The sequence below is a fragment of the Sphingomonas sp. S-NIH.Pt3_0716 genome (assembly GCF_003950715.1).
GTDB lineage: Bacteria > Pseudomonadota > Alphaproteobacteria > Sphingomonadales > Sphingomonadaceae > Sphingobium > Sphingobium yanoikuyae_A.
Genome location: NZ_QLJK01000008.1, coordinates 56,213 through 110,502, shown reverse-complemented (window position 1 = coordinate 110,502; position 54,290 = coordinate 56,213). Strand labels below are relative to the sequence as shown.

Here is a 54,290-nt window from a genome sequence, read left to right as displayed (position 1 = left end):
CACCACCACCCTGTCGGTGCTGACCTATAATATTGAGGGGCTGGGCTGGCCGGCACGCAGCGGGCGTGGGCCGTCCCTTGACCAGATAGCGGAGCGACTGGCCGCCATGCGCGCGGCGGGGACGGCGCCCGATGTGGTGCTGTTCCAGGAAATGTTCAGCGGATCGGCGAAGCAGGCGGTGGCCGATACCGGCTATCCGGCGATCGCCGCCGGCCCGCATCGCACGACCCGCGCGCGCGGGTCGACCAAGGACAAGCTGCCGGGCAAGTCGCATATCGACCGGGGCGAGATCGGCATTCATTTTTCCGGCAGCGGCCTCGCGGTCGCCTCGCGCTATCCGATCCTCCTGACGCAGAAGCGCGCCTATGGCCGCAAATCCTGTGCGGGCCTGGATTGCCTGTCGAACAAGGGGATCGTGCTGGCCCGCATCGCCATGCCCGGCGTGCCGACGCCGATCGACATCTATGACACCCACATGAACTCGCGCGGGGCTTCTCGCGCGCCCGGACCGCGCAATCTCGCCGCGCATGAGCGGCAGGCGCTCGAAGCCTCGGCCTTCATCGATGCCAGCCATGACGACGCCTATCCGCTGATCTTCGGTGGCGATTTCAACATGCGCCATTCCGAACCGCGCTGGGAGAATTTCTCTCGCTATCAGGCGCTCAACCTGGTCCATCGCGTCTGCGCCGATGCCGCGTCAGGCTGCGATGTACGCATGTCCTGGGATGGCGACGAACCCTGGATGGACACGCAGGATCTGCAATTTTTCTGGCCGGGTGATCGGGTCTCGGTTCGCCCGATCCGGGTGGAGGCGATGTTCGATGGCGGGCCGAGCGGGCCGGAACTGTCCGACCATGACGGTTTCCTCGTCACCTATGAACTGTCCTGGCCGCGCGGCGCCGCGCGCCAGCCGGGCGGCTGTTAAAGCGCCTCGCCGAGGGCATCGACGGCCACTGCCAGCTTTTCGTCGATCAGCGAGAGCAACTGCGTCCAGCCGAGCATGTCGTTCAGCTCGCCCGGCCCATCGGAAATGCCGCGCAACCCCATCAGCGGCACGCCGAAGCGCTGGCAGGCGCGGGCGATCGCAAAAGTTTCCATGTCGACCATGTCGGCGTCGATCGCCGCATATTCCTCGCCGCCCACGACATTGGCACCGGTCGACAGGCGCAGGGCGCGGATTTCGAGCGGCGTGACCAGCGGAATATCGACCGGATGGTCGATCAGCGGTGTCACCCCCTTGGTGAAGCCCAGACGAGAGGCATCCATGTCGCGCCAGGAGACGCTGGCGACCTGATAGACCTCCCCCAGCATGCCGACGCGCGATCCGGCGGAGCCGAGCGACACGACCAGATCGGGCAGGGTGCCCGCCTGCGCCATCCGGTCGAGCGTCACGGCCATGGCCAGTGCCGCCTCGACCGGGCCGACGCCGGTCATCAGCGGGGTGATCCGGGCTTGCAGCTGCGGGCCATATTCGGCGTCGATCGCCATCACGAACAGCACCCGCCGTCCGCCCATCATCCCACATGTCGCCATCATCTGCTGGTCTCCGTCTCGCTGCTGCGCGTCATAGCCGGAAAAGCGCAAAAAATAAGGCCTCGGAAATCCGGAGACTTCCAAGGCCTTATCATGGTGGGCGTGGCAAGGATTGAACTTGCGACCCCTGCGATGTCAACACAGGGAATAGGTTAGGAAATGGCGAAAATCCGTCATTACGATGCTTCGGCTAACGCAAAAAAGGCATGAACAAACCATGAAAATGGACGAGTTTCACCGGAGTGACACCGGAGCGTTTTACCAGTGCGGCGCCCCAATTTAGGCTATGAAGAGGTTCAAAAATCCGGATCAATGACCTGTTCCAGCGTCGCCACAATATCTTCAAAATGTTCAACGCTTTCGCGAGCCTTGGTGATGTGGGCACCCTTCAAGCCGTCAGAGCCGTTGCAATAGAAGATGGGTTTTTTGGCATCCATAGAATATGGGATGAGACTATGCAGGTTCGGTATCTGACCTAGCTTGTAATCATCAACACTATCCCACTCGATCACCTGACCGATCGGTTTCAGCTTCGCCACGATGTTGTTCATGATGGCGGGCACCAACTCGTTGCCGTAAATTTGCCAGCCTGCCGTCATGCCTTCCGGGTTCGAGCGCACATTGTGCTGCTGGATGACGTAGCCGAGATAGGTGGGGCTGCCGTTGGGAATGCTGATGTCATTCCCATGCCAAGCTTGGTTTACTTGATCCCAATCCTTCCTCCATGCCACCAGCTTATTGCCGAGGTTTTCGGTTCCCTGGATAGAAAACAGGTCAGGGGCAACGGGGGTGATGAAGTACGTAGACGAGGCAAGCACCGCACGATTTAGCGCGCCGAGGTTCGGTCCAAGGTCCATCAGGACGATATCGGCGCCGACCTTATCGGCCGCAGTCTCGATGTAACGGTGGATCGCGGATTGGGCGCGCACATCCGACTCACTGCCGCCTTTCGCAGAGTTCCATGTGTCGCCCAGCCGGTCTTCGAAGTCGCTAAGCCGCAAGTCGCCGGGAATGATGAAGAGGTCGCCTTTAGCGTGTAGGACGCGGGACGGCGCTCGATCGCGAATGTCTCCCAGTGCCCGGAATACAGGTTCGATATTGCGGAAGATACTATTGCCGTTGGGGCTCCAAGCGCGGCGGATCTCGGTATCGCTCAAGCTATACGCCGTGAGATTGCATTGGCTGTCACAGTCAACCATCAAGACCTTATTGCCGCGCTCAGCAAGCATATGAGCAACATGATACATATAGGTCGTCTTGCCAACGCCGCCCTTGTTATTGAAAATACTAATGATCGTCGTCATGAGAACCTCCTGCTGAGCCAATCGCCTAATGCAGGACGCGGGACTGCGCCACAGTTAACAAATTTATCTGCACGTTTGCAGCCTACCACTGGCCTTCCAACCAGTTCGAAATCCAGCGACGAGCCCCATCAGCGTTCTGCTTGACACTTGGCACGATCGACGTTGCCGATGCGCCGATTAACCCAACCGCGATAGAAAACTTTGAGTCGCGGATTGACGCGGACCAGGCGGTCATATTCAGCCTTCTGCCGGCCATCCATCTGGTCGAGCATCATCAGGCAAAAGCTGACCCGGCCGATGATGCGCTGACAGGATCGGAACTCGCCTTGGGTGCCGGCGCCTACGCGTGCGTCGACTTTCAGCCTGGACGACGGGCATAGCGCGTTGACCGATTGCTGCAGCCAAGCGGAGGGCCGCGCCGGCCCGAAGTTCACAGCCGAATTGACAAGCTCTTCGCCAACCGCAGGCGATGCGGCGATGATGGGCAGGTAACCCGGCCGCTTCATAAAGCGTTCGAAATAGACCTTGTCCGAACAGATCGGTGTGTCTGCATCGCATTGCTTGGGAAAGGCGATCATCGCCCCTTTGTATCCCTCTTCTCGCGCGACAGACTTGGTCACGCCGCGTTGCGTTTCCCCGCCGGGGTCGGCCGGATGGTTCACATAGCCGCCCTCATCATGATAAATGCCGGCAAGGATGATAGCGACGGCGGCGCCCAGCGCGGTGCCGGTGCCGCCGAAGACGATCTTCTTATTTGCCATCGTCGCGCCCCTGCTGAAGGTTCCGCGCGATCGTCACGACGACGAACACGGCGACCGGCGCGATCGGCGGCACCACGTCACGCAAGTCGGGCGGCAGGCTGTTGAGGACAGTCCAAAGCAAATCCGGCGATGCCAGAAGATAGGCCCAGACGATCGTGGCAAGTGCGCTCAGCCGCACACTCCACCAGCGCCATACCCGGCGCCATTGGGTGATTTTCTGCATTCTGTGCTCCATGAAAAAGGGCGCCAAAGGCGCCCTGTCAGCTTGGTAGTGCGGTGGATCAGACCAGTTCGGCTTCGCCGCCCGGTTCGTCGATCATCGACAGGAGCGCCCCCATGTCGATCGGCAGGCCCGGATCGAGCGGGAACGCGCGGTCGAGCATGGATTGCGCCTGCGCCAGTTTCGGATTGTCCGGCTCCAGCCGGCGCAGCGGTTCGGCCACCAGTTCGAATGCTCGCCGCAGCACCCTGTTTTCGAGGGCCAGCCGGCGCAGCTGGGTTTCGATATGCTGCCGATATTGCCGGTCGCGTTCGTCCTGATCCTTTTCCTTTCTGGCAAGTTCATCGTGCCAGACCTGAAGCTTGGCGGCGCGGGATTGCGCCCGAGCATCCTTCCAGTTGAGTAGCCAGGCCGTGCCTTTGCCCAAGGCATAGAGCACGGCCACAGCCCCGGCGATAATTCCCCCTGCCTCGCCGGCGGCCGAGCCCGGATCAGACATGTGTCAGGCGGCTACCTGCGCGTCGACAATCGCCTGCACGCGCGCCACTTCGCCGTCGAAGAAGTTGGTCACGTTGCGGACGGTCGTGATGACGTTGGTGGTCTGGCTGTGCGGCGATCCCATCTCGCCGGACGGCGCCAGCTGCGGCAGCAGCGCTTCGAGATCGACGGCCAGCGTGGCGACCTTGCCGGACTTCAGCGCGGCCTGAATAGCCTTGAGGCCTTCGAGGTTGGCGATGGAGATCTGGCGATCGATTTCATTGCGCTGGGCCAGCAGCTCAGCGGGCGTGGGACTCGACGTGGTCATGTGCATACTCCTGGCATTATGGTAGGCTGCCCCGCCAACGACGGAGCACGATATGACCGACGAACCCGCCGGCCCGGTTGAAAAGATGAAGCAGTGGGCGGAAACCGTTCCGCCGAAAGATGGCCCGATCCCTGATGGGGATTTAACCTCGCATCTTGGCGCCCAGCGCGTTGTCGCCATCCTCATCGACGACAAGGGCCGGGCTTATCATATCAGTAATCTGGACTTGAATGGCGCCACGTTAGGCCGTTTTGAGCAACCTCGCAGCGCCATCATCGAGTTAATGGACGCCTATAACGTGCAGGACGGGCCCGATTGGTCGGCGGTGAAGGACTGATCGATCAGGCCGCTTTCGCACGCTTTTTGCGCGAGGCGGTCTCGTCTTCTGCGACAATTTCATTGCCATCGTCATCATATTCCACGCTGCCATCATCGTCCGACGCATCTGCATTGAAGATGTCGAACAGATCAGCGGCGCTTTCCTCGACAAAGAAGGCCACCGGGCCGTTCGGGCTATGCAGATTGGTCTGGAGGATCGTCGCATCCTCGCGCGAGATTTCCTTGCCCGTGGGCTTGTCGTCTTCCCGAAGAACGCGCTCGCTCTCGATCGCATGAACGAAAGCGCCGCGCTGCATCGAGACCTTGGTGCCACCCAGGCCCCTGAGCACGACGCGGTCACCGCTGTTGCCACCGGCTTTGTTGAGGATGAAGCCCAGGCTTTCGCGCAGCAGAGCGGTCTGCGCCTGGCCCGACATGATGACCCAGGCGAAAGTCTTGGCTTCAGGGTTCTTCTTACGCTCATGGGGTTCAAGCGTGCGCAGGATACCGGCGGCGATAGCGTCGGCCGGCAACAGGATGGCCTTGCCGCTGGATTGCACGAGTTTCACGAGATTATGCATTCATTGTCTCCTTTTCAAAGATTGGTTACGTCGATCACCATGATGGTCGCGGGCGCCCGGTCGAACGTCATCATCGTGTCCCAGCCATTATGGCTGTATCGCGCGCGGGTGATGTCGCCGCCGCTGATGGCCCAGCCGCCCGCCAGCGTGGTCACCTGCGTGCCGATGATGACGCCGCTGTCGTTCTCGATCGTCTCGACGCTCTGAAAGTAATAGGGCCGCGGCGTTGCAAGGATCGCGTAGCTGCGCCCTGATGCAAAATTCTGCGTCGCAGGGAAGTTGCTGACACCCGGATTGAACGGGGCGACAATCGCGAGCGGCGGATATTTGCTAGACACCAGCACATTTTCCGCCGCGTCATAAATCTCGAAAATCCAGCCCGTGGATTTGGCCGTGGGCGTCTTGTCGTAAATGTACCAGTCTACCGTCCAGCTGCCGCTTTCCGGGTAGTAGATCCCGATCGTGAAGGTCCAGGTGTTGGTCGAGCTGTTGTAGGCCAGCTGCTCGACCGCCGCGTTGCATCCGTTCGGCTTCACCGCCATCAGCGGATATTGACCGCCAGTGAAGGTGACCGTCTTGGTGGTCCGCCCGGTCCCCGATACCTGACCACGCCCAACCAGCCCCCAGACCGGAAACCGGTCGCCGATCGAATAGGCGTCATTGTCATTGAGCAGCGTGACCTGCCAACCGCTGGGCAAGCTGCTTGTGCCAGCGCCTTGGCCGTAGAAGCCATAGACGATCCTGGTCTGATTAGATGGTGCGGTGGCGCCGATATTGTATCGCACCTTGTTGGCCGTGGTTTCGGTATAGGCCTCGCCGTCGCTCGCGCCAGGCGACCCAAGCTGAGAAAGGATAATCCACGGGACGCAGCGCGGCGGCAGGACCGAGGATAGGTCAATTTCCTGCCATCCGCTGGTCGTTCCCGTCACGGTCAGCGTGCCAAGGATATTGCCGCCGTTGCGGGTCATGTCGAAAATGACCTGTTCCGCGTCATTCCGCATTTCGAAGACATAGGGCATCAGGCGCGATACCCCATGTACATGCGAAGCTTGCCTGCGCCGTCCCGCATCTGGATTGCCTGGTCTTTCCACTCCATTGCGCCAGTGCCGGGGTCTGGATCCTCGAACCGAACAAGGTCAGCGCGGAAAATTATGCTCGAAGCGCTTCCGTTGCTGGCAAGCTTCATGCCCGCCACGCGACCGTTCACATCGATGTCCAGGACATATTGACCGAACAGCGTTGCGACGTTCCCGTTGAGCGTCGTGATCGCCGTCGACTGAGCACTAATGGTCACGCCCTGAGTCGCTACGGTGCTGGAGAGAGAGGCATATTGCGTCGTCAGCGTGGAGAGCGCCTGAAACGACTGAACGATGCCCGCTTCTTCGGTGAAGCGCGCCGGATAATGGCCCGCATTGACCTTGATGCGCCGGAAGTGCTGGTAGCCGGTGACACCTTCCACACCAAGCTGCACATAGAAGCCGTTGGCGTCAGAAGGACAGGCCCCCGTGCCCCAAACCCGCGCCGCCTCGTCGTTGGAAAAGCCGCCCGCATATTTAACCGCCATTGGGCCGACGCTGTGAACATTACCAGCCTGCGTCCAGACGATGCGGGCAAAAACCGCGCCACCGCTAGTGCCACCGCGATCGATATCCGCACTGATCGTATATTGCTGGTTTGGCTGCGCTGGTTGAACCGGCGTGCCCGCGTAGGTGTTGCCTGTTGCATTGACCGACACATATCGCCCCCAGTTGGGATCAAGGGCGGAACTGCTGGTCCAGCCTGCCGGATTGCCCCAATCGGCCATGCCGTTGGCAAAACCGCCTTGTGGCAGGAGATTCGGGGCGCTGGCTGTTACTCGCGTGGTCAGGCTTGCGACATCACCACTGATGGTCGATGTCGCCTGTTGCAGCGTGACGATCGATGCACCCTGTGCGCTGACATTGCTCTCCAGCGACGCAGTGCGTCCAGTCAGGTTCGTAATCGCTGTCGCGTTCTGGACGATGCTGGCACCCTGTGTCCCGACCGTGGTCGACAGGCCTGCATACTGGGTGTCGAGCGTGCTGATGGCGGTATAGGCCGAGCGGATCGACGCTTCCGAACTGAACGGCGTCCAGGTCGTATAATTCTCGATCTTCGCTTGGCGCAGACCGGCGTTAACAAGCCCGGCGACATTATTCCAGCTTACCTGCAACAGCGCGCTTGAGGCATTAGCCGGCGCGATGCCGCTGGCCGCATTGGTGGCCCGACCCGCATTGCTGTTGTCGAACGAATGCCCGCCCCGGTTGCCACCCAGCGCACGGCCCACTTCGGCGCCGCCGCTATTCAACCACACCAGCGAGGCGATCATCGTGCCTGCCGACGCCTGGAAGATCGTATCGACCGATGCGGTATAGGCGCCGCCCGGATCGACCTGCACCGCCGTGCTGTTGATGAAGAAGTTGGCCGCGCCGGTTGTGACGCGCAGCCATCGCCCGAAGCTGGCCGAATATGCCAGCGACAGCGTGCCCTCGCTCGACCAGTCCAGCGTGCCTGCGTCCAGCCCGCCGGTGCGCAGCAGGTTCGCCGACCCGGCCGTCACCCGCGTGGTCAGGGTTGCAAGGTCGCCGCCGATGGTCGAGGTCGCCTGCTGCAATGTCACGATCGACGCGCCCTGCGCGCTGACACTGCTTTCCAGGGAGGCCGTGCGCCCGTTCAGGCCGCTAATGGCCGTCGCGTTCTGGCTGACCGCGCTTTCGGCCGATCCGACCCGCGTCGTCAACTGCGCCAGGTTGGTGTTCGTCGTGCTGATCGCAGTCGCGTTGATCCCGATATTGGCGTTCGCCGTCGACAGGTCAGTGGTCAACTGGGCGATCTGGCCGCCCTGCGTCGATGTGGCCTGTTGCAGCGTGACGATCGATGCGCCCTGCGCGCTGACATTGCTTTCCAGCGACGCAGTGCGTCCGGTCAGGTTCGTGATCGCTGTCGCGTTCTGGACGATGCTGGCACCCTGTGTCCCGACCGTGGTCGACAGGCCTGCATATTGGGTGTCGAGCGTGCTGATGGCGGTGTAGGCCGATCGGATCGAGGCTTCGGAACTGAAGGGCGTCCAGGTCGAATAATTCTCGATCTTTGCCTGGCGCAGACCCGCGTTGACCAGACCGGCGACATTGTTCCAGCTTACCTGCAACAGCGCGCTTGCCGCATTGGCGGGCGCGATGCCGCTGGCCGCATTGGTGGCCCGACCCGCATTTATGTTGTCGAACGAATGGCCGCCACGGTTGCCACCCAGCGCACGGCCCACTTCGACGCCGCCGCTATTCAACCACACCAGCGAGGCGATCATCGTGCCTGCCGACGCCTGGAAGATCGTATCGACCGATGCTGTATAAGCGCCGCCCGGATCGACCTGCACCGCCGTGCTGTTGATGAAGAAGTTGGCCGCACCGCTGGTGACCCGCAGCCATCGCCCGAAGCTGGCCGAATATGCCAGCGACAGCGTGCCCTCGCTCGACCAGTCCAGCGTGCCTGCGTCCAGCCCGCCGGTGCGCAGCAGGTTTGCCGACCCGGCCGTCACCCGCGTGGTCAGGGTTGCAAGGTCGCCGCCGATGGTCGAGGTCGCCTGCTGCAATGTCGCGATCGACGCGCCCTGCGTGCTGACACTGCTCTCCAGCGAAGCGGTGCGCCCGTTCAGGCCGCTGATGGCCGTCGCGTTCTGGCTGACCGCGCTTTCGGCCGATCCGACCCGCGTCGTCAACTGCGCCAGGTTGGTGTTCGTCGTGCTGATCGCAGTCGCGTTGATCCCGATATTGGCGTTCGCCGTCGACAGGTCAGTGGTCAACTGGGCGATCTGGCCGCCCTGCGTCGATGTGGCCTGTTGCAGCGTGACGATCGATGCGCCCTGCGCGCTGACATTGCTTTCCAGCGACGCAGTGCGTCCAGTCAGGTTCGTAATCGCTGTCGCGTTCTGGACGATGCTGGCACCCTGTGTCCCGACCGTGGTCGACAGGCCTGCATATTGGGTGTCGAGCGTGCTGATGGCGGTATAGGCCGAGCGGATCGACGCTTCCGAACTGAACGGCGTCCATGTCGAATAATTCTCGATCTTCGCCTGGCGCAGACCGGCGTTGACCAGCCCGGCCACATTGTTCCAGCTTACCTGCAACAGCGCCCCAGCGGCATTGGCGGGCGCGATGCCGCTGGCCGCATTGGTCGCCCGACCCGCATTACTGTTGTCGAACGAATGTCCACCCCGGTTGCCCGCCCAAACGCGCCCGACTTCGGCGCCGCCGCTGTTCAGCCAAACCAGCGAGGCAATCATCGTGCCCGCCGACGCCTGGAAGATCGTATCGACCGATGCGGTATAAGCGCCGCCCGGATCGACCTGTACAGACAAGCTGTTGATGAAGAAATTGGCCGCCCCGCTGGTGACACGCAGCCATCGCCCGAAGCTGGCGGAGTATTCCAATGATAGGACGCCGTTGGTGGCCCAGTCCAGCGTGCCTGCGTCCAGCCCGCCGGTGCGCAGCAGGTTTGCCGACCCGGCCGTCACCCGCGTGGTCAGGGTTGCAAGGTCGCCGCCGATGCTGGAGGTCGCCTGCTGCAATGTCGCGATCGACGCGCCCTGCGTGCTGACATTGCTCTCCAGCGAGGCGATAGCGCCGCCCGCAGCCAGAATGTCAGCTTTCAGACCATCGACATCGATGGCGACGGTTCCGACCTGAGAGGACAAAGCCACAAGGTCAGCAGCGATCGTACCAACATTATCCGTAAGGGCAGACACATCGGTCGCGACCGCACCCACCTCTAGAACAAGTTCACCGACGCTGGCACTGACCGATCCGATCTGGTCGGCAAGAGCGCCAATGTCAGCCGCAACACTTCCCTCGATCGCCGCAATCTGCGCCTGGGCAGCGGCGATATTGGTCTGGGCGGTAGCAGTGTCGGCAGCGAGCTGGTCGAATTCATCCCGCTCTTCGTCGTTCATGCCATCGGTTGCGCCCGGCTCTGCGGGCTTCAATTCCTCGACCGGCGTTCCATCTTCATAGGTGATGTTGCCGGCGGTGATGGCGTCGGACAGGCGGAACCAGTTCGGGTTATTGTCCGCCGGGGCCGCCCCCTTCGCGGGCGTGGTGCCGACAAACAGCCATTGCGAGCCATTCGGCAGCGTGACCATGTCGCCTTCACGATAGGTTTCGTCAGGGTCATAGGGGCCACGCGGGTTCAGCGGCGCGCTGAATGCGATGTCGTTTAGTCCATGGACCTGCCAGGTGGTGGCCGCACCTTGGGCAATTTTCCAGTAAGGGGCGCTGGTTTCGATCTGCTGGACATCGGCCACGGGCGGCAGACTGCTGCCATCGGCCGCGATCGTCATGTTGGCAGCGCCAATGCCGATCGCCGACAGGCGCAATACGCCCAGCCAATCGACATAGGCGACGGCGTTGACGGACATGGCGATGCGCTGGATCAGCTCGCGCGCGGTGGTCTGGGCATTCACGACGATAGAGAGCGGCCAGGGGCGAGCGGCATTCAGTGCGGCCACGTCCGCTGCCGACAGTCGGGCGGCGCCACCCGCGATCGTCGCGATACGGCGGATGATATCGCCGGGCAGACGGCTCCAGCCGCCCACGGCATCGCCCTGAAGGTGGAAGGACAGCAGGCCTTCGGGCGGCGCGCCAAATTTGACGAAGCCCTGCGCCCGGCACGTCGCCCACTGCCCACGCGTCACCGCGCCGCTCTTGAGGGCCGCGAAGCTCGCTGCATTGGCCGAAGGAGCGCCAAATCGGTTCAGTCGCTCAAAGGCCACTTCAAACCCGTTGAGCGTCCCATAGCCGGACAGCTGATAGATATTGTCGACGGCATCGACCAAAGTGGCCGGGACGAAGCGCGGCGCGCCAAGCGCCAGCGTCTTGACCTGCCCCTCCAGATCGGCGCCGCCTTCCGCCCCGCCGGTGCCGGCATAGGTCGCCAGCATCGGCTGATCCAGCCAGCTATCATCCGCGCCGAAGCTGATCGACATGGCGCCGCCGTCGACAGAAGGCTGTTCCTTCACGCGGCCGTCGAATGTCAGCACGAAGCTTGAGAATGCGTCGCCCAGCTCGCCGCCCCAGATGCGGATACGCGCGTCGTGGATAGCCAGGCGAGGAAGAGACGGGATCGCCTCGATATTCGCTTCCAGCGTGCCGGACGGCGACGTGATCGAGCCGCCATCAAAGCTGCCGTCGAAGAAATCATAGCGCAGCGTCGGCAGCTTCGCGATCACGGGCCACCAGGTCTGCCCGTCGAGATGGCACAGCCGGTCATCGTCATGGCTGGCCATGCGCAGCGTGGTGGCGGTGGCGCCGTCATAGGCGTCAATCTGGATCAGCCACGCCTTCATGCGTTCAGTCCGATCAGGCTGGCGCGCCATTCAAAGCCGCCGGGCTTCGCCCAGACCGTGCCCAGATCGCCGACAAGCGGGCCGAACCAGATGCGGTTCTGTCGCTGCGCATCATCGTCGGGATCGGTGATCAGGGCGACAGGCTCGCTGATGCCGATTTCCTCGATCAGCGGATGCACGACGGCTTCGACCTCATCCTTGTAGACGGCGCCGAAGGTGACGGCGACAGACCGCAGCTTCACGCCGCGACGGCGCAACAGCACCCCGCGAACGGAAAAATCGACATTGCTCATGTCGCGGACACCAAAGGCGGCACCGAACTGGAAATTGCGCTGAAGCTGGATTTTGCGGCCCATGACCAGACGCGCGACCGTCGCGGCGGCATTGGCCAGCCCGGCGATAGTCAGCCGCCAATAGCGCGAAGCCGGCGGCGGCGACGTGGGCGCAAACCAGACCGATCGGCCACGGCCAGACACCGGCATGGCGCTGCCGGCCAGGAAGGGCAGGGCAGCGCCCGCCCATGATCCGGCCGGGAAGGTCGCGCCCTGCGCCGCCGTGGCCGCCTCCACCTTCAGCGTCCAACTGGACTTGGCGCCGGTGCAGCCTAACAGCAGGATGCTGTCGATCGTGACATTGGCGCCCATGTCGATCGTCAGCGTCTGACTGGCGGCACCCGTGGCGCTTTTCCACACGACGCCCATATGATCATTGCCGACATAGGCAGGGTCGCTACCGGCCGCCGTGGAGCTGGCGCTGGCAGACGAAAAGGCCAGCGGCTTCACGATCACTGCATTGCTCATCCGAAATATTCCACATTGGTTTGTTCGTCTTCCAGATCGACTTCGATCCGGCTGACCATCATGTCGGCATCGACGCCCTGTTCAGTGTCGATCAGCCGATGCGTGGGGATTGCGCCGTCCACGATCAGCAGCATGTCATCGACCTTCACGGTGAAGCGGCGACGCACGGTGCCGATCAGCGCCCGGCGCTGGGCACCGGCCGCTTCTGCATCGGCCCGCAGATCGAAAAAGCCTTCGGCAGGCTGATCGCTGTTGTTCCGGGCGGAAGGAAAGCGCGTCTTGATTGCCGCATCTTCGTTGGACACGACGATCTGTGGCCGCAGGGCTGCGGCGATATCAGCGGGAAGGGCGGGCATCAGTAGTTCCGGGAAGTGCCAGTGAAAGTGGAGCCATCGCTCGCACCCAAAGCCTTCAACAGCGCCTGACTGGCGGCCAGTTGCCTTTCCAGCAACAGCACCATGTTGGACGTGTCGGCGGCCATGCTGGTTGTCGTGGTGGCCGTCGTCTTGGCCGCCGACGCGGTTTCCTGCGCCAGCTGGTCCGATGCGCTGGCAATGGAGCTGACATTCTCGATCGAGGATATCGCAGAACTGGTCGCCGCCTGAATGGCGTCAAAAGCCTCGAAATATTTGGATGTCGACCCGTATAGCTGGCGCTCGATATCCAGCCAGGTCTGGGCCGCATCCAGATAGGCGCTCTGGTCGATCGACTGGCCCTTGCCGATCTTGTCGAGATAGACGGCCAATTCATCATAGGCCGCCTTTTCCTGATCGCGCAGGGACAGCGGCGAAGACGATCCCGCATCCATGGCCTTCAGATAGTCCTTCAGGCTTTGGGCGGCGCTGGCGGTGCTGCTCTTCACCTCTTCCAGCTCCAGATTATAGAGCTGCTGCGCTTCTGCCATCTGCTCAGCGGTGGCAGCGCCTTCTTTCAACGCCGCCCAGGTGTCGTCCCATTTGTCGTTCAGTTGCTCGATCGCGTAACCGACCGGGTCTAGACGCGCCTGCAACGCCTTGGGGATCGCCTCGATCGCGGCCGCTTTCTGGATCGCCTCAGACAGGTCGGCGCCCGAAGTCAGAAGGCGCTTGCTCGCCTCCGATATACCCATGATCGCGCCATCCGACACCGCGTCGGCAATGGCATAGGCAATGGCGCCTTCGACATCGTCGTCAAATTCGACTGCGCCATTCTTCGTCTTCAGCGACGATCCGGTCGGGTTGACGCGATAGTCGCCGTCGCGGATGCCGATCGTGGTGCGGAAGCTTCCGACGCTGCCGCCCAGCTGGTCGGCCAAATCCTTCAGGCCAGACAGCACACTGTCGGCCAGTCCGCTGGCAACGCCATATTGTTTCTTGTCCTTGCCGCCGATCGACACGCTGTCCAGGCCGGTGATGGTGGCGCCCGCCGATCGACTAGGATTGATCAGGTTCGATATCGGGCCGGTCAGCACGCCCAGCGGGCCACCCTTGAAACCGAAAATTTCGCCTATCATGCTGTTGGCCGCCGATGCGATCGCCAGCGGTCCCATGACCGACGCAGCGCCGGCCGCAATCCCGCTGAGACCGCTGGTCGCGCCGAACTGCTTGGCCAGGCCGGCCGCCGCCGCGATCTGCCCCGCATCGCCACCTTCGGCGGCCGCCTGTTGGGCCAGGCCGCTGGCGCGCCCGCCACCGTTGGTCAGCGCCGACAGGATGGCGCTTGCCGGCCCGCCAAAGCCCATGGTGCTGGTGGCCGTGTTCAGCGCCGTCAGAGGATCGAACGGCCGACCGGAGAATTGCGCGATGGTCCATTGCGCCGCCAGCGTCGCCATGACCTCCATGCCTTCGCGTTTGAAATCCCGCCAGATATCGCTGCTATGGCCAGAGAACAGGTCATAATAGAGCCGAGACAAATCCTCGATCGACCGGCGCTGACGTTCGTCCGCTTCCTCGCGCAGGCGGTCAATCTCTTCCTGCGCCTTGCGCTCATTCTCTACACGCGCCTTGGCCTCTGCCGCATCATGCTCACGATTTACAGCAGCGACTTCTCCAGCCTTTGCCATTTCATACAGTTCGCGCATGATCGGCACCATATCCTCACGGATGCCTAGGGCCGCTGCCGCCGCTTTATTATCCTCCAACTGGAGGCCAGGAAACTGGCGTTGAAGGTTCAACATCGCTTCCTGTATGTCGGCCTGCCGTTCGAGGCCCTGTGCGCGGAGGTCGGCCAATTTCTGGCTGTCGCGTTGGCGCCCGATCGTTTCTTCCAGGCTCTCGCGCAGGCGCTGTTCAGCATCATTCTGCTTTTCCAGTTTGCGATCGTCATCGGATTTGCCCGAGTTTCCCGAACGGCTTGACCCGCTACTGCCCGATTTCGCAGGGGCGTCGGCAATCGGTTTCGCTGTGGGCGTGGCGGCGAACTGCGTCTTGACGCGCATCCAGGCCAGTTCCTGCTGCGCCACCCGCATCAGTCGGAGCGCTTCCTGCTGACGTTCTACCGCTTGGTTCCGTGCCTGTTGCCCGGCCCGGCTGTTGTCGCGCCTCGCGGCCAGGCGCTCAACCTCACTGTTTGCTTTCTGAAGATCAGCCGTGCGCGACTGAAGATATCGCACGGGATCGGCAGCGACTTCCTGTCGCGCGGGACTGGCGAAAAACCCAGCAGCCCAACCTTCGTCACGCTTGATCCGCTCGACCCCCTGCATCGTCTTGAAGAACCACGATGCCTTGTCCGCAGCCCAGCCCAACGCATTGGCCAAACCCATGATTGCATCGGTATTTTCCAGAACCACCGTGGCCATTTTGGCCTCAAGCACTTGTCGGACCTGCGACAATTTTTGCGCTGTTACGTCTGCGTTCTGGATTGCGTCTTCCGAGATTACGACACCAAACTGGTGTGCGGCCTCCCGCAAACTATTTACGCGCGCCGCACCGGCAGAAAGGAGCGGATCGATTTGACGCCAGCTATCGCCGAAAATCGCGGATTTCGCGCGCGCACGCTCGATCGGGTCGGAAATGCCGTTCAGGCGCGCGATCAGTTCAGCCATCACGTCGGACGTATTTTTCGCAGATCCCGATGCAGTGGTGACGTCGATGCCAAGGCCCTTGAAAGCCTCGCCAGCATCTTTGCTACCGGACCTTGCGTCCGCGATCTTCATCAGCAGGTCGCCCATGCTGCCGCTCAAATCGGCCTGCGTTACGCCGACCTGTTCCGCCGCATATCGATATTCCTGCAATGCATCGGTCGAAACGCCGAGCTGCTGGCTCTGCTGTTTCAAATCCTTCGCCTGGTCTAACGCCTGCTTGCCGATTGTGAACGCGGCTGTTGCAGCGGCGCCGGTCATCAATCCTGCCAGACCCACGGAAAACCGCTGTCCGAAGCCGGTTGATGCGCGCTCTCCTGCCGCAGCAGCCTCGCGCTCGAACTCGCCGAAGGCGGCCTTTGACCCACGCGAAAATTCTTCCGCCCGAATTTTCAGGCGAGCAAGGATATCGACCATGACGGCTCCATAAAAAAAGCCGCCCAGAGGCGGCCTCAAATGAAAAAAGAACTTTTATGGCGGCGGATACTTATCACATCGCCTGACTGCATCACGGGCAGCATACAACCCTGTGAAATCGACCGAGAAGTGAACGTTTCTGAAGCCGGCATAAATCGCAGGATAGTCCCAAGATTTGCGCCAAATCTCGTATACAGCTTCACTTTTTGGTAGCAACAAAGTGTCACCATCCGCAGAGGTCGTGAATTTTTCTCCAACAACCCTGTATTCAACAATGGGACTCTTCCCCAAAGAAATTATCGTGAAGGTTGACGGTCCAGAATAAACCTCAACAAATACGCCGCCAGATGTAAGCCAGTCGCTTGCGCCCAACGGCCAAGTCGTCTGTCCATCAATGCCCTTCGCCGCTTTACATGTGGTGCCGGTACGGGTTTCAAATTCCCATACCCGCCAGCCATCTTGTTCCCAATATAGGCGGGCATAAGTTCCGGCATCTACTTCTCTCTGTTCGCCGCCAACGGTCCAAACAAACGAGGTTGATGCCAATATCGCCAAAAACATAGATGCCCCCTTACGAAGGCGCGGACGTTAGGCACAGCTAGATTGGTGCGCAACAATAATGGTCAGGAAAGAAATGACCATTCAACCGCTGAACTGCCGTCCCACCCTCGTGGTCCGCTCGCGATAATCCTTGGCGAGATAGGCCTCCGCCTGCCGCACGATCGGATCGACCGCCACCTTGTTGGCAAAGCGCTGGAACGGGATCAGCACGAAGATGGTGACCGACTGCACCCGCGCCGGGCTACCGTCCCGATTGATGTAGCGCTGATTGCGCAGCCGCTTTTTCGTCGGGACGCGGACGCCGATGCCATTGGCGCCGAACATCACATGCTCAGCCACCAGGCGCGACGGTTTGCCATCCTTGCCATGCACATATTCCAGGCGGATGCCGTTGCGGCGCTCCCACTCGCCCGGCGAGATGTTGCGGCTGCGCCCCAGCACACCGGCCTCCGGCGTCGGGATCGCCAGCCATTCGCCCGACGCCTTCTTGTTGATGCCGGGCTTGGTCCAATAGGCCATCGCGCCGATCGACCGCTTGCCGCCGTTGACATAAACCTGACCTTCCGGTGCATAGGCCGGGCGGCCCTGCGCCGGGTAAGCGTCGGATTTCCACGCGCGCCACAGGCGCCCTTTCACGGAACGCTTGGTCTGATCCTCCAGGCGGCGCTCCAGCCATTTCGTGCTGGCATGGATGGAGCGGGTGCCGGCCAGCAGCATGGCGGTAATGATGGCTTCGCTGCGGCGATCGAGGTCGGCCCGGTCGACGGATAGTTCAAGTGCTGGCATCGTCTTTCTCGCTCACCATCATTTCCAGCAGGTCAAAGGCATCCATCAGCGCTGCGGGCTGCTGCCCATAGCCGCCCGGCCCCGGCATTATCGGGGTGCCCCCGCCAAGCGCGCCGCCGCGCGCTCGACACCGCAACCACAGGTCGACGGTGAAGAGCGCCCAGGCGGGCAGGGTCAGGCGGGGGTTTTCTCGGTATCGCTCCCCGGCGATGATCCATCCGTCCCCGAAGGTTCGGCCGAAGGCGAAGTCTCTTGGTCGTCGCCGGACTTCGAGGGCGCATCGGAGTTTTTTCGGGCGCTAAGCCCATATTGCCGGTCATAGGCCTCCATGCCGGCGACGCGCAGCAGCAGCGGTTCGATCGTTGTCAGCGTCGCCGGGTCGATCTGGCCATTGATGCCCCGCACCGGTCGACCCTCGACATTCTCCCAATCCACGCAATAGCGGCAGAATGCGACCATGGGCAGGATCGCCCGGCGTCGTTCCTCACGCTCGACCAGCGCCCGATAGGCCGGGAAATGCTGGGCAATCGTCTGGGTCACCTGCTGCAACAGCTGGATTTCGGCGGGGTCGACCAGCTCGCCTTTTGCCGCCGTTTCGGCAAGGGCGATCAGATGAGCCGTGTCTTCCCCGGCAAAGGCGCTGATGCCGTCGATCAGGGCGCCATGCTTTTCCCATGGCCAGATTTCACCGGCATTATAGGCCGGGCCGGATAGCTCAGCCTCCATCAGCTGGCGTTCGATGATGTCGCCCGCGCGAATGTAGAAGGTCGGGGCGCCGGGCGTGCCCTCCATCCATTTCGGCGTGAAGGGTTCGGCCGCAGATGCGGCGGTGGATGCGATGATCGTCATGTCAGGCCGTGATATGCTTGACGGCCCACATGACCGCCTCTTCAATCTTTTCGGCCGCGATAGTCAATTCACGGTTGAATGTTGCAACCGCCATCGGGGGATCGAGACGGTCACCCCATTCAGCGGCCGACACCGGAACCGGAGGCGACCGCAAGCTGTCGATCAACGTCAGAAATTCGCCCCCCTTATCCTTGATCGCGACCATCGCGGCCTTCTCAGCGTCTGAAAGGACACGATACTGATGACGCACAGCGTTATTTGCGGTGCGCTGGTTCGATGCGCTATCGACCATGCTGGGCGTCAGCTGATCGATGCCCACACCATCCGAATAATCAACCATGATACACCTCACCAGAAACAGAGGATCGAGTCGCCGTCGCGCGCCTGGGCGTCGCGACCGGGGCTAAGCAGGCGGAAGCGGGTGTCTTCCGACCGCAGCGAACCGCGCGTGCCGCTGTCGGCCGCGATCGGCTGCGCCAGGGGCACTGTGATGGCCCAACGGTTGTAGGCGGCGCCGATAGCGCGGATCAGCGCGGGATATTGGGACATCGCCGCAATATCCGCTTCGACATTGCGCGTGGCGACCAGCGTGGCGAGCGGATCGCACCGCAGTTCGGGCACGCGGCGGCCCAGCTGCGATGCCCCGAAACCATAGCTGGTGTTGGGGTCTTCCGGGTTTTCCTGCGTCGTGTTCTCCGCGATCGACCAGGAGGAAATGGGAAGCTGCTGCCGATTGACCAGAAAGGCGGGATCGACACCGCTGACACCCATCGCCAGGATCGGGCCGCTGTGCAAGGGCACGGCAGCGTCCGGCATGGTCGCGTCGACCTTGCCGGCATAGATGCCAGTGATGCGGAAGGTGAAGAAGCCGGATTTGGCGGTATCGCCGCCCCAGTCGGTCAGGCTGACACGACAGGCGGTATATTTGCGTAGTACGCCATCTTCATTGAGGTAGAGCGTGCCGCTGGGCTGGTCGGTCAACCGCGCGGCCTGATCCTTGGGGCTGGTCCCGGCATAGGTCCAGTTTGGCAGGATTTCGGCCTGCGTCGCGGTGGTCAGCACCGGATCGAAGCTGTCAGCAAGGGTTGCCACCCGCGCCGCCGTATAGTCGGTGATGAAGGTAGTGCGCCCGGCCCCCGGCCCGCCCGACAGCTTGAGCGGCATTCCGCGATAGGCCTGGGCAGTGGCGGCGAAGGCGGCCGCAAGCGTCGCGGTCCCACCGGCCACGGCAGTGACGGCGGCAGCGGCGACGGCAGCGGTGAACAGGGCTTTCTTGCCGGCCGCAACCAGCAAAGCATGATGGGGCGGCTTCACGCTAGCGGAATAGGCGGCGTTCGCGCCCTTCATCTTGCAGCGAAAGGTGATTTCGGCGGGCTGACCGATCACGGTCGGCGCACCCGCGACGAAAGAGCCGGTCACTTCGCTGGAGTCTTCGGTGGTGAAGGGGCTGTTGAACTGCTGGCCGGTTTCGAACGGGAAGGCATCGGCCGCCGTGGGAACGGCGTCGACGCCTTCGGTGGTTTCGATCTTGAACATCGCCACCGCATTGTCGGGGCGGATTACGGGATCACCCATGTCTTGCTCCTTGGGTTGTTAAGGTTGCCCGCGCCGGGTGGCGAAGGTGATGGTGAAATCTTGGCTGAAGGCGAGGCGGGCGGCGCTGGCCAGCGGCGCCACCACCGTGCGCAGATCGCCCTCCTGAATATCCTCGATCACGGTAACGGTCGGGATCAGACCGATGATGGCGGCCACCGTGGCGGCATGGAGCGTGTTGAGCGCTGTATGCATGGCACTACCGCCAGAGCCTTCGACATAGCCTTCGATCGAAATCGCCATGCCATATCGGGTCGACCCGGCTTCGCCCTCCAGCTGGCCTTGACCGTCATCCATGATGTGCAGGGCCGGGAAGGACGCCGGATCGCTTGAAGGCATCCGCTCGATTTCGGCGGCGCCGGTTTGGCCTAGCGCCGCCTCGATCGCGGCGAAGATCGTTTCGCGAGTGCTCATGCCTTTTCAACCGTCAGGTCAAAGGCACCGATGTCGTCGCGGCGCGTGATGTCGATCACGGCCCAATTGGTGGTGGCGCCGGTCATGGGGTCGGTGTGCTGGATGGTGTTGCGCTTGGCAGGCGCCTGCGGCAGGTCGCTCTGCTGGACTTCGAACCACACCCGGCGGGCGGTGTTGCCGGCGCCCTGAAATGTATCGGCGACAACATCATATTTGGTGCCGGTGATGGCGCCGCCATTCAGCCCGGCACCGGTATAGGTGATCGGATCGGCGAAAGCCTGATGCAGGTCCGCCGCCGCGTCCGAAAATTCGGTCACTTCGCGGCCTCTGCCTCGTTGGCCGCGCCGCCGTTGGCGATCAGCGCCTTGGCGCGATCAGCGTCTATCTGATCCTTGCCCTTGCCGACGATGATGGTGTCACCGGCCTCGCGCCGCTTGCCGCCATTGTCGAGTTCGGCGGTATGAAGCGTGATGCTTTTCATGAGAAATGCCCTTCAATTGAGAAGGGCGCCGGTGGCCATAGCCACCAGCGCCCGCGCTGACATCGTGTCTAGTGGCGCGATCAGTCCTTTTTTTCCGGGGCGGGTGGGGTGCCGGGCTTGTCCGGTCCCACCGATCCCTGCCTTTCGGCGAGCTTGAGCTGTTCGGACGCAACGTCCTTCACTTCCTCGCCCAGGTCGAAATGCTTGCCATCGATCCCGACAGGGCGCAGCGCGTAGAGCTTTTTCACGGTCATGATGCTGTTTCCCTATGGGCCAGGCGGGATGCCCGGCCCTTGCTGGAGGATGGATTAGTCGGTCAGGGCATCGCCCATGACGGCGAAGCTTTCCGCATGGCGGACGGCGATATCCGCCGACTGGAAGGCTTCGATGCGGACCGAGCCGGTGCCCGACAGAATGTAGGGGTTCACCAGCACGTCGAGGCCACCCCACATGCCGATCAGCATGTCGGCCCAATTGCCGTAGATGATCGGCGAGCAGTTGGTGGACGTGCCCTTGGTCAGGTTCGACGGCACCTGATTGGAGACGGCGGCGCGATAGCCGTTCATCTCGTTGCCGCGTTCCCACACCGGATCGCCGTTGGTGCCGGTGAACTTCTGGGTCAGCTTCAGCTTGCCGCGAACCTTCGTGTTGGTCAGGTAGCCGAGATTGCCCAGCTCCGCATTGGCATTGGCCACGGCGGTTTCCAGCTTGACGATATGCTCCCAGGTCGGTGCCGCGCCATTGGCGCCGCCGATCACCGATCCGATGCCGGTGGTGTTGAGCAGGCCGCGCGGCTGATTGGTCGATCCCGAACCATTCACACCGGCCAGATCGAGGGCAAGCGCCAGCGACAGCGCCAAATCCTGACGCACGAAGGACTCCACGTCGATCGACGACTGCATCAGCAGCTGGCGGGTCATGTCGGTGAAGGCGGCGACGGTTTTGGGCGTCAGGGCCACCTGATCGAAGGCCTGCTGGCTTTCGGTCGGTGCCTGGCCTTCGCCGACCCAATAGGCGGTGGCGCCACCGGTCTGGCGCGGAATGGCCAGATTGCCGTTCAGGTCGCCCAGGATGCGAACGCCCAGGCCGGTCAGCGCCATCGCATTGCGCAGCAGTTCGATGAAACTGCCCGCCAGCAATTCGGTCGCGACGGTATGGCCGCCGGCAGTGGCGGTGGCCACATTCAGGTCGCGGGCTTCGCCGTTGATGTCGGCGCGCAGCACGTCCAGCGGGATGCGCAGGGCCCCGGCCTTGGCCGAAGCATGGCCACGCTGCAAAGCGGCGGCCGAACATTCCAGTTCGAAACCGGCGGCCCGCTGGGCCTGCGCGTCGGTGGGGTTCGCCAGGGCGTTCATCAGGCGCACGAAGCTGAAGCTGCGCACGTCATTCTCGCCCATGCCGATAAGCGGCGTTTCGGCCGTGCGGATCGTGGTGGCGTTGCCCGCCTGCGCTTCGAAATCGCGGATGAACTGGTCGATCGAACGGCCATCATTGACCGCTGCGTCGCCCAGCTCGCGACAGTTGAGCCGCGCGGCCATGGCGCGGATATGGTTGGAGCGGTCGCGCTCGGCAGCGGCGATGGCCGCAGCGTCGAGGACGGGGGCGACAGGCTGGGCCGGGACGGCCGAACGCTGTTCACCGCCAAGCGCAGGCGCCGGGGCAGGGGTCGGGGTGACGGCAGGCGCAGCAGCACCACCGCCCGCATTACGGGTGCCAAAATTCATGTCATCTTCCTCTTGAACAAGGGAACGTGGATCAAAAGCGGGCGGCTCGCCTTCGCGGCCGACGCCAACGGTTGTGTCAGCAGGGATCGAAACCAGGCTGATTTCGTATGGCTCCCAGTCGGTTACCCGATAGGTCGCATTGTCGCCGTCACGCTGCGCCAGCACCATTTCGACGATGCGATAACCTACGCTGACCAGTTTGCGGATGCCGTCTTGGACATCCTGAAAGACCTCCTGCGCGCGGGCCGATCGTCCAAACCGGACAGTCGCGCGGCCTTTCCTGCCTGAAATCCAGGCGCGTTCCACAACACCCACCTGGTCGCGGCTGTTGTGGTCCATCAGGAGCGCGCCGCCACCGTTCAGCCGGCCAAGGCGGATTGCGGTATCGGCGTGATCCAGAATTTCGGTGCCCCACCAGCGCTCATATGGCTCTTCGCTGGAGAAGCTCAGTTCGACGGTGCGGGCCTCCACGTCGATCGCTTCGGCCCGCAGGGTAAATTGCATGTCCCGACGCAAGGTCTGGTCGGGTTCGCTGTCCCGCATCTGCGGGCCAGCCATCATCGTTCCCGCCAGCAGGGCGAGGGCAGCTTTACTCATGACTGTCTCCTGAAATCAGGCGGCGGCGGATGCCGTGCCCGCATTGCTGTTGCCGCCGCCGCCCGCATGTGGCGTCGCCATGCCCCGTTCCTTCTCGCTGTCCAGTTCGGCCCAGACCTCATCAGGGTCACGGCCACGCTCGCGGATGATTTCGGCCCGGCTGCGCACCTCCAGCGCGACGGCCTCGCGATCGGCGGCGGCGTCGTTCTTCGGGTCGACCCAATCCCAGCGGCGGCCGAAATAGACCGGCGCATTGAACTTATCGAACTTGCTGTAGGGCAGGGCCTTCAGGTCGGGATCATAGATCATCGACAGGCCCAGCCAGCGGCCGAAAATGACTTCCTTCGCCTCCGCGTAGAAGCCTTGCAGCATCTTCCACATGTCGCGCTCATCCAGGGTGCCGGCGCGAATGGAACTGAAATTCACCTGTGTCAGGTCGCCGGTCAGGCTGTGATTGGCGACCAGAAGGCCGGTGGACAGGCGCCGCAGGACGTTGCGCGTAAAAGGATCATAGACCTCATTGGGATAGGTCGGGTCATATTCCTTCAGCTCATAGCCGTCAGGGATGACATCGAACGTTCCCGGTTCTGCCGCCGTCACGAAGTCCTGCTGGTCGGCATAGCCGTCCCCGTCGTCTTCCCCCTCACGCTGCATCGGCGGACCGGCCTCAGGGTCTTTCTGTTGGAAAAAGCCCATCTTGGCCGCACCGACATTCGCCGCCACCAGCGCCGCTTCGTCGAACTGGTCCAGATGCTTGGCATCGCGCAGGGCGACATAGGCCCATGGGATGCCGCGCCACTGGTCGATTTCCTCCGGCACGAACAGATGCATGATTTCGTCTGCGCTGACACGCTCATAGCGCTGGCTGGCGGTGCCGTGCATGTCCGCGCTGCCGCTCATGATCCGCAGATGATAGGCGACCGGCTTCATCCAGGCGTCGAACTCAACACCCATGCGGATGCGGTGCCCGTTCGCCAGGTCCATATTATGGCCTTCGTCGAGCAGATGGCCGGAGAGCAGTTGAAGCTGGAAGCGATGCAGGCCACGGTCGCGGCCTTCAACCATGCGGATCAGCACTTCGCCATCCCGCGCGATCATGGTGATGGCCAGAGCGTCGAACTGCGTTTCGCTCAGCCGGCCCGTCACATCGAAATTGCCGCGCTTGCCCCATCTCTTGTAAGCGCGGGCAATGCGCTGGCTGTCCTGCTGGTCCGGCGTCCCATCTGGGCGGCGGCAGTCGACCTTCAGCGTGAAACCCGCCGGGCCGATGATATGGGTGCGGACCAGCGACAGAAACTTGCGGCCATATTCATTGTTGCGGCCAAAATCGCGGCTCCGCGCACGCATGGGGCGCAGATGGTTCAGCAGCGCCATGTTCACCGTTTCGTCGGTGGTGGTCCACTTGCTGGTCAGCCGATCGGTGACACCGGCCTGAAACCCGCGCCGTGCATATCCGCCGCGCGCAATCCGCTGGCGGCGAGGCATGGCCGGGGCCGTATCCTGTGGCGGCGCGTCGCGCCCGATCTGAAGGCCGAAAATGCGCATCACAGGCTCACCAATATGCGGGCGGGGCCACCCCGACCGCGCTTGCGCTCTTCAGCGGCCACCAGCCCGGCATATGTTTTCCGCATTTTTACCAGTTCCTCATGGCTGATGCGCTTGATCTGGCGCCCGTCAGCCAGGGTGGTTTCCATGTCCGTCTTCGACGCCCGGCCTTCGATCGCGGCTTCCAGGGCATCGAGCGTCCTGCGCGCATGGCTGCGCGTGTCTGCCGTCGATGCCGGGTCCGGCTGAACGCGCAAGCTGCCATTTTCCGCTGTAAAGCGACCGTCATCGCTCTCGACCTTTACCGACCAGCGCCAGTCACCAGCGGCCCAATCGGCGGTCACCGATCCGGCAGCATATAGCAGCCATCCCCCGCTGCTGGCTTCCCCGTCGATCGTGACCGCCGACCCGCCACGTTCCGGCACAAAAATGAACGTGGCGCTATACCCATCGGCCGCCGGATAGGTGGCGCCCAGATCGGCGCGGATCACGCGTAGGCTGTCACCCGCCACTATGCTCTGCGGCATAGCGGGCAGGGCGTCGGTCAGACGATTGATCATGGTCTAGCGGCTTCCTAGTCGGTTCATCCAGCCACCCGATCGTCGTGGAGCCGGGCGGCTCCGCGCTGGCTTTGGCGGCGGCGGTGGTGCATTGACCGCTACCGGCTCCGCTGTCGGGGACGGTGTTGGGTCGTTGGCGGCAGGCCCGCGCAGGACGATGACGCCCTGCGCGGGCCAGATGATGCGGAAATCCTTTGGCACCCACCGCATGTCGTTACGGCTCTGTGCAAAGGGCGGTTTCAGGATCGCGGCTTCGGCATAGACAAGGATATCCAGCGTCTCATTGCGAGCGCGCAGCTTTTCCCATTTGCCCTTCTTCAGCTCTTCGGCCGTGATTTCGTCCAGATGCTCTTCGGTCAGACCGAATACGCGCTGGTCAGTCCCGTCGACGAACTCGCCGCCGGGAAGATGGATGTAGCCAGGCCCCGGCTTCTGCCGCCGCAATTTGGCGTCGATGATATTCTTGATCTTGTGGACGTTGGGCAACCAGAGCCGCGCGCTATTGCGCTTGGCGCCGCCCTTGACTTTCTGGTCCGCAAATTCGCCGGGCGGCATCAGCTTCTTACCGTCACGGTTCGAACCACCCTTGACCAGTGTGATCCGCGACGGGTGGACGCCCAGCGCGCGGGCCGCATTCCAGAACCATTTCGCGCCCGCCGTAGCCTGATCGCCTTTCTTGTCCGAGCCGCCGGTATCGACGGTGACGGACAGGATCGGCGCATGGCCCACGACGGCACCGCCTTCATCGACCATCGGATATTTCCGGTCGAACAGTGGCAGCAGCACTTTCCAATGCTCGGTATGGATGAACGGCGAAACCTGCGTCAGCCCGTCATCCATCACGTCGATCGCGAAACGGTCGATCAACCAGCGCTCACCATCGCGCCCATAGCCGACGACGCCGCATTCAAAGCGATCATGCTGAACGTCGATAATCAGGTTCAGCACTGTCGGGCCGCGCGGGACTGTCCCCAGGCTCCACCCCATCGTCAGTCGCTTTCGCAGATCGGCGGAAGCTATCGGCTTTTCGCCGCTCGCCTGCGACCGGTAATTCTTGCCGCCTTTGGTGTTGTAGAACGTCCGCAGATCGCTTTCGTCCTGCCGCAATTCCCACGCCAGCATCGCTTCCCGCCACAGTCGGGCCAGCTTGGGCCAGCTGGTAAGAGCCATCAGCCCGTCGACGCGGAAGGAACGGCGCCGCTTGCTTGCGGTCGGGTTCGCGGCAACAAATCCTCTGCCCGGCAGATCGGCCAAACTATCCAGCACAGCGCGGCGGTCGTTCGGCTGCAACACGCACCCATTGGCACATGTCACCCAGGCGCTGGCCTCTGCATCATCGGCCGTTCCCTTCCGATCAAAATGCAGATCGGTCAGGATGTCGATTTCCCAACGGTCGCCGCAGGACGGGCAGACGGGCTGCAACCGTTCGTCGGTCCCGCCCTCGACAAAGGCTTCTACACCGCCGCCATCTTCACGGGCGGGCGAAGACGAAACGAACTTCTTGTCGCGGCCTTCGTGCGATGTATTGCGGCCCTCCAGCAGGGCGATGCCACTACCCTGACCGCCCTTGTCCTTCGATGCGCCGATATCTTCGTCATACTGGTCATAATCGTCCAGCCAGCCATAGCGCACTGGCCGTTGGGTAAACTGTGAAGGCACCGGCCAGACTGCCGCCAACGTCATGCCCTGAAAGAGCTTCAGGTGGATCGCATTGGCATCGGGCGAGGGCTTCAGCTTGCGCTTTACCGAAGGCGTCTCATCGATCATCGGCGCCAGGCGCGTCTTCGAAAAGATGCCGGCCATGTTCTGGTCGGGCTGACAGACCAGACTATCAGACGGGTCTGTGTCCACGATCCAGCCCAGCCAAGCCAAGCCGATTTCCGTGCCGCCGCACTGGCTGGGCTTGATCATGCCCACTTCCGCGACTTCCGGGTCGGAAAGGGCATCCATGATTTCCGTCTGCCATGGCAGGGTCGACGGATCATAAGCCCGATTGTCGATGGCCCACAGGCTGACGCTGGTTTTCAGCTTCGGTCGGACGTTGTGCGCCTGCCGACGAAGAACATCAGCGCCCGTCGTGGGCGGGGGAAGCTTCCATCGTGGAGCCGGTATCGCCGCTATCATCGACAATATCCTTGCCCCAATGCTCCATTTGGTCGGCGAACCACGATTGGTCCGCCGCTCTAAGTGTCTCGATCGCGGTCAGCTGCTCGCGTGTCAGGTCGATTTTCTTGGCAAGCCGCGCCGTGAAGGTGGCGGCGCGCTGTGCATAGCGGGCGAGGATGTCGCCAAAAGCGGCCTCGACCAATGCCACCGAAACAAGCTCGCGCCGCAGCTGGCCCAGCTTGGTCGCGGCAATCTCTTCATCGATCAGCGCCTTGCGGTCGGCAATCGACAGGGTCGGGCCGGACGGCGGCGCCAAGCCAAGGTCCATGGCCATCTGGCCAAGAATTTCGCTCTTCTGCCTTTCGGCCTCGACCTTTTCATTTTCCTTCGCGCGCCATGCGGCGATGGCCCCGGCAATGTCGATCTCGTAGGCATCGCCATTGGAGCCGCGCTTTTTCAGCCAATCGCAGTCGCGCTGATCCTTCAGCCACTTGCGCAGCGTCGGTTCGGAAGCGAGGCCAGTGGCCACCAGATCGGCGAGGTTCCCCAGCATCAGCGACCGAAACCCAAAGAAAAACAAAAGCTTGTCAAAAAATTCTGCGCGCTGGCAGACCGAACGCCTTCGGCCCCCGTATAGGCTCGCGAGCCGGGGAGGACCCAAAGGGGGGTGGGCGCAATATTCTGTCGCGCCGCGCCCGCCCGCGCAATTTCATTGCTGGCACTTGCGACGCGGTCGCAGCCCCGGCGCGGCCGATCCCCTACCGCGACGCGGTCGCAAATGACGACGCCCCGCGCTGCATGGGCAGGGCGAGGCGTCATCAGGTTGGAGAGGTCCACGCCTGCGCCGCGCCCATAGGCCCGCCACCAGCGTATCAACTGGATAGCTGATTTGGACGCAGAGACGAACAAACAATATTTCGATGCCATCACATTCTACCCCTTGCACCGTCTCTATGCGCGGATTTCTGCGGTGTTCAGCGCTACGCAGATCGCATTGACCGCGCGCCCGTAGCGCATCCGCAGCCCATCAGCGCCGCGCCGCATCCGCATTGGCCGAAGAAGCGACCGCCACGGCACCCGCTTGCGCCCTGCGGCCAAGGCGGTGACAGCCAGGACGACAAGCCGGCGGTCCCGCTCAGGCGCATGGCGAAGCCATGCAGTCGCTTCATCACGGCGGCGCATCTGCTCGCGAGAGAGAGGCAGCTTCGGCATCGGCGCATCCGCCCACCGATCGCTATCCCAATCCCAGCTGTCGTCGGTGGCGATCAGGTGCCACGGCCCATCACTGGCGAACGGCCACCAGCCCCCGCTGACGTGCCACCACAGCCGCATCGCTTCGACCAGGCGCTCTTCAACCAGTGCGAAGCTGTAGAAGTTGGGTTGTCCCCCCATATCAATTTGATGAACCATATCTTGTATCCTTGGAGAGTACGGATAGACGGATAGTTACAACCTGATGTGCCGTGCGCACCCACGCACCCGCACATAGATCGAGACCGGATCAAACCCGCCGGACCCGCCGTAACTGTCCGTAACCCGCATAAAACCGTGGCTTTTACTAACGGAGGGTTTGCCACCAACCCGCCGTATGCGACCGGCTAACCCGCCGTGTGACCGCCTTGATGCAACCGCGGCCGCGCCTCGCGCACCCCCTGACAGGCCGGATCAAAGCCGCCGGGCCTGCCCATACGGAGGGTTAGGCTCAACCCGCCGTAACCCGCCGTCACTACATCTAGTAGGCAGCAATTCGGGCTGGTGCTGGCCATCACGCGTCATCCCCGTCAAAGGGCGGCACACAATCGTCGGCCGTCACGTCACCTACGGCGGGTTCGGCGCTGGCTTCCCCCACAGGGGGCAAAGACCCAGCGGCTGCGGGCGGGGCTGAGCGATGGCCGTAGTGCGGCTGTTCGCGCAGGCGGATGCCCTTGCGCCATCGTGTGCCACGCCCGTCCTTATAGACGCCATGATGCTTGTCGCGCAGGGCACGGCCGAAGGCGGTGGGGTTCAAGACATGCTCAATGCCCGCGTCCTCGCACCACTGCTTGAAATGGTCGTGCAGCCGCTTTGCCGGCTCCATCGCCACCTTGTCGGACGTGTCACACCATTCGGCCATCCAGTCCAACAGCGGCGAAGAGTCAGCCCAGAAATCGGCCAGGGCATCGCTCATGGCGCTGGGCTGCGGGATGCTGCGCGTGGTCAGCCATTCCAGGGCGCCATCGATCAACCAATTGAGGATGCCGGACTTTTCCTCTTTCAGTCTCCGCAGCACTTCGTCGGGCTGCATGGCGCCCGCTGGCGTCTCATCCAGCGACACCGACCACATGAACAGCTTGAACCGGCGCCGGAAACCCTTGTCGTCGCTGGGCGCGCGCGGGATGATGTTGCATTCGATGAACAGCTTGAAGCGCGGTTTGAAGGTGATTTCCGTCCGCTCATTCGCCCCGCGCGCGGTGACGAAGCTACCGGTGATTTGCTTGATCGTCTCGCCGTCCCAAACCGATGATTTCTTAGGCTCGTCGCTGGTAACAAAGCGGATATCACCGCGCAGGCGCACAAGGTCCGACCGATGCTCAGCGCCGCCGCCGTCCCGGCCTTGGAGGAATGTCTTGATCCCCGCATGCCGGTAATAGTCGCCATGCAGATCGGCCAGGGCCATATGCGTCATGGACTTGCCGTCGCCGCCCTTGCCCTGATGGACGTAGAAGGACTGGTCAGAGCTAAGGCGGGTCAGCGAATATCCATAGAGCGGCTTGAACGCGGCCAGCTGCTCGGGATCAGGCGTCAGCATTTCCAGACGCTCAGTCCAGAAGGTGGCGGTCGCCTTCGGATCATAAATGACGTTGGCGACCTGCATCAGCATGTCGTTGGGATCATGGGGGTGCGCTTTGACCGTCCACTTCTTGTCCACCTCGACAAATCGCAGCGTGCAGTTGAGCGTGTTGTAGATCAGCTCATCCGTGTCGAAGTCCGCCAGCATCGCGGTCAGGAAGGATCGCGCCTGCTTGAGCATGCCCGATGTCATGCCGGCGCTGCCCGATCGGACGGCGTGACCACGGAGGGTTTCGACCCGTTTCTGAGCAAGCTCAGGCGTACACCAGGCGCCGACGCGCTCGCGTAGGGCTATCGCATTCTCCGCGATTTCGCCCAAAGCCGTCGCTTCCGCGTCGATATGCTCGATAACCTTGTGAGCGATCCTCTGCGCCTCGATCGCGCCACGCTCCAGCGACCAGCGGGTGCCATCATAATGGGCAAAGGCCTGCAAATCCTCAATCCACAGCAGGCGGCCTGCGGCAACGGCAACAATGCGCTTGCCGTTGCCGAAATCGGACGTGTCGAGCCACGCGGTAACCAGCGGGTCGGCCACGGTAATGGGAATGATGGTCTTCTTGGTCATGAGGAACGCGCCGCCTTCGCTGCCTGCGCCATCGCAAGCGCCGACCGCATGGTCTGGCGCCGCTTGGTCAGCTTCTTTTCTGCCTGATCTTCAGGGGCGAAGATGGCGAGCAACGCGCGGTCGCGCGCACTGTCCATCATTTCATCCAGCTTGACCGCGCCCCCATCGGCCACGCTGCGGTACAGGTCGAAAATCGCTTCCGCCTCATCCACCTTTTCCCGGCCATGCTTGTCGACCTTGCATAGCCAGCTGATGACTTCGCGGATCTTCGTCCCGTCGAAGCCGGCAACCTTCCCCTCTTTGCAAACCTCGCTCAGATCGGCCTGCAAATCCTTGATTTCGTCCTGAATGGCCTTGCCACGACGGATGAGGCCCAGCAGCAATGTCTTGCTCTGGCCTTCGCCAAGGTCGCTCATATCCTTCCTTCCCTAGCAGCATCATTGAAATCTTGACCCATGGGCGGCCGCACGGCGCGCGCATCGGCGCCGATCGCGCGCCAGGCGCGCACGAACAGCGTCCCGCACAATTCCGATCGCTCGCCGCTGGTCAGCTCGCGATGCACGATCGGCCCATTCTTCTTTTCGATCAGCTTTTCGCCGACATGGGCGCCCGTCGCCCGGTCTATGGGACCGCGCAGGGGCGCCATGTCGGCGTCGATCAATCCGGTGACACGCCCGCGATGGGCGAAGCGCAGCGGTGGCCGCTCGATGCTGGGGCGCGGATCGAACAAGGGGATTGCACCGCGAATGCGTGGCTCAGGCCCTTGCAGATTGCCAAGGCTCAGCGCCGCCAGACCCCAATCGTCGTCGGTGGCGCCACAAATGGCCATGCCCGACAGCACAGTCTCATTGCCTTCGCCGACATACAGACCGACCTGTGAGGGCAGGCCATAATCAGCGCCAGGCAACCAGACGCCGCCATGGCCGACCGGCCCCAGCATCTTGCGGGCGGGATATTTCGAACCGTCGCGGCGCTCGCGCACCATCTTGTCGCGCAAATCGGGCCGCAGCCAGGTGACATGGACGCCGATCGGCGCCCAATCATCCAGATCATGTTCGGGACCGGGGCCAAGCCCAGATGCCGGCAGGCCGCGCACCAGCGCCACGATTGCGGGCGCCTGCGGCACACTGTCGGGGCCGCGATCCACGCGCCAGGGCACGATCGGCCCCAGCCCGACAAAGCGAAAATCACACAGGCGTCGGTCAGTCAGGATCGACGCCGGCACCCCGCGCGCGATCAGATAGGTGCGCACCGCATCGGGATCATAGCGGCCGATCTTCCAAAGGTGCCGGCCCAGCGCGATGGACTCGATCACTTCAACCTCGCGCGTCGGGACACTCTGCTTTTCGCGACGGCGGGGCGCGGCCTCCAGATCGGCGGTATGGCCACCCTCCAGACGGGCAAGGGCTTCGGCAAAGGTCAGGCTGTAATGATCCTGCACGAACTTGATCGCGTCGCCCGACCAGCCACAGCCCCAGCACTTGGCGCGCCAGCCATCGACATCGACCGCGAAGCTATCGGATTTCGATCCGTGGAAGGGGCATTTGCCGCGCGGCTTGTTACCCTTGCCCAACTTGACGGCGGCACCGATGACCGTGGCGATACTCACCCGCGCCCGCAGACGCGCAACGCGATCAGCAATGGGGGAGGGCAGAGACAAGGCGAGTGTTCCCGGAAATCAGGCAAAGGTTACAAATTGCGGGGAAATGGGCCTTTTCCTGCCGTGCCCAGGGCGACATGATTTTAGGCTTCGGTCAGGGCACTTTCGCCCCACCACGCCTCGATCTGGCGACCGTCGCCGCCGCGATAGCGGATATAATAGGACGGTTCGGACGCCTCATATTCCGCGCGGCCCACCACATGGCCTTCTTCGTCGCTCGTTTTCAGGCGAACATGCTGGCCCAGCTTGAATTTCAGATCGTCCATGATTGTACCTCTCTATCTAGAAAATCGCCGCCTCTCCGACTGGTCACGCCTGTATCGAGCCGCTGACGTTTGCGGCCACGGCGGGGCCTGCAAGCCCCGTCGATCCTGTCAGCCGCCCCGCCAAAATGTCGGCGCCACCACCCGCGAAGTCAGCGCGCTCGCGCTATGGTCAGCGCAATTCACCGTGCCGCAACGCGGGCAGGGGATGCGCACCACGCGCAGCGGTTCGGCGTCGATCTTCGGTACCGGCAGGCGGCCGAAGGCCTGCTTGGTCAGGATACCCATCATTCGCTTCCTTCCCCGGCAATGGCGCCGATTTCCTTGAGCAACTGGCTGGCCCGCGCGCTGTCGGCGCTGCGGGAACCGCGCGTGGTGCAATCCATGATGATCCGGGCCAGCGCCTCGATCCGGCGCGCGCGGCGATAGAGTTCGCCGGGTGTCAGGCTGGTCGCCATGTCGGTCCCGTCCAGCTCCACCGCCGCGCCGCCTCAGTGTTTGGCGGGCGCGGCTGCCACAGGGCTGGGCGCCGCGCCCGTTCCGTCGTGCGACCCGAAGGCGACGGATTTGAAAAGGGGAAGGGCGGCGGTCACAGCATCGCCCTTTGTGTCTGCTTGCCGGTGGCCAGGATGGTCACCACCCGCCGTTCCAGCGGCGAAGGCTCTTCCACGCTGATCTTGCCCAGCTGCACCAGGCGGCGGACGCGATAGGACGCCGCTACCTTGCCATTCAGGCCGACCCGCTTGGCCAGCTCTTCATTGGTGGGGCAGGGCAGGCCACGTGCAGCCGCCTGTTGCAGGATGCGCAGCACTGCCCGCGTCGTCATCGCGCCGTCATTGGCCGCCAGCTGGAACCGGCCCCGTTGCGGCACCTGTCGGGCGCGAAGCTGCGACGGGCGCGGATCGGGCAGGCGCTGCGCGATGAAGCGTAACCGGCCGTCGACCCGCTTGCTGGTCATGGCGACCAGCCCGGCGTCATGCAGCCCGCGCACCGTGGCGCCGATCGCGTCGCCGGGGCGGACGCCTTCGGCATAAACCACGTCCTCACCCGGCTGCGCGCGTTCGGCCCAGCTGCGAAATTGTTCCGGCTTCATGAACGTCATTCCCCCGCCACCGCGCGCAGCCGGGCAAGTATGGCGACCGCCACGCTGACCAGCTGTTCCGCATCCTCGATCATGCCCAGCCGCTTCACATCGTGGGCGCACACCTTGCGGTCGCCCATCGCCGTGCAGATTTTGCGCGTGATATCCGCCCCTTCGGTCGACAGGATGCCGATCTGGGCCAGCCAATCCATCGCCTCGCCTTCCGGCGCGGGCAGGCGGAACAGCTCGAAACCCTGCATCTTCGCCAACGCGCGGGTGATATGCGGCCATCCATCCTGACCGGCGGACATATTCTCCACCACCGGCACCAGGCGCAGCGGAATGAATTCAGCGACTTCGCTATTGCCCCACTGCGCCACCGTGGATTGGCTGCGCTCCAGCATGCGGCTGACATAGACCTGTCGACCGGCTGCATGCACTGCATCGGCCGTGGCCTCGCTGATCGCGATATCTGCCGGCCCCAGATTTTCCGCCCCCCGCGCCATATCAGGCGGCCTGCCCGATATTTTCGGATTTGCTATGGGGTGACGCCGCGTGGTCGCGATCATAGCGTTCCATGAATGAAACGATCCGATTGGCCCGTGCGAGCGAAACAGACCTGCCGCTTTTCAGCGTCGTCAGCAGCGCGGCTTCCCGCGTTGCTTCACGCCCGAAGCGCGTCGGCGCCATCTGATGACGATCTAAAAACGCCTCGATCTTCTCGATCAGCTGTTGGTCTGTGATGAGCATGGCGTCGTCTATATGTCATCGTTCGCTAACATCGCAAGCAATAATGTTTGCAATAGATGAAAATGACGTTGGCGCTAGTTTGTGCGAAATTGCTGACACAATGGAAACGCCCGAAGAACCGCTGCTTTACCGCCAGTTGATGGCCGCGAAGCCCGCCAGCCTCACGCCTAACCAGTGGCTGGTTCAGGCTGGGGTGAACCGCTCCTTCTTTTCGAACCTTCGTCAGAGGGGGCGCGCGAGAAACGACATCGTCGAAAAGCTACTGGAGGCGATCGGCATCACGCCTGCGCAATTCTATGCAATGAGCGCGCCTGACGCATCGCCTGAAAGTCGGGCGCAAGAGGTGCGCGCTAAGTCGCTGCCGTTTATGGCTGAAGGGGAATTGCGGGACGTGCCGGTTGTTGGGTCTGCGTTAGGCGCTGATTTGGAATTCGAGGAAGACGGGCGCGCAGTCGTCGCTGAAGTTACGGACCTCTTCCTGGGTGATGTTCATGACTATGCGCGCCGTCCTGCCGCCCTGTTGAAGCGCCGAGATGTATATGCGGTGACTGTCGTGGGGTCATCCATGTCCGATCGCTGGGACCCCGGCGATCCTGTGTATGTCGACCCGAAGACGACGCCTCGCATTGGCGATGATGTGGTAGTTTATCTGCGCCAGGCTGACGGGCACGATGGCGAACGCGTTCACTCCGTCCTGATCAAGCGGCTTCAGAAGCGCACAGCGTCCTACCTTGAGCTGCTGCAATTGAACCCTCGTCTCACTTTCAACGTGTCGACCAAAGATGTCGCGATGATCCATCGCGTCATACCCTACCGCGAGCTTGTGCTTTTCTGATGTTTGCAAGAGATGTCATCGAACGCAAACAATCCGATTGACTGTTAGCAAAAGATGACAATATAAGCCTCTCGTTCACTCAACGGGAGGCAATCATGCTTCATGCGCCTATCGATTTTCCGTTTCCCGGCAGCGTCGTGCTGTCGAAGGGCCTGCGCTGGACGATCCGCCAGCTGTTCGACAATGGCGCCACCGCGCTGATCGTCCGCGATGGCGCGGGCGCACAGAGCCGGCGCCGCGAACCCGTGGCCGATCTGGTCGACGCCAATCTTGTCGACAGTGACGGCATCCACGCCGTCAAGGGCATCGGCCGCGACACCCGCCGCCTTGCCCTCTATGTCGCGCGCCACCTGCGCGATCGTAACGAAGTGGTCCTGCGCGATCTGGGCCACCATTTGCATGTCGCCCACGCTGCCGGCGATGTCCCGGCCTTCCGGGACAATTATCATCTGGTCGAAATCATGCGCGGGCTGGGCTGGCACAAGGATGGCTATGCCGGCGCCGAACCGAACCGCAGCCCGGTCTATCGCCGCACGGCGAAGGCGGTGTCGGAATGATCACGATCATTCATGGCCCCATGCGCAGCGGAAAGACCTTCCACAAGGCGGCCTTTGCGCGCGCCTACGGCGCGACCCACGTCGTGGATTGCTGGGATGCCAGGCAGCACGAAATCCCGGCCGACAACCGGCTTGTGCTGACCACCAGCGATCTGCGTGACATCGATCGCGCCATTCGTCTCGATTGGCCAGAGGCCGAAGTGCGCGTGGTCGACATAAAAACTGCGCGGATCGCGATCGGCGAAGCGTCGCATGCGCCGGCATGGCACCCCGAACAAAAGGCGGTGCAATGATGGGCGCGCCGAATTGGACCATCGTCTGGGGCGACAACTATTATTTCGAATTGCGCCCCGCCGTGCCCGGCGCGGTCAGCCAGCCTATGACGGACGAAGCCCTGAACGGAGTTTGGTCGAGCCGCGCCGCCGCCGCTGCAATGGCGTTGGCACAGCTGAACATCGCCAAATGGGACGCGGCTAAGAACATCAAGCGCGCGCAGGCGATCATCCGGCAGGAAAGCCGGAAGCAACAGCGGGCGGCGGGCTGATATGGCGCGCCGCACCCTTGCCGATCGTCGGCCCGCGACCCGCTATCGCCCACCGTGGCGCAAGCCTGTGCCCGGCCCGGCCCACACCGTGAAGAAGCTGGGCGATGTCGAAATGACCAGCACCGGCTTCTCGCGCCTCACCCCCACCGGCTTCGAAAGGATCGACTGACATGGACAGCCGAGCCGTAACCGCCGTGAACACGGCGATGGGCGTCGCGTCCTATCTGGACGGGATCGCCGAGCGCAAGCGCGCCAATGATGTCCGCCGCCTGTGCCGCAGCAACACCAGCTACCGCGCGCGGCTCAGCACCCTGCACCACGACAACATGCAGCTGCGCGCCCGCGTCGCTGAACTGGAGGCCAAGCATGTCTAAGCTGATCCTTTGCTGCCCCAATTGCGACCGCATCTGGTCGACCCGCGATTGCGCCGGCCGCGACACCGTCATTTGCGAATGCGGCTTCGGCATCGCCGTGCCCGACACCCGGTCCAAGGCCATCGCTGCCGCCAGTTGCGCCAGCGAGGCCGCCAGCGAGCTGTTGGCCTTCGCTCGCGAAGGCAACCAGCTGGGTGACACTGCCTTTGCGGTGTCGGTCGGCGAAAAGCTGGCCGATGCGTTCCGCCTATCGATCGACGCCCAGGGCGGCCCCGACGATGCAGAGGAAGCGCTCTTTTATACCCGCATCCTCGACTATCTCGACCCGCGCCATATCGTGCGGACGCCGCCACAATATGAGGCGCGTCCGTTCAAGATACCCGATGGCCGCTGGTATATTTGCCGCGCCGCTTCTGACGATCTGGACGAAGACCAGCGCTTCCTGTCGGAGCCGGAGGCGCAGGGCATCGTCGCCTTGCTCAACCTTGCCGCGCCTGCCGGCGTCGGGCGGACGCAACTTCCCACCCAGGAAGAGCTTCGCCTTGCCCACGCTCTTGTCGACAGCAATCCGGTGCTGCGCGTCTACGCCGCGCCCGAATGGCACAGTCTGACCGAAGACGCGCAGCAGTGGGCCGCCGTACTGATCCGCGAGGCCCGCCGTGCGCTCGCCCCAGCAGTTCCCGCCGATGTCGCGGCTCTGGTGGTCGCTGCGCGGGAAGTGCTTGATGAATATGGACGCGAAAGCGTCGACGAATGTCAGGCCAGCCACGACACCCTGCGCCAGCTCGACAAGGCCGCCGAAGCCTTCGCCTCGCGTGTGTGCCGGGACGATGATGGCGGGTCGCTAAAGGATGCACACGTGGTCCCATGCACCTGCGGCCTTGCTGGAGAAGCAAGCCATGGCTGATCGCGTCTTTCTCACCACAGCACAGCTGCGCGCGCTGCCGGAATATTCAACGTCGCTTCCGACTGGAACGACGCCCGGCAAGCAGTGGCGCCGCGCGGAACGGCCATGGCACAACCGCCTAACCGATCAGTGGCTGCTTGGTGAATATGGCGAGCCATACCCGGAAGGTCACCAGTATCATGGGCAAATTCCCATCTTCTGGAAGCCAATCGTGGTGACCGATGCTCCGCGCGTTTGGCCGCGTCATATCCGTGTGCCGCTCAGGGTCATCACGCGATGACCCGGCCCGCACCTTTCCAGCTGGTCCAGATCGCCCGCGAGGAACGCGCCCGCCGTAAGGTGGCGTGGGAACGCGCGGGCAGACTGGACAGCAACACTGCGATCGAGGACGAAATAATCTGGTCCAACATCGAGCATTTCGCGCGCATCCTGAATGGCGAGCGCCGGCCGATCCATTGGCCGGTCGAACATAAGCGGATCATGGTCGAAAGTATCGCGGCCACCCTGCGGAAAGCGCCAGAAGCTTTCTACGCGCTGCCCGGCAAGGTGCGGGGCCTGCGCGATCTGCAATATGCAATTCAGTTCACCTTGCTCTACGTGCTGGATCAACCGGCGCCAGAGCATCCCGAAAGGGCCGCCGCATGAACGCCGTTTCCGACCTCGCCCGCCGCCTGTCGCGCGCCCGCGACAAGGGCAGGGGCATCCGCCTGACCGACGCCGATCTTGACTTGTTCTTCCTGCACGGCGGTAATGATGCGATCCAGCAGGCGGCAGCCGCCATACAGAAAGAAGATGCACGATGCCGAGACGCGCAAAGGCGCAGGGAGTTTATCAGCGCGGTGCCTATTGGCTCGATTGGGACCGCAAGCGAGACGGCACCCTTCGATCCCCCAACCTCGCCATCTTCTGGTATGACCCCGAGCGAGGACGGCTCAGAAGCCTTTCAACGGGCACAGCAGATGACGCGCAGGCGAAGCGCGCACTAGACCGCCACTACCTTCAGAATACGGAAGGGGCGGCGATCTGCCCCACCTGCGGCCAGCGCCGCAACGCGGAAGACGCCAGCTACTTCGTCACCAAGGCGATCGTCGATTATCTGGCGCTCAAGGATGACAAAATCCTTGAGGCCCGCCTTGCCCATGTGGTCGACTATATCGGCACGCTGTCCAGCCCCAACATCCGATGCCGCCAAGTTAATGAGACATGGGTGCAGGGCTTCCGCGATTGGGCGGCCAAGCAGCCCGTAATCTTCACCAGCGGCCGTGTCCGCGAAGAGCCGCGCGCGCCGTCGACCATCGAAAATAGCGTCATCGCCTTGGCCGCAGCCATCACCGCCGCGCACGATCGCGGCGACGTGGCCCGGCCTGTTCAGTTCCGCCCGATCCAGACCAAGGAACTGAACAGGACGCCGCGCCGCCGCCTGACGGTGAAGGAACTGGCCGCTGCATTCGAATATGCGATCGACCCGCAGTTTCCGCAGAAGCGCAAGGCGCTGCATCAGTGGCTGATCGCCAGCGTCTGCACCGCCGCGCGCCCGGATGCGGTCTATGATATCTCGACCGATCCCAGGCGCCGGCAATGGGACAGCGCCAGCCGCGTGCTGCACCTGAACCCGATCGGCCGCCGGCAGACGAAGAAGTATCGCGCCACCATCATCGCGCCCCGCCAGTTCGCCTTGCATCTGGACGGGTGCGAAGGGCTGTTCGTGAAGAGCGGCAACATACGCAGCGCGTTCGACACCATGTGCGAAAAGCTGGGCTGGCCCAAGGATGGCGAGAATGGTCAGAAGCTTATCCGCCGATCGGTGGCGCAGCTGCTGCGCGATCCGGCGCGCAAGGTTCCTAGCGAGCAACTGGAGCTGCAATTGGGGCACCGCCGCATAGACAGCGTGACGGACCTCTATGCGGCCTTTGATCCGGCCTATCTGGCCGATTGCACCCGCGCCCTTGAGCAGCTGATTGATGAGATAGAGAGGCTGGCGCCGGGGGCGTTCCACCGGAAGGACACCGGAGGCGGCGCCGTCATCATCCCAATGCGGGCATAGAAAAACCCCGGTAAGTCACTGACTTACCGGGGTTTTCCATGGTGGGCGTGGCAAGGATTGAACTTGCGACCCCTGCGATGTCAACACAGTGCTCTACCACTGAGCTACACGCCCGCCGTGGAGGGGGCCAATAACGGGGGTCGGTGACTCGCGCAAGCGCTAAATGACACTTTTTTGTAGAAACTTTTCCAACCCGCTGGACAGGGGGTGGGGAGGCCATATGCTGCGGTGCAAATAAGGGGGGACGCAAAAACATCATGTTGCCTACGCCATCGACGCCGACGGAACCGGTTCGGCCGCTCCCCTTCTATCGCCATCTCTATTTCCAGGTGCTGGTGGCGATCGCGCTGGGCGTGCTGCTCGGCCATTATTTCCCGGCGACGGGCGAGGCGATGAAGCCGCTGGGCGATGCCTTCATCGCGCTGGTGCGGATGATCATCGCGCCGGTCATCTTCCTGACGATCGTCACTGGTATCGCCGGCATGAAGGAACTGGGTGCGATCGGCCGGGTCGCGGCCAAGGCCTTTGCCTATTTCCTGACCTTCTCCACCCTGGCGCTGATCGTCGGCCTGATCATCGCCAATGTCGTGCAACCCGGTGCTGGCCTCAACATCGATCCGGCGACCCTCGATGCCAGCAAGATCGCCGATTATGCGCAACAGGCGCATGATCGCACGCTGGTCGCCTTCCTGTTGAATGTCATTCCCGCGACCCTGGTGTCGGCGGTGGCCGACGGGCATAATATCCTGCAGGTGCTGTTCGTCGCGATCCTGTTCGGCATCGCGCTCAGCATGATCGGGGAAAAGGCCGAGCCGCTGATGACGGTGCTGGAATCGGCCAGCCTCGCCATCTTCAAGCTGGTGTCCTTCCTGATGAAGGCAGCGCCCTTCGGCGCATTCGGCGCGATGGCCTTCACCGTCGCCAAATATGGCGTCGGGACGCTCGCCAACCTCGCCGGGCTGGTCGCGACCTTCTACCTCACTTCGCTGCTGTTCGTGCTCGTCGTGCTGGGGACGGTCGCCTGGTTCGCCGGCTTCAACATCCTGCACCTGATCCGCTATCTGCGCGCCGAACTGCTACTGGTGCTGGGCACATCCTCGTCTGAAGCGGCTTTGCCCAGCCTGATCGAGAAGATGGAGCAGGCGGGATGCCGCAAGTCGGTGGTCGGGCTGGTCGTGCCGACCGGCTACAGCTTCAACCTCGACGGCACCAATATCTACATGACGCTGGCGGCGCTGTTCATCGCGCAGGCGACCAACGTGCATCTGAGCCTGGAGGAACAGATATTGCTGCTGCTGGTGGCGATGCTGTCGTCCAAGGGCGCGGCGGGCGTGACCGGCGCGGGCTTCATCACCCTGGCCGCCACCCTGTCGATCGTGCCGTCCGTGCCGGTCGCGGGCATGACCCTGATCCTGGGCGTCGATCGCTTCATGAGCGAATGCCGCAGCCTCACCAACTTCGTCGGCAATGCGGTGGCGACGGTGGTGGTGTCGGTCTGGGAAAAGGGCCTGGATCGCGAGCGCTTCGCGGCGGCCATGGCGGGCAAGCCGCTGCCGCCGCTGGGGCAGGTCGCGGATGAGGCCGAAGCGCTCAGCTAAGGCCGGTCAGCGTCTCGCTACCGAACATCCGTTCGACTTCCAGCACCAGGTCGCGCAGGTGGAAGGGCTTTGACAGCACCTTCGCCTGCGGCACCGCCTTGCCGGCCTTCAGCGTCACTGCGGCAAAGCCGGTGATGAACATGATGCGGGTCTGGGGCGCGACATTGGCGGTGTGCTGGGCCAGTTCGATGCCGTCCATCTCGGGCATGACGATGTCGGTCAGCAGCAGGTCGAACCGATCCGATTCGATATGCGGCACGGCCTGGGTGCCGGTGGCGACCGCCACCACCTCATAACCCGACTTTTCCAGCGCCCGCGCCAGATAGGCGCGCATGCTGTCATCATCTTCCGCCAGCAGGATTCGAACCATTGACCCCAAATTTCCTGTAAGCCGTCTTCCGCGGCGCCCCTTGCCTTGCCCACAGACTGGCAAGCCGTTCGGATATATGCGACAAGGATTAAAGATTATCCAGCCGACCAAATTTTTCCACGGCCGGTGAAAGGAATGGCGTTGGATCATTTTGGTACGTGTCCGCCAACCGAATCGACGGCGGCCTATGATCTTCATGGTCCTGCTCTTCCCAATGGTCCTGTGATTGTGTCCGTGCCCCATGCCGGCCGCGACTATTCCCCTGAATTGCTGGCTCTGGCGCGGGTGCGGCCGGAGGTGCTGCGTCGGCTGGAGGATCGCTGGGCCGACATGCTGGCGGGGCCGCTGGTCGCGCGGGGCTACAGCGTGCTGGTCGCCCGCGCTCCGCGCGCGATGATCGACCTCAACCGGCATGAGCGGGAGCTGGATCCGGTGATGGTGACCGGCCTGCCCCGCGACCAGCCGCTGCAGAGCAGCGCCAAACTGCGCGGCGGGCTGGGCCTCATTCCCCGTCGCCTGCCCGGCGCCCTGGAATTGTGGCAGCGGCCCATCCCCTGGGAGGAAGCGCGAAGGCGGATCGAGACGGTGCATCGGCCCTATCATGCCCGGCTGGCACAGATGATGACGGCCGCGCGGGAGCGGCATGGCCATGCCATCCTGATCGACCTGCATTCCATGCCGCCGCTGCCGCCACCGGCCGCCGGACAGGCTGCCCCGGCGCTGGTGCTGGGCGATCGCTTCGGCCGCAGCGCCGCGACACGGCTGATGATGCTGGCGGCCGATGTCGCGGCCGGGCATGGCGTGCTGACCTCACAGAACCATCCCTATGCCGGCGACCATCTGATCGAGCGGCATGGCCGGCCAGAGCGCGATTTCCATGCGCTGCAGCTGGAGGTGGACCGTGCCCTCTATCTCGACGTCACGCTCGACCGGCCGGGACCGGGACTGACGCGGATGCAGGGCGTGGTGGCAGCGATTGCCGAGGCGCTGGCGAACGAACTGCCGCGCAGCTACGCGATGGCGGCGGAATGATTTAGTCGTTCATCACCAGCCGGGCGCCGGCGACACTCAGATGATGGGAATCGAAATAGAGCGGCTTGCCGCCATGGATGATGGCGCAGTGGCGGGCATCGCATAGCCGCGCCATCGGATCGATCAGCGTCACGCCCCGTGCCTGCCATCGCGCGAACAGCGCGCGCAGATTGCGGGTGCGGGCCTCGATCGTGGCGCGGTCTGCACCCTGCGCCTGCCCAAGATCGCCGCCGCGGGCGAGGTGGGCCAGATGGCGTGGCACGTCGAAAGGCTGGGGCGGCACCGGTCCGATCAGGATGACCTGCCGTCCTTGGGCGCGCAGCGCATGGATGGTGGCGTCGAGTTTCGCGACGAAGGCGGGATCGTCAAATTCGCCATTGGCCCAGAAGGCGGCGAGATAGATGCGGCGGATGCCCGGATCGGCACGGATGGCGGCAAGAGCGGCCTGGTTGGCGCGGGCGCAGCGGGCATCCTTGGGCGCGTCATAGCCCAGCACTGGCGGGCAACTGGAGGTGGTCCGCTCGATCACGGCGCGGCCTTCTGCCCTGGCCCTGAGCGACAGGGCATAGGCCATTTCCACGCCATGGCTGTCGCCCCAGAGCAGGGCATCGGCTCGGACCTTGGCACCGAGAATGCAGGGCTGGGCACCGCGGGCGAATGTGTCATGGCAGGCCTTGCGCGCGGGGCTGATGTCGGCGCGGCCGGCGGCGAGTTGCAGCACCTGCGGCGCAAAGCGCTGCGGCCAGCCGCCCATTGCCAGCAGCGCTAGCGACAGCAGGCAGAGCAGCGCCATGGCGCCGCCGGTGAACTGGAAGATGTGCCGGGCGGGGATGCGGCGGGCATCGCGGAAGGGACGCTCGACGAAACGCCAGGAGAGGATGGCGGCGATGAAGGAGGTGGCCACGACGGCAATTGCCGTCCAGCCGGTCAGGGCCGCATCGGTTGCATATTCGGTGAAGACGATCAGCGGCCAGTGCCACAGATAGAGCGAGTAGGAGATGAGGCCCACGCCGACGAAAGGGCGCAGGCTGAGCAGGCGCCCGACGCTGGTGCCCGGCGCGCTGTGCAGCAGCAGCGCCGCGCCCAGCACCGGGGGTAGGGCGGTGATGCCGGGGAAGACGGTCTCGCGCGTGTAGAAGATGACAGCGAAGGCGACAGATAGAAGGCCGCTCCACGCGAGCGCCTCCCGCAGCCAGCGCGGGCGCGCGGCGGGTATGGCTCCGAGCGCCAGCAAGGCGCCCGCAAATAATTCCCAGGCGCGGGTGGGCAGCAGGTAGAAGGTGAAGCCGCTGGTGTCGCGCTGAAGCGCGATCGCCAGTGCCAGCGAGAGTGCGGTGATCGCGCCGACGATCAGGCCGCGCCAGCGGGCGGCAAAGCGCGCGACCAGCATCAGCAGGATCGGGAAGCCGATGTAGAATTGCTCTTCCACGGCCAGCGACCAAGTGTGGAGCAGGGGCTTTACGTCGGCGCCGCCGGCGAAATAGCCGGTGTCGGTGAAGAACCAGAGGTTGGAGGCGAACAGCGTGGCGGCGAGCGCGGATTTCGGCACGCCCTCGATATCGCCGGGCAGATAGAGCCAGCAGGCCGCCGCCAGCACGGCCAGGATCATCAGGCTGAGCGCCGGCATGATCCGGCGGAAGCGGCGTTCGTAGAAATGGACGAGTGAGAAGCGCTGTTCATCCACCTCGCGTGCGATGATACCGGTGATGAGGAAGCCGGAGATCACGAAGAAGATGTCGACGCCGACATAGCCGCCGGAAAAGCCTGGCACATGGGCATGGAAGAGCAGCACCGGCAGGATGGCGATGGCGCGCAGCCCGTCAATGTCGCGGCGATAGCGACCCGCCCCGATCATGCTGCTTTCCTGTGGTGCCGACCCATGCATGGCGCTGTCCTAGCGCGAAAGCCCTGCGATTTGCTTTACCATTTTGCCGTCGTTGACAGCGGCATGGCGGATGATATGATCCAATGTATATCATAAATGGGTGAGGATCATGCGCGATTACGCCACGGCGGACTTCTACAAGGATGTGGATCTGGTTGATGATCCCCATGCCTATTTCGACTTTCTGCGCGCCCAGGGGCCGGTGACGCGGCTGCCCCATCGCAATGTGGTGGCGGTGACGGGCTATGAGGAAACGGTGCAGGTGATGCTCGACACCGAGCATTTTTCCAGCATCAACGCCGTGACCGGGCCGATGACGGACCTGCCCTTCACGCCGCAGGGCGACGATATCGCGGCGGAACTGGAGGCGGCGCGGCCCAAGATCGCCTTCGCCGACCAGATCGTGACGGAAAGCGGCACCCGTCATGCCAAGCTGCGGTCGGTGATCGGCAGCCTGTTCACCCCCAGCCGCTTGAAGGCGCTGGAGCCATCCCTCTATGCGACCGCCGACAGCCTGATCGACGAATTTGCCGTCGATGGTAAGGTCGATCTGGTGCGCCAATATGGCGGCCCCTATGCGACGCTGGTGATCGCCGACCTGCTGGGCATCCCGGCCAAGGGGCGGGCGGCCTTCCGCGTCCTGCTGGAAGGGGCGGTGCCGGCCCAGATCGACGGATCGCCCGAGGATCTGAAGCACAATCCGCTGGTCGGCCTTGGCAAGCATATGTTCCGCTACATCGCCTGGCGCCGCTTCCTGAACCATCCGGCGGTGCTGCCGGTGCGCCGGCTGCTGGGCGCGGACACGGAGAGGAAGGACATATTGACGACGCTGGCGTTGGCGAAGTTCCCGGATGGGACGAGCCCGACCCTGGTCGATCTGACGGCGATGGCGGCCTTCCTGTTCGGTGCGGGGCAGGACACGACCAACCGGCTGCTGGCCAACGCCTTCCGCATCATCGCCATCCGGCCGGATATCCAGGCGCAGTTGCGCGCCGACCCCAAGCGTATCCCCAATTTCCTGGAGGAAGTGCTGCGCTATGACGGGTCGGTGAAGAGTGGCGGGCGCATCTGCACGCGGACGACAGAGCTGGGCGGGGTCGAGATCAAGGCGGGGACGACGATCCTGATGTCGCACATGGCCGCCAATCGGGATCCGCGCCGCTTCGACAATCCGGCGCAGTTCGACATGGATCGGCCGCGTGCCAAGGAGCATCTGGCCTTTGGCCGGGGTGCCCATACCTGCATCGGCGCGCCGCTGGCCCGGCGCGAGGTGGCGGTCAGCATCGAACGGCTATTGGCGCGGATGGGCAATATCCGCCTGTCTCCGGCCCATCATGGGTCGGGTGAGGCGCTGCGCTTCGACTATGAGCCCACCTATATATTGCGGGCGCTGCGGCACCTGCATCTGGAGTTCGACCCGATCGCGGATCCCGGCTGAACAGGGGGCAGAGGCCGGATGAACCGGCCCCTCCTTGCGGTTCGGAGGGGCCGGTTCCTTTTTCGTCAGGCCGCGGCGCGGCGTTCCTTCAGTTCCTCGTTCAGCATTTCTGCCAGCAGGAAAGCCAGTTCCAGGCTCTGCGCTGCGTTGAGGCGGGGGTCGCAATGGGTGTGATAGCGATCGGCCAGACCTTCGTCGGTGATCGCGATCGCACCGCCGGTGCATTCGGTGACATTCTGGCCGGTCATTTCGGCATGGATGCCGCCGCCGAACGTCCCTTCGGCGCGATGCACGGCAAAGAAGCCGCGCACTTCGGCCAGGATGCGGTCGAACGGCCGCGTCTTGTAGCCATTGGCCGCCTTGATGACATTGCCGTGCATCGGGTCGCAGGACCAGACCACCGAATGACCCTCGCGCTTCACCGCGCGCACCAGCTTGGGCAGGCCGGCCTCGATCTTGTCATGGCCATAGCGGGTGATGAGCGTGATGCGCCCGGCTTCCCGCTTCGGGTTCAACAGGTCGAGCAGGCGCAGCAATTCGTCGGGCTCCAGCGTCGGGCCGCACTTCATGCCGATCGGGTTGCCGATGCCACGCAGATATTCGACATGCGACGACCCTTCGAAGCGGGTGCGGTCGCCGATCCACAGCATGTGCGCCGAAGTGTCATACCAGTCGCCGGTCAGGCTGTCCTGACGGGTCAGCGCCTGTTCGAACGGCAACAGCAGCGCCTCATGGCTGGTGTAGAAGCTGGTGCCGCCAAGCTGGGGCACGCTGTCCGCGTCCAGGCCACAGGCGCGCATGAAGTCGAGCGCCTGGCCGATCTGGTCGGCCATCGCCTCGAACTTCGCGGCCCAGGGGCTGCGACCCATGAAATCGAGCATCCAGCCATGCACCCGGTCGAGGCTGGCATAGCCGCCGGTCGAGAAGGCACGCACCAGGTTCAGCGTCGCCGCCGACTGGTTATAGGCGCGGATCATCCGCTGCGGATCGGGCTCGCGGGCTTCGGGGGTGAAGGCGATGTCGTTGACATTGTCGCCGCGATAGCTGGGCAGTTCCACGCCGCCGATCGTCTCGGTATCGGCCGAGCGGGGCTTTGCGAACTGGCCCGCCATGCGGCCGACCTTCACCACCGGCAGCTTCGAGGCGAAGGTCAGGACGACCGCCATCTGCAGCAGCACGCGGAACGTGTCGCGGATATTGTTCGGATGGAACTCGGCAAAGCTCTCGGCGCAATCGCCGCCCTGCAGCAGGAAGGCTTCGCCGTTCGCGACGCGGCCAAGATCGGCCTTCAGATTCCGTGCCTCGCCCGCAAAGACGAGGGGCGGAAACTGGCCAAGCTGGGCCTCTACCGAGGCAAGCGCCTCCTGGTCCCGATAAAAGGGCATCTGGATGCCCTTATGCTCCCGCCAGCTTTCCGGCGTCCACTTCGCCGCCACGTCGAGTCTCCTTCACGTCAAAAAAATAGGGGCCGCATCTACGCGCAACCGCCCGGCAGGGCAAGTTTATAGCGGTTGCGGCGCCTCTTTGCGCAAGGATACTATCGATCAGACTGATCGAGCGGCTTTATTTCTGGCAGGGATAGCGATCGTTGAGGGCGATGCTGACCAGCGCCGACGCCGCCGCGCCGCGCTGGTCGGGGTAGCGCTCCAGATAGGCGACCACGGTGCTTTTTACATCCTCGGCCGCCATGCGCTTGGGCCAGCAGACGGTGCGGGCGCGGCCCAGGAACATCTCCTTGCGGATGCCGTCGGTCGCCCCGGCGATGTATGCGGTGCAGGCCAGCTTATATTCCGGCGCCTTGTTGCGGCATTTGGCGAGCAGGCTGGTGCCGGTCTCGAACATGTAGATGCCGCCTTCGTCCGATGCGGGCGGTGGCGGCGGAACCTTGCTCGATGACGCGGCGGCGATCGCCAGCAGAAGCGCAAACATGGGGGCGGGGCACTCATATCGGATCGTTGAGGATGCGACGCAAAGTGCCGTCTTTGCGATAGCCTGTCCAACCGGACTGGCCGACATGTGAAACGGACTGGCTCAGTATATGCCGCGGCTTGACGATGGCGGGCGGGCGGGCACTATGGCGCCATGCGCATCGCGATCTTCGGCACCAAGGGCTATGACCGGCATTTCCTGTCGGCCGCCAATCAGGGACATGAACTGCATTTCCTGGAACCCCGTCTGGACGCGGATACCGCGAGCCTGGGCGAAGGGTTCGAGGCGGTCTGCGTGTTCGTCAACGACCGGCTGGACGCGGCCGTGCTGGCCAAGCTGGCGGCCGGCGGCACGCGGCTGATCGCGCTGCGCTGTGCCGGCTATAATAATGTCGATCTGGTCGCGGCGGCGGACCTGGGGCTGACGGTTGTGCGGGTGCCGGCCTATTCGCCCCATGCGGTTGCGGAATTCACCGTCGCGCTGCTGATGGCGCTCGACCGGCGCATCCATCGCGCCTGGGCGCGGGTGCGGGAAAATAATTTTGCGCTCGACGGGCTGATCGGCCGCAACCTCCATGGCCGGGTGGCGGGGGTGATCGGCACCGGGCGGATCGGCGCGCTGGTCGCCCGCACGCTGAAACTAGGCTTTGGCTGCGAGGTGCTGGCGAGCGATGTGGCGGAAGATCCCGAGCTGCTGGCGATGGGCGTGCGCTACGTGCCGCCACGCGACCTGCTGGAACAGGTCGACATCGTGTCGCTCCATTGCCCGCTCACCCCGGATACGCGCCATATCATCAATGCCGACGCGATCGGCCGGGCGCGCGATGGACTGGTGATCGTCAATACCAGCCGCGGCGCGCTGATCGATACGCAGGCGCTGGTGGCGGGGCTCAAGTCGCGCAAGATCGGCGGTGTCGCGCTCGACGTCTATGAGCAGGAGGCCGACCTGTTCTTCGAGGATCTGTCCAACGAGATTATCGAGGATGATCTGTTCCAACGACTGCTGACCTTCCCCAATGTGCTGGTCACCGGGCATCAGGCATTCCTGACCGAAGAGGCGCTGGCGAGCATTGCCGAGACGACGATGGCCAATATCAGCGATTTCGCCGCCGGTCGTCCGCTCGCCAACCGGGTCGATCCGCAAGCGGCTATTGCCCCACGAGGATGAAGGGCGCCCAGACATAGGGCTGCACCGCGTCCGGCTTGCCGGACCGGATCAGCTTCAGCATCGCCCGTTGCAACGCCACGCCGCGATAGGCGCCGCGCCGGTTGGCCTTGACCGTCTCGACCGTGATGAAGGTGCCGGCATCGTCCCGCACCGGCCAGTGCGACACCAGCAGGGCGCCGGCGCCGGCATAACGGAACGCCTGGGCTAGGCCGGAATAGGTCTGGGCCTGGGCGCTGCTGCCGGCGGCGGTGTTGCACGCGGACAGGATCACCCAATCGGCGCCGATCCGCATCTGCGCCACTTCCGATGCGGTCAGCAGCCCGTCATTGCCGGAATCGATGTCCGGTGGCGAAAGCAGCAAGGCCGGCTCATCCAGCCCCTCCATCTGGCCGCCGACCAGCCCGTGGGTGGCGAACAGCATGACCGAATAGGGGCGCAGGTCGCTGGTGCGCAGGATCGCCTCGCTGGCATTCGCGCCGATCAGCAACCGGGTATGATCGGGGCCGAAATAGCGCGCAACCGATCGCAATTCCTCGGCCGATCCGGGCAGGGGCGGCAATTGCGCCAGCGTGGCCGCGCCGCCGCCGCGCTGCTTGAGGGCGATCGCCTGTGTCTCCTGCGAAAAGGGCAGGGGCGCGCCGATGCCCAGCATCCGGTCATCCTGCGCCGCCAGCTTTTGCGGCACGACGGGGCGGAAGCCGCTGTCGATCCGCAGCGCATAGCGCCGGATCAGCCAGGGTGTGTTGCGGTCGACATGCTGCACCGGCTTTTGCGGCAGCATGGCAAAGGGCAGGGCAGCGAAAGCGCCGGTCGGCACGACCCGCAGGCGCGGCGCCCTGCCGAGTGCGGCTTGGACATCGGGCGTGAAGATCTGGGTGTAGAGGATATGGGCGCCTTCCTGGTCGAAGCCGGTGGCGCTCAGCGATGCGCGCAAGCGCGCGATCCGGCCGACCAGATCGGCGCGCGTCTCCTGTGCCCGGATGATGGCGGTCCGTTCGCGGCTGACGGCCAGGATATAGACGCCGTCAAAGGCAGGCGTCACCGCCAGCAGCGCCTCGTCCGCCGCCAGATTGGCGCGCAGCGATGCCAGGTCGGGCAGGGCGCCGCCGCGCGCCTCCAGCCATCGGGGGAAGTCATGGGCGATGGCGGTGCGGTCGGCATTGACCTCTTTTGCCAGGGTCGCGCGATTGGCGCGCGCAGCCGCGACGCCTTCGTCGCGGGCGAGCGCCTGCAGCAACAGGCTGTCGGCGGCTTGCAGCGCGCGGGTCCGGTCCTGCAGCGCGCGGACCCGGTTGCCCAGTGCGGGGTCGTCCACCATCCGCTGCGCGACCAGATGATTGGCCTGGACGATGCCCGATCCGGCAAGCAGCGCCATCGCGTCCATCGCCAGCCCGGCATCGCGCGCCTGTGTCGCGATCGCCAGCACGCTGTCCAGCGCGGCGCGCTGATCCTCGGTCAGGGCGCCGTCCTCCTGCAGACTGAGGCTGGTGCGCAGCAGCGCGATCAGCCGGCAGGCCGCATCGACGCTGTCGCCGCCATTGGCCCAGGCGGACAGCATGCCGGCATTGGCGATGGCGAAGCCGGGCAGATTGTCGAGTTGGCGGGTCTCCCGGTCGAAATCGGCGGCGGCGGCGCGCGCCTCGTCCATCCGACCGGCCTGGATCAGCGCCGGGATCAGAAAGGGATAGACGCGCTGCCCCATGTCGCGATCCTCGGCGCTGCCGGTGCGGCCACGCGCCAATGCAGTCTGTAGCCGGCCGATCGCTTCATCCCTGCGTCCCTGGGCAAAGGCGGCGACGCCGGCAAAGGCCAGTGCGCGTGCGGATTGCGGACTGGTGTCACCTTCGATGTCGCGAAAGCCGCGCTCGGCCTCCAGGAACAGCGGCTCCGCCTCGTCATACCGTTCCAGCGGCAGCAGCAGATTGCCGAGATTCTGCAGCGCGAAGTCAAAGGCCAGGCTCTTCGTGCCGCTGGTCTCGCGCTTGATCGCGATCGATCGCTCCAGATAGGCGAGGCTTTCGTTGCGCCGCCCGGTGCGCGAGAGCAGCAGGCCGAGCGCTTCGAGCGCGCGGGCATAATTGGGATGCTTGCGATCGACATGGTCGGTCGCGGTATCCACCGCCAGACGGGCATAGATTTCCGCCTCGGCATCGCGATCCGCGCGCGAGAGCATCTGCGCATACATATAATAGGCGCCGACCGCGTCCGCGCTGTTCTGGCCGCTGGCGGCGACCCGCGCCTCCATGCTGCGGCGCTGTGCCTCGACCGCCTCGCTGTTGCGGCCGAGGCGGGACAGCGCCTGGGCATGGGCAAAGGCGATGTTGGACTTCAGCATCATCGCCGATTCATCTAGCGCCTTGGGATCGGTGCGGGCGAAATAGCCGTCGATATAGCGGCTCGCTTCGGCCAGCGTCTCGACCCCGGCGCCGATCTGGTTCAGCGTGACCTGGACATAGCCTTTGATCGACAGGCCCTGCATCCAGTAGATCGGATAGGCGTCGCGGAAGGGCGACAGCAGGGCAAGGCCGCGGTCTGCATGAGCGAGCGCGTCGGGGTTGCGGCCGTCGATCTGGTCCATCGACGACAGGTTGATGAGCGCGACGCCCGCCAGCGGATGGGCCTGGCCCTGCACCTTGCTGTGGGATGCCGCCGTTTCGAGCGCTGTCCAGGCGTCGCGCGTCTTCTGCGACATGGACAGGGCATAATCATCGCTCTCGAACAGCGCATCGGCCTTGTCCTCCAGCGCGTAGAGCCGGGCATAGCGCGGATCGTCGGTGCGGAAGGCAGGCGGCGGTGCGGCGGCAGCGGGCAGCAGCGCGGGGCCGGCCAAGGCCAGCAGAAACGCGCCCGCGCGCGCGGAAAACAGCATGATGCGCCCCACTTTTCTCGACCCGATACCGTCTTGGGTCGAACCCAGGACGGCGTCAAGCCATCAGGCCAGCGTCAGGCGCCAGTCCCAGCGCAGCGGATCGCCGTCCATCACCTCGACCCCGCGCGCGATCAGCGCGTCGCGTATCTCGTCCGACAGGGCGAAATCCTTTTCGGCGCGGGCGGCGGTGCGCCGTTCCAGTTCGGCCTCGATCTCCTCGGGCGTGATCTGCGCATCCTTGGGCTGCACCCGCAACTCGGCGCGGGTGAGGTCGAGCAGGCGCAGGCCCAGCGCCTGGTCGAACGCGGCGATCAGGCACAGCTTCTCGTCGACCGGCACCTTCTTCATGCTGATCGCTTCCTCCAGCAGCGGTAGCGTGCGCGGCGTCATCAGGTCGTCGGCGATCGCGGCGTCGAACTGCTCCAGCAGCGGCACCAGCTTGGGGTGGAGATTGGCACGCAGATAATCGAGCGTCACTGACTGCCAGGTGATGCCCTCGGCCCGGCTTTTCAGCCCCTCGACGCCCATGACCAGCCGCTTGAGGCGGGTCAGCGCGGCGGCGAGATTATCGGCGCTGAACTCCAGTTCGCTGCGATAATGGGCGCCCAGGCACAGCAGGCGATAGGCGATCGGATGCACGCCGGCATCGACCAGGCTGAACAGGGTGGTGAAGCCGCCCTTCGACTTCGACATCTTGCCCTGCCGGTCGACCAGGAAATTATTGTGCATCCACCAGCGCGCGCCGGTGAAATCGGGCTGGGCATCGGTGCAGCCGCAATAGGCCTGGTTCTGGGCGATTTCGTTGGGATGATGAATCTCGCGATGGTCGATGCCGCCGGTATGGATGTCGAACGGCTGGCCGAGGCGCGCCTGCGACATCACCGAGCATTCCAGGTGCCAGCCCGGCGCGCCCTTGCCCCAGGGGCTGTCCCATTCCATCTGGCGCTGCTCGCCCGGCGGCGACTTGCGCCAGATGGCGAAGTCGCTCGGGTTGCGCTTGCCCGCCACCGGGTCGATGCGGGCATGGGCAGCATCGTCGCGACCGCCGGCCAGCGCGCCATAATTGGGCACGGTGCTGCTGTCGAAATAGAGGCCGCTCTCCAGTTCGTAGCAATGCGCGTCGGCGATTTTCTGCGCAAATTCGATCATCTGCGGCACATAGTCGGTCGCGACCGTCCATTCGCTGGGCGCCATGATGTTGAGGTCGGCGATATTGGCCTTGAATGCTTCGGTGTAATGAGCCGCGATGTCCCAGATGCTCTTGGCGCTGGCGCGGGCGGCGGCCTCCATCTTGTCGTCGCCGGCGTCGGCATCCGACGTCAGATGGCCGACATCGGTGATGTTGATGATCTGGGTGACGTCCAGCCCCTTCCACAGCAGGGTGCGGCGCAGCGTGTCGACGAACACATAGGCGCGCAGATTGCCGATATGGGCATAATTATAGACGGTCGGACCGCAGCTATAGACGCGCGCATGGTTGGGCTCGATCGGCGCGAACGGCTCGATCGTCCGGGTCAGGCTGTTGAACAGGCGCAGGGGCGCGTCGCTATGCTGGTCTTGGCTCATGGCGCCAGCCATGTCGCGAGACGGCGCGATCGTCAACGGGGCGGGCACCGCAAAAAAGCGCTTGAACTTGACCTTGGGTCAAGCGGTAGCAAGGGGCATGACCGATATATTGGATATTGCCGCCGTCGCCCGCGCCACAGGCCTCACCAGCCGGGCGCTGCGTTTCTATGAGGCGCGCGGGCTGGTCGCGCCGCTGCGCACCGCGTCGGGACGGCGCCTGTTCGGCCCGGCCGAACTGGCGCGACTGCACGAATTGCTGGCGCTCAAGCGGGCGGGGCTGAGCCTTGCCCAGATCAAGACTTTGTTCGACGGCCGGCCGATCGACCTTGGCGCGCTGCTGCGCGCGCAGGTCGCGGCGATCGACGCGCAGGCGCAGGAACTGGCGCAGGCGCGCAGCCATCTGGAAATCGCCTTGTCCCGCATCGACCGTGGCGAGCCGCTCGATGCCGCGACCCTTTGCTCGCTGATCCGCAGTGGAGAAAGCATGACCATGCAAGAAGAATGGAAGGCGGTCAGTGGCCGCTATATCAGCGCCCGGGCTGAGGCCGACTTTGCCGAGACGATGCCGAAGATGCCGGCCGATTTCGATCAGGCGGCCTATAGCGCGCAATGGGCTGACCTCACCGCCCGGATCGAGGCGGCGCTGCCGCTCGACCCGG

At 63.7% G+C, this 54,290-nt stretch carries 61 protein-coding genes and 1 tRNA gene (2 of these 62 running past the window's edge); 19 read left to right on the top strand and 43 right to left on the bottom strand.

Features of this window, described 5'->3' with window-relative positions:
- On the top strand, positions 1-925 hold the 3' portion of the coding sequence (locus BRX37_RS08520; protein WP_125986357.1) for an endonuclease/exonuclease/phosphatase family protein. Its footprint begins 149 nt before the window's first position; the window shows 925 of its 1,074 coding nt (coding positions 150-1,074); the start codon falls outside the window, past its left edge; it ends in the stop codon at positions 923-925.
- Here the strand turns inward: BRX37_RS08520 and BRX37_RS08515 are convergent.
- The 6 genes from BRX37_RS08515 to BRX37_RS08490 form a co-directional block, all read right to left on the bottom strand.
- On the bottom strand, positions 922-1,536 hold the full coding sequence (locus BRX37_RS08515) for a 5'-methylthioadenosine/S-adenosylhomocysteine nucleosidase (protein ID WP_125986355.1): 615 nt from the start codon (positions 1,534-1,536) through the stop codon (positions 922-924). The genes BRX37_RS08520 and BRX37_RS08515 overlap by 4 nt on opposite strands.
- A gap of 293 nt (positions 1,537-1,829) precedes the next feature.
- Complete coding sequence (locus BRX37_RS08510; RefSeq protein ID WP_125986353.1) at positions 1,830-2,837, bottom strand: ParA family protein; 1,008 nt, start codon at positions 2,835-2,837, stop codon at positions 1,830-1,832.
- Between the two features lie 128 nt (positions 2,838-2,965).
- Complete coding sequence (locus tag BRX37_RS08505; protein WP_125986351.1) at positions 2,966-3,598, bottom strand: glycosyl hydrolase 108 family protein; 633 nt, start codon at positions 3,596-3,598, stop codon at positions 2,966-2,968.
- Entirely contained in the window at positions 3,588-3,821 is a 234-nt protein-coding gene (locus BRX37_RS08500) for a DUF7940 domain-containing protein (RefSeq protein WP_125986349.1), read from the bottom strand. Before BRX37_RS08500 ends, BRX37_RS08505 begins: the two co-directional genes overlap by 11 nt.
- Positions 3,822-3,879: 58 nt before the next feature.
- On the bottom strand, positions 3,880-4,317 hold the full coding sequence (locus BRX37_RS08495) for a hypothetical protein (RefSeq protein WP_125986347.1): 438 nt from the start codon (positions 4,315-4,317) through the stop codon (positions 3,880-3,882).
- Positions 4,318-4,320: 3 nt separating this feature from the next.
- A complete protein-coding gene (locus BRX37_RS08490; protein ID WP_318276640.1) occupies positions 4,321-4,623 on the bottom strand; it encodes a hypothetical protein in 303 nt (100 codons plus the stop codon).
- Positions 4,624-4,675: 52 nt separating this feature from the next.
- Between BRX37_RS08490 and BRX37_RS08485 the strand changes: the two genes are divergently transcribed.
- Positions 4,676-4,960 carry a hypothetical protein gene (locus BRX37_RS08485; protein WP_125986343.1) on the top strand — a complete coding sequence of 95 codons (285 nt, stop codon included), beginning with the start codon at positions 4,676-4,678 and terminating at the stop codon, positions 4,958-4,960.
- 4 nt (positions 4,961-4,964) lie between these two features.
- Here the strand turns inward: BRX37_RS08485 and BRX37_RS08480 are convergent, their stop codons facing one another.
- The 6 genes from BRX37_RS08480 to BRX37_RS08455 are packed head-to-tail and all read right to left on the bottom strand — an operon-like array spanning position 4,965 to position 14,736.
- On the bottom strand, positions 4,965-5,522 hold the full coding sequence (locus BRX37_RS08480; protein ID WP_125986341.1) for a hypothetical protein: 558 nt from the start codon (positions 5,520-5,522) through the stop codon (positions 4,965-4,967).
- A 14-nt stretch (positions 5,523-5,536) separates the two neighbouring features.
- Positions 5,537-6,523 (bottom strand): hypothetical protein, encoded by a 987-nt coding sequence (locus tag BRX37_RS08475; protein ID WP_164522436.1) that lies wholly within the window; start codon positions 6,521-6,523, stop codon positions 5,537-5,539.
- Positions 6,524-6,540: 17 nt separating this feature from the next.
- The gene (locus BRX37_RS08470; RefSeq protein ID WP_125986336.1) at positions 6,541-11,877 is read right to left on the bottom strand and encodes a beta strand repeat-containing protein; all 5,337 of its coding nucleotides are present in this window, start codon (positions 11,875-11,877) and stop codon (positions 6,541-6,543) included.
- A complete protein-coding gene (locus tag BRX37_RS08465; protein WP_125986334.1) occupies positions 11,874-12,677 on the bottom strand; it encodes a discoidin/SUN/FTP domain-containing protein in 804 nt (267 codons plus the stop codon). The genes BRX37_RS08470 and BRX37_RS08465 overlap by 4 nt, the downstream gene beginning before the upstream one ends.
- Positions 12,674-13,033 carry a hypothetical protein gene (locus BRX37_RS08460; RefSeq protein ID WP_122927931.1) on the bottom strand — a complete coding sequence of 120 codons (360 nt, stop codon included), beginning with the start codon at positions 13,031-13,033 and terminating at the stop codon, positions 12,674-12,676. Before BRX37_RS08460 ends, BRX37_RS08465 begins: the two co-directional genes overlap by 4 nt.
- On the bottom strand, positions 13,033-14,736 hold the full coding sequence (locus BRX37_RS08455; RefSeq protein ID WP_164522435.1) for a hypothetical protein: 1,704 nt from the start codon (positions 14,734-14,736) through the stop codon (positions 13,033-13,035). Before BRX37_RS08455 ends, BRX37_RS08460 begins: the two co-directional genes overlap by 1 nt.
- Positions 14,737-14,817: 81 nt before the next feature.
- Between BRX37_RS08455 and BRX37_RS26690 the strand changes: the two genes are divergently transcribed.
- A complete protein-coding gene (locus tag BRX37_RS26690) occupies positions 14,818-15,012 on the top strand; it encodes a hypothetical protein (RefSeq protein ID WP_164522434.1) in 195 nt (64 codons plus the stop codon).
- A gap of 159 nt (positions 15,013-15,171) precedes the next feature.
- On the top strand, positions 15,172-15,948 hold the full coding sequence (locus tag BRX37_RS08450; protein WP_125986330.1) for a hypothetical protein: 777 nt from the start codon (positions 15,172-15,174) through the stop codon (positions 15,946-15,948).
- 258 nt (positions 15,949-16,206) lie between these two features.
- On the opposite strand, the gene BRX37_RS08445 is transcribed toward BRX37_RS08450, so the two are convergent.
- The 24 genes from BRX37_RS08445 to BRX37_RS08340 form a co-directional block, all read right to left on the bottom strand.
- On the bottom strand, positions 16,207-16,713 hold the full coding sequence (locus BRX37_RS08445) for a hypothetical protein (RefSeq protein WP_125986328.1): 507 nt from the start codon (positions 16,711-16,713) through the stop codon (positions 16,207-16,209).
- An 81-nt stretch (positions 16,714-16,794) separates the two neighbouring features.
- A complete protein-coding gene (locus BRX37_RS08440; RefSeq protein ID WP_125986326.1) occupies positions 16,795-17,499 on the bottom strand; it encodes a DUF6441 family protein in 705 nt (234 codons plus the stop codon).
- A gap of 174 nt (positions 17,500-17,673) precedes the next feature.
- The gene (locus tag BRX37_RS08435; RefSeq protein WP_125986324.1) at positions 17,674-18,348 is read right to left on the bottom strand and encodes a hypothetical protein; all 675 of its coding nucleotides are present in this window, start codon (positions 18,346-18,348) and stop codon (positions 17,674-17,676) included.
- 1 nt (position 18,349) lies between these two features.
- On the bottom strand, positions 18,350-18,688 hold the full coding sequence (locus BRX37_RS08430; RefSeq protein WP_125986322.1) for an Acb2/Tad1 domain-containing protein: 339 nt from the start codon (positions 18,686-18,688) through the stop codon (positions 18,350-18,352).
- An 8-nt stretch (positions 18,689-18,696) separates the two neighbouring features.
- The gene (locus tag BRX37_RS08425; RefSeq protein WP_125986320.1) at positions 18,697-19,923 is read right to left on the bottom strand and encodes a hypothetical protein; all 1,227 of its coding nucleotides are present in this window, start codon (positions 19,921-19,923) and stop codon (positions 18,697-18,699) included.
- A gap of 18 nt (positions 19,924-19,941) precedes the next feature.
- Entirely contained in the window at positions 19,942-20,355 is a 414-nt protein-coding gene (locus BRX37_RS08420; protein WP_125986318.1) for a hypothetical protein, read from the bottom strand.
- On the bottom strand, positions 20,352-20,672 hold the full coding sequence (locus BRX37_RS08415) for a hypothetical protein (protein WP_125986316.1): 321 nt from the start codon (positions 20,670-20,672) through the stop codon (positions 20,352-20,354). Before BRX37_RS08415 ends, BRX37_RS08420 begins: the two co-directional genes overlap by 4 nt.
- Positions 20,669-20,836 (bottom strand): hypothetical protein, encoded by a 168-nt coding sequence (locus BRX37_RS26685; protein WP_164522433.1) that lies wholly within the window; start codon positions 20,834-20,836, stop codon positions 20,669-20,671. Before BRX37_RS26685 ends, BRX37_RS08415 begins: the two co-directional genes overlap by 4 nt.
- Positions 20,837-20,916: 80 nt before the next feature.
- A complete protein-coding gene (locus BRX37_RS26680) occupies positions 20,917-21,090 on the bottom strand; it encodes a hypothetical protein (protein WP_164522432.1) in 174 nt (57 codons plus the stop codon).
- 54 nt (positions 21,091-21,144) lie between these two features.
- Positions 21,145-23,157 (bottom strand): phage major capsid protein, encoded by a 2,013-nt coding sequence (locus tag BRX37_RS08410; RefSeq protein WP_206434135.1) that lies wholly within the window; start codon positions 23,155-23,157, stop codon positions 21,145-21,147.
- Between the two features lie 15 nt (positions 23,158-23,172).
- Positions 23,173-24,702, bottom strand: a complete 1,530-nt coding sequence (locus BRX37_RS08405) for a phage portal protein (protein ID WP_125986314.1) — start codon at positions 24,700-24,702, stop codon at positions 23,173-23,175.
- Entirely contained in the window at positions 24,702-25,262 is a 561-nt protein-coding gene (locus BRX37_RS08400; protein ID WP_125986313.1) for a hypothetical protein, read from the bottom strand. Before BRX37_RS08400 ends, BRX37_RS08405 begins: the two co-directional genes overlap by 1 nt.
- Positions 25,263-25,265: 3 nt before the next feature.
- Complete coding sequence (locus BRX37_RS08395; protein ID WP_125986311.1) at positions 25,266-27,386, bottom strand: terminase gpA endonuclease subunit; 2,121 nt, start codon at positions 27,384-27,386, stop codon at positions 25,266-25,268.
- Positions 27,328-28,029 carry a hypothetical protein gene (locus tag BRX37_RS08390; RefSeq protein ID WP_125986309.1) on the bottom strand — a complete coding sequence of 234 codons (702 nt, stop codon included), beginning with the start codon at positions 28,027-28,029 and terminating at the stop codon, positions 27,328-27,330. The genes BRX37_RS08395 and BRX37_RS08390 overlap by 59 nt, the downstream gene beginning before the upstream one ends.
- A gap of 290 nt (positions 28,030-28,319) precedes the next feature.
- The gene (locus tag BRX37_RS08385; RefSeq protein WP_125986307.1) at positions 28,320-28,778 is read right to left on the bottom strand and encodes a hypothetical protein; all 459 of its coding nucleotides are present in this window, start codon (positions 28,776-28,778) and stop codon (positions 28,320-28,322) included.
- Positions 28,779-29,133: 355 nt separating this feature from the next.
- On the bottom strand, positions 29,134-30,762 hold the full coding sequence (locus tag BRX37_RS08380) for a DNA primase family protein (protein WP_125986305.1): 1,629 nt from the start codon (positions 30,760-30,762) through the stop codon (positions 29,134-29,136).
- Complete coding sequence (locus tag BRX37_RS08375; protein ID WP_313737220.1) at positions 30,759-31,145, bottom strand: GapR family DNA-binding domain-containing protein; 387 nt, start codon at positions 31,143-31,145, stop codon at positions 30,759-30,761. The genes BRX37_RS08380 and BRX37_RS08375 overlap by 4 nt, the downstream gene beginning before the upstream one ends.
- Before the next feature lie 29 nt (positions 31,146-31,174).
- Complete coding sequence (locus tag BRX37_RS08370; protein WP_313737221.1) at positions 31,175-32,422, bottom strand: CHC2 zinc finger domain-containing protein; 1,248 nt, start codon at positions 32,420-32,422, stop codon at positions 31,175-31,177.
- An 83-nt stretch (positions 32,423-32,505) separates the two neighbouring features.
- On the bottom strand, positions 32,506-32,688 hold the full coding sequence (locus tag BRX37_RS08365) for a hypothetical protein (protein WP_125986301.1): 183 nt from the start codon (positions 32,686-32,688) through the stop codon (positions 32,506-32,508).
- A gap of 108 nt (positions 32,689-32,796) precedes the next feature.
- Positions 32,797-32,976, bottom strand: coding sequence for a hypothetical protein (locus BRX37_RS08360; RefSeq protein ID WP_125986299.1), 180 nt, complete (start codon positions 32,974-32,976; stop codon positions 32,797-32,799).
- Positions 32,973-33,164, bottom strand: coding sequence for a hypothetical protein (locus tag BRX37_RS08355; protein ID WP_125986297.1), 192 nt, complete (start codon positions 33,162-33,164; stop codon positions 32,973-32,975). The genes BRX37_RS08360 and BRX37_RS08355 overlap by 4 nt, the downstream gene beginning before the upstream one ends.
- 110 nt (positions 33,165-33,274) lie before the next feature.
- Complete coding sequence (locus tag BRX37_RS08350; protein ID WP_164522429.1) at positions 33,275-33,778, bottom strand: winged helix-turn-helix domain-containing protein; 504 nt, start codon at positions 33,776-33,778, stop codon at positions 33,275-33,277.
- Positions 33,779-33,783: 5 nt separating this feature from the next.
- The gene (locus BRX37_RS08345; RefSeq protein ID WP_122927951.1) at positions 33,784-34,272 is read right to left on the bottom strand and encodes a hypothetical protein; all 489 of its coding nucleotides are present in this window, start codon (positions 34,270-34,272) and stop codon (positions 33,784-33,786) included.
- A 1-nt stretch (position 34,273) separates the two neighbouring features.
- On the bottom strand, positions 34,274-34,516 hold the full coding sequence (locus BRX37_RS08340) for a hypothetical protein (protein WP_125986293.1): 243 nt from the start codon (positions 34,514-34,516) through the stop codon (positions 34,274-34,276).
- 100 nt (positions 34,517-34,616) lie between these two features.
- On the opposite strand from BRX37_RS08340, the gene BRX37_RS08335 reads away from it, so the two are divergent.
- The 10 genes from BRX37_RS08335 to BRX37_RS08295 all read left to right on the top strand — a co-directional run bounded on the left by BRX37_RS08335 (position 34,617) and on the right by BRX37_RS08295 (position 39,777).
- Positions 34,617-35,351, top strand: a complete 735-nt coding sequence (locus BRX37_RS08335; RefSeq protein ID WP_164522428.1) for a S24 family peptidase — start codon at positions 34,617-34,619, stop codon at positions 35,349-35,351.
- Positions 35,352-35,446: 95 nt separating this feature from the next.
- Positions 35,447-35,908, top strand: coding sequence for a hypothetical protein (locus BRX37_RS08330; protein WP_125986289.1), 462 nt, complete (start codon positions 35,447-35,449; stop codon positions 35,906-35,908).
- Complete coding sequence (locus tag BRX37_RS08325) at positions 35,905-36,201, top strand: hypothetical protein (protein ID WP_125986287.1); 297 nt, start codon at positions 35,905-35,907, stop codon at positions 36,199-36,201. Before BRX37_RS08330 ends, BRX37_RS08325 begins: the two co-directional genes overlap by 4 nt.
- A complete protein-coding gene (locus BRX37_RS08320) occupies positions 36,198-36,452 on the top strand; it encodes a hypothetical protein (protein WP_125986285.1) in 255 nt (84 codons plus the stop codon). The genes BRX37_RS08325 and BRX37_RS08320 overlap by 4 nt, the downstream gene beginning before the upstream one ends.
- A 1-nt stretch (position 36,453) precedes the next feature.
- Positions 36,454-36,621 (top strand): hypothetical protein, encoded by a 168-nt coding sequence (locus BRX37_RS26675; RefSeq protein WP_164522427.1) that lies wholly within the window; start codon positions 36,454-36,456, stop codon positions 36,619-36,621.
- 1 nt (position 36,622) lies between these two features.
- Entirely contained in the window at positions 36,623-36,826 is a 204-nt protein-coding gene (locus tag BRX37_RS08315) for a hypothetical protein (RefSeq protein ID WP_125986283.1), read from the top strand.
- Entirely contained in the window at positions 36,819-37,733 is a 915-nt protein-coding gene (locus BRX37_RS08310) for a hypothetical protein (RefSeq protein WP_125986281.1), read from the top strand. The genes BRX37_RS08315 and BRX37_RS08310 overlap by 8 nt, the downstream gene beginning before the upstream one ends.
- Positions 37,726-38,013 (top strand): hypothetical protein, encoded by a 288-nt coding sequence (locus BRX37_RS08305; RefSeq protein ID WP_125986279.1) that lies wholly within the window; start codon positions 37,726-37,728, stop codon positions 38,011-38,013. The genes BRX37_RS08310 and BRX37_RS08305 overlap by 8 nt, the downstream gene beginning before the upstream one ends.
- Entirely contained in the window at positions 38,010-38,378 is a 369-nt protein-coding gene (locus tag BRX37_RS08300; protein ID WP_125986277.1) for a hypothetical protein, read from the top strand. Before BRX37_RS08305 ends, BRX37_RS08300 begins: the two co-directional genes overlap by 4 nt.
- Positions 38,379-38,532: 154 nt before the next feature.
- Positions 38,533-39,777, top strand: coding sequence for a hypothetical protein (locus tag BRX37_RS08295; protein ID WP_125986275.1), 1,245 nt, complete (start codon positions 38,533-38,535; stop codon positions 39,775-39,777).
- Between the two features lie 39 nt (positions 39,778-39,816).
- Here BRX37_RS08295 and BRX37_RS08290 read toward each other — a convergent pair.
- Positions 39,817-39,891: transfer RNA gene (locus BRX37_RS08290), tRNA-Val, on the bottom strand.
- A gap of 143 nt (positions 39,892-40,034) precedes the next feature.
- On the opposite strand from BRX37_RS08290, the gene BRX37_RS08285 reads away from it, so the two are divergent.
- Positions 40,035-41,375 (top strand): dicarboxylate/amino acid:cation symporter, encoded by a 1,341-nt coding sequence (locus BRX37_RS08285; protein ID WP_125986273.1) that lies wholly within the window; start codon positions 40,035-40,037, stop codon positions 41,373-41,375.
- On the opposite strand, the gene cpdR is transcribed toward BRX37_RS08285, so the two are convergent.
- Positions 41,368-41,745: a cell cycle two-component system response regulator CpdR gene (gene cpdR, locus BRX37_RS08280; protein WP_004208143.1), complete on the bottom strand. Its 378-nt coding sequence runs from the start codon at positions 41,743-41,745 to the stop codon at positions 41,368-41,370. The genes BRX37_RS08285 and cpdR overlap by 8 nt on opposite strands.
- A gap of 135 nt (positions 41,746-41,880) precedes the next feature.
- On the opposite strand from cpdR, the gene BRX37_RS08275 reads away from it, so the two are divergent.
- Positions 41,881-42,777 (top strand): N-formylglutamate amidohydrolase, encoded by an 897-nt coding sequence (locus BRX37_RS08275; RefSeq protein ID WP_164522426.1) that lies wholly within the window; start codon positions 41,881-41,883, stop codon positions 42,775-42,777.
- 1 nt (position 42,778) lies between these two features.
- On the opposite strand, the gene BRX37_RS08270 is transcribed toward BRX37_RS08275, so the two are convergent.
- A complete protein-coding gene (locus BRX37_RS08270) occupies positions 42,779-44,632 on the bottom strand; it encodes an acyltransferase family protein (RefSeq protein WP_125986269.1) in 1,854 nt (617 codons plus the stop codon).
- 139 nt (positions 44,633-44,771) lie between these two features.
- Between BRX37_RS08270 and BRX37_RS08265 the strand changes: the two genes are divergently transcribed.
- Positions 44,772-46,100, top strand: coding sequence for a cytochrome P450 (locus BRX37_RS08265; RefSeq protein WP_125986266.1), 1,329 nt, complete (start codon positions 44,772-44,774; stop codon positions 46,098-46,100).
- A gap of 65 nt (positions 46,101-46,165) precedes the next feature.
- Here BRX37_RS08265 and BRX37_RS08260 read toward each other — a convergent pair whose 3' ends face one another.
- Both BRX37_RS08260 and BRX37_RS08255 read right to left on the bottom strand, forming a co-directional pair.
- Positions 46,166-47,536, bottom strand: a complete 1,371-nt coding sequence (locus tag BRX37_RS08260; protein ID WP_004208138.1) for a class II 3-deoxy-7-phosphoheptulonate synthase — start codon at positions 47,534-47,536, stop codon at positions 46,166-46,168.
- A 127-nt stretch (positions 47,537-47,663) separates the two neighbouring features.
- Positions 47,664-48,029 carry a Rap1a/Tai family immunity protein gene (locus BRX37_RS08255; protein ID WP_017502598.1) on the bottom strand — a complete coding sequence of 122 codons (366 nt, stop codon included), beginning with the start codon at positions 48,027-48,029 and terminating at the stop codon, positions 47,664-47,666.
- A gap of 153 nt (positions 48,030-48,182) precedes the next feature.
- On the opposite strand from BRX37_RS08255, the gene BRX37_RS08250 reads away from it, so the two are divergent.
- Complete coding sequence (locus BRX37_RS08250) at positions 48,183-49,196, top strand: 2-hydroxyacid dehydrogenase (RefSeq protein WP_125986264.1); 1,014 nt, start codon at positions 48,183-48,185, stop codon at positions 49,194-49,196.
- On the opposite strand, the gene BRX37_RS08245 is transcribed toward BRX37_RS08250, so the two are convergent.
- Together BRX37_RS08245 and cysS are read right to left on the bottom strand one after the other, a co-directional pair.
- Positions 49,177-52,065: a CHAT domain-containing protein gene (locus BRX37_RS08245; protein ID WP_125986262.1), complete on the bottom strand. Its 2,889-nt coding sequence runs from the start codon at positions 52,063-52,065 to the stop codon at positions 49,177-49,179. The two genes, BRX37_RS08250 and BRX37_RS08245, sit on opposite strands and share 20 nt — an antisense overlap.
- Positions 52,066-52,128: 63 nt before the next feature.
- On the bottom strand, positions 52,129-53,631 hold the full coding sequence (gene cysS, locus BRX37_RS08240; RefSeq protein WP_486056454.1) for a cysteine--tRNA ligase: 1,503 nt from the start codon (positions 53,629-53,631) through the stop codon (positions 52,129-52,131).
- A 97-nt stretch (positions 53,632-53,728) separates the two neighbouring features.
- Here cysS and BRX37_RS08235 point away from each other — a divergent pair, with 97 nt between their 5' ends.
- Positions 53,729-54,290 carry the 5' portion of a MerR family transcriptional regulator gene (locus tag BRX37_RS08235; RefSeq protein WP_125986260.1) on the top strand. Its footprint extends 200 nt past the window's final position, so the window shows 562 of its 762 coding nt (coding positions 1-562); the start codon lies at positions 53,729-53,731; its stop codon lies beyond the right edge, outside the window.

What these genes read in the sequence shown, in the direction of transcription:
- BRX37_RS08270 (WP_125986269.1), bottom strand. Translation starts at nt 44,632, where the DNA reads ATGATCGGGGCGGGTCGCTATCGCCGCGACATTGACGGGCTGCGCGCC.
- BRX37_RS26675 (WP_164522427.1), top strand. Translation starts at nt 36,454, where the DNA reads ATGGCGCGCCGCACCCTTGCCGATCGTCGGCCCGCGACCCGCTATCGC.
- BRX37_RS08380 (WP_125986305.1), bottom strand. Translation starts at nt 30,762, where the DNA reads ATGACCAAGAAGACCATCATTCCCATTACCGTGGCCGACCCGCTGGTT.
- BRX37_RS08460 (WP_122927931.1), bottom strand. Translation starts at nt 13,033, where the DNA reads ATGCCCGCCCTTCCCGCTGATATCGCCGCAGCCCTGCGGCCACAGATC.
- BRX37_RS08245 (WP_125986262.1), bottom strand. Translation starts at nt 52,065, where the DNA reads ATGCTGTTTTCCGCGCGCGCGGGCGCGTTTCTGCTGGCCTTGGCCGGC.
- BRX37_RS08255 (WP_017502598.1), bottom strand. Translation starts at nt 48,029, where the DNA reads ATGTTTGCGCTTCTGCTGGCGATCGCCGCCGCGTCATCGAGCAAGGTT.
- BRX37_RS08320 (WP_125986285.1), top strand. Translation starts at nt 36,198, where the DNA reads ATGATGGGCGCGCCGAATTGGACCATCGTCTGGGGCGACAACTATTAT.
- BRX37_RS08335 (WP_164522428.1), top strand. Translation starts at nt 34,617, where the DNA reads ATGGAAACGCCCGAAGAACCGCTGCTTTACCGCCAGTTGATGGCCGCG.
- BRX37_RS08400 (WP_125986313.1), bottom strand. Translation starts at nt 25,262, where the DNA reads ATGATCAATCGTCTGACCGACGCCCTGCCCGCTATGCCGCAGAGCATA.
- BRX37_RS08305 (WP_125986279.1), top strand. Translation starts at nt 37,726, where the DNA reads ATGGCTGATCGCGTCTTTCTCACCACAGCACAGCTGCGCGCGCTGCCG.
- BRX37_RS08325 (WP_125986287.1), top strand. Translation starts at nt 35,905, where the DNA reads ATGATCACGATCATTCATGGCCCCATGCGCAGCGGAAAGACCTTCCAC.
- BRX37_RS08440 (WP_125986326.1), bottom strand. Translation starts at nt 17,499, where the DNA reads ATGCCAGCACTTGAACTATCCGTCGACCGGGCCGACCTCGATCGCCGC.
- BRX37_RS08340 (WP_125986293.1), bottom strand. Translation starts at nt 34,516, where the DNA reads ATGCTCATCACAGACCAACAGCTGATCGAGAAGATCGAGGCGTTTTTA.
- BRX37_RS08505 (WP_125986351.1), bottom strand. Translation starts at nt 3,598, where the DNA reads ATGGCAAATAAGAAGATCGTCTTCGGCGGCACCGGCACCGCGCTGGGC.
- BRX37_RS08435 (WP_125986324.1), bottom strand. Translation starts at nt 18,348, where the DNA reads ATGACGATCATCGCATCCACCGCCGCATCTGCGGCCGAACCCTTCACG.
- BRX37_RS08360 (WP_125986299.1), bottom strand. Translation starts at nt 32,976, where the DNA reads ATGATGGGTATCCTGACCAAGCAGGCCTTCGGCCGCCTGCCGGTACCG.
- BRX37_RS08420 (WP_125986318.1), bottom strand. Translation starts at nt 20,355, where the DNA reads ATGAGCACTCGCGAAACGATCTTCGCCGCGATCGAGGCGGCGCTAGGC.
- BRX37_RS08470 (WP_125986336.1), bottom strand. Translation starts at nt 11,877, where the DNA reads ATGAAGGCGTGGCTGATCCAGATTGACGCCTATGACGGCGCCACCGCC.
- BRX37_RS08495 (WP_125986347.1), bottom strand. Translation starts at nt 4,317, where the DNA reads ATGTCTGATCCGGGCTCGGCCGCCGGCGAGGCAGGGGGAATTATCGCC.
- BRX37_RS08265 (WP_125986266.1), top strand. Translation starts at nt 44,772, where the DNA reads ATGCGCGATTACGCCACGGCGGACTTCTACAAGGATGTGGATCTGGTT.
- BRX37_RS08480 (WP_125986341.1), bottom strand. Translation starts at nt 5,522, where the DNA reads ATGCATAATCTCGTGAAACTCGTGCAATCCAGCGGCAAGGCCATCCTG.
- BRX37_RS08310 (WP_125986281.1), top strand. Translation starts at nt 36,819, where the DNA reads ATGTCTAAGCTGATCCTTTGCTGCCCCAATTGCGACCGCATCTGGTCG.
- BRX37_RS08510 (WP_125986353.1), bottom strand. Translation starts at nt 2,837, where the DNA reads ATGACGACGATCATTAGTATTTTCAATAACAAGGGCGGCGTTGGCAAG.
- BRX37_RS26685 (WP_164522433.1), bottom strand. Translation starts at nt 20,836, where the DNA reads ATGAAAAGCATCACGCTTCATACCGCCGAACTCGACAATGGCGGCAAG.
- BRX37_RS08385 (WP_125986307.1), bottom strand. Translation starts at nt 28,778, where the DNA reads ATGGTTCATCAAATTGATATGGGGGGACAACCCAACTTCTACAGCTTC.
- BRX37_RS08395 (WP_125986311.1), bottom strand. Translation starts at nt 27,386, where the DNA reads ATGATAGCGGCGATACCGGCTCCACGATGGAAGCTTCCCCCGCCCACG.
- BRX37_RS08300 (WP_125986277.1), top strand. Translation starts at nt 38,010, where the DNA reads ATGACCCGGCCCGCACCTTTCCAGCTGGTCCAGATCGCCCGCGAGGAA.
- BRX37_RS08315 (WP_125986283.1), top strand. Translation starts at nt 36,623, where the DNA reads ATGGACAGCCGAGCCGTAACCGCCGTGAACACGGCGATGGGCGTCGCG.
- BRX37_RS08430 (WP_125986322.1), bottom strand. Translation starts at nt 18,688, where the DNA reads ATGGTTGATTATTCGGATGGTGTGGGCATCGATCAGCTGACGCCCAGC.
- BRX37_RS08295 (WP_125986275.1), top strand. Translation starts at nt 38,533, where the DNA reads ATGCCGAGACGCGCAAAGGCGCAGGGAGTTTATCAGCGCGGTGCCTAT.
- BRX37_RS08330 (WP_125986289.1), top strand. Translation starts at nt 35,447, where the DNA reads ATGCTTCATGCGCCTATCGATTTTCCGTTTCCCGGCAGCGTCGTGCTG.
- BRX37_RS08275 (WP_164522426.1), top strand. Translation starts at nt 41,881, where the DNA reads ATGGCGTTGGATCATTTTGGTACGTGTCCGCCAACCGAATCGACGGCG.
- cysS (WP_486056454.1), bottom strand. Translation starts at nt 53,631, where the DNA reads ATGAGCCAAGACCAGCATAGCGACGCGCCCCTGCGCCTGTTCAACAGC.
- BRX37_RS08405 (WP_125986314.1), bottom strand. Translation starts at nt 24,702, where the DNA reads ATGCGCATTTTCGGCCTTCAGATCGGGCGCGACGCGCCGCCACAGGAT.
- BRX37_RS08515 (WP_125986355.1), bottom strand. Translation starts at nt 1,536, where the DNA reads ATGATGGCGACATGTGGGATGATGGGCGGACGGCGGGTGCTGTTCGTG.
- BRX37_RS08425 (WP_125986320.1), bottom strand. Translation starts at nt 19,923, where the DNA reads ATGGGTGATCCCGTAATCCGCCCCGACAATGCGGTGGCGATGTTCAAG.
- cpdR (WP_004208143.1), bottom strand. Translation starts at nt 41,745, where the DNA reads ATGGTTCGAATCCTGCTGGCGGAAGATGATGACAGCATGCGCGCCTAT.
- BRX37_RS08365 (WP_125986301.1), bottom strand. Translation starts at nt 32,688, where the DNA reads ATGGACGATCTGAAATTCAAGCTGGGCCAGCATGTTCGCCTGAAAACG.
- BRX37_RS08465 (WP_125986334.1), bottom strand. Translation starts at nt 12,677, where the DNA reads ATGAGCAATGCAGTGATCGTGAAGCCGCTGGCCTTTTCGTCTGCCAGC.
- BRX37_RS08345 (WP_122927951.1), bottom strand. Translation starts at nt 34,272, where the DNA reads ATGGCGCGGGGGGCGGAAAATCTGGGGCCGGCAGATATCGCGATCAGC.
- BRX37_RS08285 (WP_125986273.1), top strand. Translation starts at nt 40,035, where the DNA reads ATGTTGCCTACGCCATCGACGCCGACGGAACCGGTTCGGCCGCTCCCC.
- BRX37_RS08500 (WP_125986349.1), bottom strand. Translation starts at nt 3,821, where the DNA reads ATGCAGAAAATCACCCAATGGCGCCGGGTATGGCGCTGGTGGAGTGTG.
- BRX37_RS08455 (WP_164522435.1), bottom strand. Translation starts at nt 14,736, where the DNA reads ATGCGCGAACTGTATGAAATGGCAAAGGCTGGAGAAGTCGCTGCTGTA.
- BRX37_RS26680 (WP_164522432.1), bottom strand. Translation starts at nt 21,090, where the DNA reads ATGACCGTGAAAAAGCTCTACGCGCTGCGCCCTGTCGGGATCGATGGC.
- BRX37_RS08475 (WP_164522436.1), bottom strand. Translation starts at nt 6,523, where the DNA reads ATGCGGAATGACGCGGAACAGGTCATTTTCGACATGACCCGCAACGGC.
- BRX37_RS08410 (WP_206434135.1), bottom strand. Translation starts at nt 23,157, where the DNA reads ATGAGTAAAGCTGCCCTCGCCCTGCTGGCGGGAACGATGATGGCTGGC.
- BRX37_RS08485 (WP_125986343.1), top strand. Translation starts at nt 4,676, where the DNA reads ATGACCGACGAACCCGCCGGCCCGGTTGAAAAGATGAAGCAGTGGGCG.
- BRX37_RS08250 (WP_125986264.1), top strand. Translation starts at nt 48,183, where the DNA reads ATGCGCATCGCGATCTTCGGCACCAAGGGCTATGACCGGCATTTCCTG.
- BRX37_RS08490 (WP_318276640.1), bottom strand. Translation starts at nt 4,623, where the DNA reads ATGACCACGTCGAGTCCCACGCCCGCTGAGCTGCTGGCCCAGCGCAAT.
- BRX37_RS08350 (WP_164522429.1), bottom strand. Translation starts at nt 33,778, where the DNA reads ATGAAGCCGGAACAATTTCGCAGCTGGGCCGAACGCGCGCAGCCGGGT.
- BRX37_RS08445 (WP_125986328.1), bottom strand. Translation starts at nt 16,713, where the DNA reads ATGTTTTTGGCGATATTGGCATCAACCTCGTTTGTTTGGACCGTTGGC.